Origin of the sequence: Streptomyces sp. AA1529 (genome assembly GCF_000280905.1) — a bacterium.
In the GTDB taxonomy this organism is placed as follows: Bacteria; Actinomycetota; Actinomycetes; order Streptomycetales; family Streptomycetaceae; genus Streptomyces.
Map to the genome: position 1 here is coordinate 1 of NZ_ALAP01000055.1, position 55,989 is coordinate 55,989.

The 55,989-nt window shown below is 72.3% G+C and carries 53 protein-coding genes and 1 pseudogene (1 of these 54 only partly in view); 13 read left to right on the top strand and 41 right to left on the bottom strand.

The window, feature by feature from the left end; genetic code table 11:
* Together A949_RS0116550 and ggt are read right to left on the bottom strand one after the other, a co-directional pair.
* The coding region (locus A949_RS0116550; RefSeq protein WP_019357132.1) for a serine/threonine-protein kinase at positions 1-933 on the bottom strand (933 nt) is incomplete at its 3' end.
* Positions 934-1,309: 376 nt separating this feature from the next.
* Positions 1,310-3,217, bottom strand: a complete 1,908-nt coding sequence (ggt, locus tag A949_RS0116555) for a gamma-glutamyltransferase (protein WP_019357133.1) — start codon at positions 3,215-3,217, stop codon at positions 1,310-1,312.
* A gap of 147 nt (positions 3,218-3,364) precedes the next feature.
* Between ggt and A949_RS0116560 the strand changes: the two genes are divergently transcribed.
* Positions 3,365-4,084, top strand: a complete 720-nt coding sequence (locus tag A949_RS0116560) for a hypothetical protein (RefSeq protein WP_019357134.1) — start codon at positions 3,365-3,367, stop codon at positions 4,082-4,084.
* Positions 4,085-4,096: 12 nt separating this feature from the next.
* On the opposite strand, the gene A949_RS0116565 is transcribed toward A949_RS0116560, so the two are convergent.
* The 5 genes from A949_RS0116565 to A949_RS0116585 form a co-directional block, all read right to left on the bottom strand.
* Positions 4,097-4,990, bottom strand: a complete 894-nt coding sequence (locus tag A949_RS0116565) for an amino acid ABC transporter permease (protein WP_019357135.1) — start codon at positions 4,988-4,990, stop codon at positions 4,097-4,099.
* Positions 4,987-5,631, bottom strand: a complete 645-nt coding sequence (locus tag A949_RS0116570; protein WP_019357136.1) for an amino acid ABC transporter permease — start codon at positions 5,629-5,631, stop codon at positions 4,987-4,989. Before A949_RS0116570 ends, A949_RS0116565 begins: the two co-directional genes overlap by 4 nt.
* Before the next feature lie 18 nt (positions 5,632-5,649).
* Positions 5,650-6,555, bottom strand: coding sequence for a glutamate ABC transporter substrate-binding protein (locus A949_RS0116575; protein ID WP_019357137.1), 906 nt, complete (start codon positions 6,553-6,555; stop codon positions 5,650-5,652).
* A gap of 59 nt (positions 6,556-6,614) precedes the next feature.
* Entirely contained in the window at positions 6,615-7,352 is a 738-nt protein-coding gene (locus A949_RS0116580) for an amino acid ABC transporter ATP-binding protein (protein ID WP_019357138.1), read from the bottom strand.
* A 77-nt stretch (positions 7,353-7,429) separates the two neighbouring features.
* Positions 7,430-7,873, bottom strand: a complete 444-nt coding sequence (locus A949_RS0116585; protein ID WP_026004722.1) for a DUF6278 family protein — start codon at positions 7,871-7,873, stop codon at positions 7,430-7,432.
* A gap of 177 nt (positions 7,874-8,050) precedes the next feature.
* On the opposite strand from A949_RS0116585, the gene A949_RS0116590 reads away from it, so the two are divergent.
* Entirely contained in the window at positions 8,051-9,895 is a 1,845-nt protein-coding gene (locus tag A949_RS0116590) for an SGNH/GDSL hydrolase family protein (protein WP_019357140.1), read from the top strand.
* Positions 9,896-9,934: 39 nt separating this feature from the next.
* Here A949_RS0116590 and A949_RS0116595 read toward each other — a convergent pair whose 3' ends face one another.
* From A949_RS0116595 to A949_RS0116635, 9 genes are all read right to left on the bottom strand, one after another.
* Positions 9,935-10,714: an exodeoxyribonuclease III gene (locus A949_RS0116595; RefSeq protein ID WP_019357141.1), complete on the bottom strand. Its 780-nt coding sequence runs from the start codon at positions 10,712-10,714 to the stop codon at positions 9,935-9,937.
* 47 nt (positions 10,715-10,761) lie between these two features.
* Positions 10,762-11,439, bottom strand: coding sequence for an MBL fold metallo-hydrolase (locus A949_RS0116600; RefSeq protein WP_019357142.1), 678 nt, complete (start codon positions 11,437-11,439; stop codon positions 10,762-10,764).
* The gene (gene pcaDC / locus A949_RS0116605) at positions 11,429-12,727 is read right to left on the bottom strand and encodes a bifunctional 3-oxoadipate enol-lactonase/4-carboxymuconolactone decarboxylase PcaDC (RefSeq protein WP_019357143.1); all 1,299 of its coding nucleotides are present in this window, start codon (positions 12,725-12,727) and stop codon (positions 11,429-11,431) included. The genes A949_RS0116600 and pcaDC overlap by 11 nt, the downstream gene beginning before the upstream one ends.
* Positions 12,728-12,921: 194 nt before the next feature.
* Complete coding sequence (locus tag A949_RS0116610; RefSeq protein ID WP_019357144.1) at positions 12,922-13,491, bottom strand: hypothetical protein; 570 nt, start codon at positions 13,489-13,491, stop codon at positions 12,922-12,924.
* Positions 13,492-13,550: 59 nt separating this feature from the next.
* Entirely contained in the window at positions 13,551-14,645 is a 1,095-nt protein-coding gene (locus A949_RS0116615; protein WP_019357145.1) for an ROK family glucokinase, read from the bottom strand.
* A gap of 215 nt (positions 14,646-14,860) precedes the next feature.
* The gene (locus A949_RS0116620; RefSeq protein WP_019357146.1) at positions 14,861-15,658 is read right to left on the bottom strand and encodes an ATP-binding cassette domain-containing protein; all 798 of its coding nucleotides are present in this window, start codon (positions 15,656-15,658) and stop codon (positions 14,861-14,863) included.
* On the bottom strand, positions 15,655-16,755 hold the full coding sequence (locus A949_RS0116625; protein WP_019357147.1) for an ABC transporter permease: 1,101 nt from the start codon (positions 16,753-16,755) through the stop codon (positions 15,655-15,657). The genes A949_RS0116620 and A949_RS0116625 overlap by 4 nt, the downstream gene beginning before the upstream one ends.
* The gene (locus A949_RS0116630) at positions 16,752-17,747 is read right to left on the bottom strand and encodes a sugar ABC transporter substrate-binding protein (RefSeq protein WP_051019530.1); all 996 of its coding nucleotides are present in this window, start codon (positions 17,745-17,747) and stop codon (positions 16,752-16,754) included. Before A949_RS0116630 ends, A949_RS0116625 begins: the two co-directional genes overlap by 4 nt.
* A gap of 240 nt (positions 17,748-17,987) precedes the next feature.
* Positions 17,988-18,707 (bottom strand): GntR family transcriptional regulator, encoded by a 720-nt coding sequence (locus tag A949_RS0116635; protein WP_037706613.1) that lies wholly within the window; start codon positions 18,705-18,707, stop codon positions 17,988-17,990.
* A gap of 151 nt (positions 18,708-18,858) precedes the next feature.
* Between A949_RS0116635 and A949_RS0116640 the strand changes: the two genes are divergently transcribed.
* The gene (locus A949_RS0116640) at positions 18,859-19,881 is read left to right on the top strand and encodes a Gfo/Idh/MocA family protein (protein ID WP_019357150.1); all 1,023 of its coding nucleotides are present in this window, start codon (positions 18,859-18,861) and stop codon (positions 19,879-19,881) included.
* A gap of 80 nt (positions 19,882-19,961) precedes the next feature.
* On the opposite strand, the gene A949_RS0116645 is transcribed toward A949_RS0116640, so the two are convergent.
* From A949_RS0116645 to A949_RS0116660, 4 genes are all read right to left on the bottom strand, one after another.
* Complete coding sequence (locus A949_RS0116645) at positions 19,962-20,456, bottom strand: GNAT family N-acetyltransferase (protein ID WP_019357151.1); 495 nt, start codon at positions 20,454-20,456, stop codon at positions 19,962-19,964.
* Positions 20,457-20,566: 110 nt separating this feature from the next.
* A complete protein-coding gene (locus A949_RS0116650; protein ID WP_019357152.1) occupies positions 20,567-21,796 on the bottom strand; it encodes a cytochrome P450 family protein in 1,230 nt (409 codons plus the stop codon).
* 155 nt (positions 21,797-21,951) lie between these two features.
* Positions 21,952-22,584, bottom strand: coding sequence for a bifunctional 4-hydroxy-2-oxoglutarate aldolase/2-dehydro-3-deoxy-phosphogluconate aldolase (locus A949_RS0116655; RefSeq protein ID WP_019357153.1), 633 nt, complete (start codon positions 22,582-22,584; stop codon positions 21,952-21,954).
* 81 nt (positions 22,585-22,665) lie between these two features.
* Positions 22,666-23,595: a sugar kinase gene (locus A949_RS0116660; RefSeq protein ID WP_019357154.1), complete on the bottom strand. Its 930-nt coding sequence runs from the start codon at positions 23,593-23,595 to the stop codon at positions 22,666-22,668.
* Positions 23,596-24,181: 586 nt separating this feature from the next.
* Here A949_RS0116660 and A949_RS0116665 point away from each other — a divergent pair.
* Together A949_RS0116665 and A949_RS0116670 are read left to right on the top strand one after the other, a co-directional pair.
* On the top strand, positions 24,182-24,709 hold the full coding sequence (locus A949_RS0116665; protein ID WP_019357155.1) for a sigma-70 family RNA polymerase sigma factor: 528 nt from the start codon (positions 24,182-24,184) through the stop codon (positions 24,707-24,709).
* Positions 24,706-25,413, top strand: a complete 708-nt coding sequence (locus A949_RS0116670) for a hypothetical protein (protein ID WP_019357156.1) — start codon at positions 24,706-24,708, stop codon at positions 25,411-25,413. The genes A949_RS0116665 and A949_RS0116670 overlap by 4 nt, the downstream gene beginning before the upstream one ends.
* A 99-nt stretch (positions 25,414-25,512) precedes the next feature.
* Here A949_RS0116670 and A949_RS0116675 read toward each other — a convergent pair whose 3' ends face one another.
* The 3 genes from A949_RS0116675 to allB form a co-directional block, all read right to left on the bottom strand.
* Entirely contained in the window at positions 25,513-25,938 is a 426-nt protein-coding gene (locus A949_RS0116675; protein ID WP_026004729.1) for a ribonuclease, read from the bottom strand.
* Between the two features lie 114 nt (positions 25,939-26,052).
* Positions 26,053-27,195: an allantoicase gene (alc, locus tag A949_RS0116680; RefSeq protein ID WP_019357158.1), complete on the bottom strand. Its 1,143-nt coding sequence runs from the start codon at positions 27,193-27,195 to the stop codon at positions 26,053-26,055.
* Entirely contained in the window at positions 27,192-28,535 is a 1,344-nt protein-coding gene (gene allB / locus A949_RS0116685; RefSeq protein WP_019357159.1) for an allantoinase AllB, read from the bottom strand. Before allB ends, alc begins: the two co-directional genes overlap by 4 nt.
* 330 nt (positions 28,536-28,865) lie before the next feature.
* Here allB and A949_RS0116690 point away from each other — a divergent pair, with 330 nt between their 5' ends.
* Positions 28,866-29,675 (top strand): IclR family transcriptional regulator, encoded by an 810-nt coding sequence (locus tag A949_RS0116690; protein WP_019357160.1) that lies wholly within the window; start codon positions 28,866-28,868, stop codon positions 29,673-29,675.
* 3 nt (positions 29,676-29,678) lie between these two features.
* On the opposite strand, the gene A949_RS0116695 is transcribed toward A949_RS0116690, so the two are convergent.
* Both A949_RS0116695 and A949_RS0116700 read right to left on the bottom strand, forming a co-directional pair.
* On the bottom strand, positions 29,679-31,511 hold the full coding sequence (locus tag A949_RS0116695; RefSeq protein ID WP_019357161.1) for a serine/threonine-protein kinase: 1,833 nt from the start codon (positions 31,509-31,511) through the stop codon (positions 29,679-29,681).
* Positions 31,512-31,574: 63 nt separating this feature from the next.
* Positions 31,575-31,877 carry a DUF5955 family protein gene (locus A949_RS0116700; RefSeq protein ID WP_019357162.1) on the bottom strand — a complete coding sequence of 101 codons (303 nt, stop codon included), beginning with the start codon at positions 31,875-31,877 and terminating at the stop codon, positions 31,575-31,577.
* Positions 31,878-32,120: 243 nt separating this feature from the next.
* Between A949_RS0116700 and A949_RS0116705 the strand changes: the two genes are divergently transcribed.
* Both A949_RS0116705 and aceB read left to right on the top strand, forming a co-directional pair.
* Positions 32,121-32,780: a nucleotidyltransferase family protein gene (locus tag A949_RS0116705; protein ID WP_051019527.1), complete on the top strand. Its 660-nt coding sequence runs from the start codon at positions 32,121-32,123 to the stop codon at positions 32,778-32,780.
* Positions 32,781-33,175: 395 nt separating this feature from the next.
* Positions 33,176-34,804 carry a malate synthase A gene (aceB, locus tag A949_RS0116710; RefSeq protein ID WP_019357164.1) on the top strand — a complete coding sequence of 543 codons (1,629 nt, stop codon included), beginning with the start codon at positions 33,176-33,178 and terminating at the stop codon, positions 34,802-34,804.
* An 87-nt stretch (positions 34,805-34,891) separates the two neighbouring features.
* Here aceB and A949_RS0116715 read toward each other — a convergent pair whose 3' ends face one another.
* Both A949_RS0116715 and A949_RS0116720 read right to left on the bottom strand, forming a co-directional pair.
* The gene (locus A949_RS0116715) at positions 34,892-35,563 is read right to left on the bottom strand and encodes a GOLPH3/VPS74 family protein (protein WP_037706617.1); all 672 of its coding nucleotides are present in this window, start codon (positions 35,561-35,563) and stop codon (positions 34,892-34,894) included.
* A gap of 74 nt (positions 35,564-35,637) precedes the next feature.
* On the bottom strand, positions 35,638-37,164 hold the full coding sequence (locus tag A949_RS0116720; RefSeq protein WP_019357166.1) for a YfcC family protein: 1,527 nt from the start codon (positions 37,162-37,164) through the stop codon (positions 35,638-35,640).
* A gap of 269 nt (positions 37,165-37,433) precedes the next feature.
* On the opposite strand from A949_RS0116720, the gene A949_RS0116725 reads away from it, so the two are divergent.
* Positions 37,434-38,129, top strand: a complete 696-nt coding sequence (locus A949_RS0116725) for a helix-turn-helix domain-containing protein (RefSeq protein WP_026004731.1) — start codon at positions 37,434-37,436, stop codon at positions 38,127-38,129.
* A gap of 160 nt (positions 38,130-38,289) precedes the next feature.
* Here A949_RS0116725 and A949_RS0116730 read toward each other — a convergent pair whose 3' ends face one another.
* From A949_RS0116730 to A949_RS0116765, 8 genes are all read right to left on the bottom strand, one after another.
* Positions 38,290-39,777: a nucleobase:cation symporter-2 family protein gene (locus tag A949_RS0116730; protein WP_019357168.1), complete on the bottom strand. Its 1,488-nt coding sequence runs from the start codon at positions 39,775-39,777 to the stop codon at positions 38,290-38,292.
* A 221-nt stretch (positions 39,778-39,998) separates the two neighbouring features.
* Positions 39,999-41,405, bottom strand: a complete 1,407-nt coding sequence (locus A949_RS0116735; protein WP_019357169.1) for an 8-oxoguanine deaminase — start codon at positions 41,403-41,405, stop codon at positions 39,999-40,001.
* A 109-nt stretch (positions 41,406-41,514) separates the two neighbouring features.
* Positions 41,515-42,450 (bottom strand): factor-independent urate hydroxylase, encoded by a 936-nt coding sequence (pucL, locus tag A949_RS0116740; protein WP_019357170.1) that lies wholly within the window; start codon positions 42,448-42,450, stop codon positions 41,515-41,517.
* A 4-nt stretch (positions 42,451-42,454) separates the two neighbouring features.
* Complete coding sequence (locus A949_RS0116745) at positions 42,455-42,910, bottom strand: hydroxyisourate hydrolase (RefSeq protein ID WP_019357171.1); 456 nt, start codon at positions 42,908-42,910, stop codon at positions 42,455-42,457.
* The gene (gene uraD, locus A949_RS0116750) at positions 42,907-43,425 is read right to left on the bottom strand and encodes a 2-oxo-4-hydroxy-4-carboxy-5-ureidoimidazoline decarboxylase (protein WP_019357172.1); all 519 of its coding nucleotides are present in this window, start codon (positions 43,423-43,425) and stop codon (positions 42,907-42,909) included. The genes A949_RS0116745 and uraD overlap by 4 nt, the downstream gene beginning before the upstream one ends.
* Positions 43,426-43,621: 196 nt before the next feature.
* A complete protein-coding gene (locus tag A949_RS0116755; protein ID WP_019357173.1) occupies positions 43,622-44,008 on the bottom strand; it encodes a helix-turn-helix domain-containing protein in 387 nt (128 codons plus the stop codon).
* The gene (locus A949_RS0116760; protein ID WP_078534062.1) at positions 44,008-44,262 is read right to left on the bottom strand and encodes a hypothetical protein; all 255 of its coding nucleotides are present in this window, start codon (positions 44,260-44,262) and stop codon (positions 44,008-44,010) included. Before A949_RS0116760 ends, A949_RS0116755 begins: the two co-directional genes overlap by 1 nt.
* A 38-nt stretch (positions 44,263-44,300) precedes the next feature.
* Complete coding sequence (locus A949_RS0116765) at positions 44,301-45,209, bottom strand: helix-turn-helix domain-containing protein (RefSeq protein ID WP_019357175.1); 909 nt, start codon at positions 45,207-45,209, stop codon at positions 44,301-44,303.
* 477 nt (positions 45,210-45,686) lie between these two features.
* Here A949_RS0116765 and A949_RS0116770 point away from each other — a divergent pair, with 477 nt between their 5' ends.
* The 4 genes and pseudogenes from A949_RS0116770 (at position 45,687) to A949_RS0116785 (ending at position 51,040) form a co-directional block, all read left to right on the top strand.
* Complete coding sequence (locus A949_RS0116770) at positions 45,687-46,523, top strand: TIM barrel protein (RefSeq protein ID WP_051019528.1); 837 nt, start codon at positions 45,687-45,689, stop codon at positions 46,521-46,523.
* Between the two features lie 55 nt (positions 46,524-46,578).
* A pseudogene (locus A949_RS0116775) lies at positions 46,579-47,526 on the top strand (2-hydroxy-3-oxopropionate reductase); the annotation flags it as partial.
* 102 nt (positions 47,527-47,628) lie between these two features.
* Positions 47,629-49,407, top strand: a complete 1,779-nt coding sequence (gcl, locus tag A949_RS0116780; protein ID WP_192817150.1) for a glyoxylate carboligase — start codon at positions 47,629-47,631, stop codon at positions 49,405-49,407.
* A 166-nt stretch (positions 49,408-49,573) separates the two neighbouring features.
* Positions 49,574-51,040 carry a catalase gene (locus tag A949_RS0116785; protein WP_019357179.1) on the top strand — a complete coding sequence of 489 codons (1,467 nt, stop codon included), beginning with the start codon at positions 49,574-49,576 and terminating at the stop codon, positions 51,038-51,040.
* A gap of 369 nt (positions 51,041-51,409) precedes the next feature.
* On the opposite strand, the gene A949_RS0116790 is transcribed toward A949_RS0116785, so the two are convergent.
* The 6 genes from A949_RS0116790 to A949_RS0116815 all read right to left on the bottom strand — a co-directional run.
* Positions 51,410-51,787: a DUF2255 family protein gene (locus A949_RS0116790; RefSeq protein WP_019357180.1), complete on the bottom strand. Its 378-nt coding sequence runs from the start codon at positions 51,785-51,787 to the stop codon at positions 51,410-51,412.
* A 236-nt stretch (positions 51,788-52,023) separates the two neighbouring features.
* Positions 52,024-53,046, bottom strand: coding sequence for a zinc-dependent alcohol dehydrogenase family protein (locus A949_RS0116795; RefSeq protein ID WP_019357181.1), 1,023 nt, complete (start codon positions 53,044-53,046; stop codon positions 52,024-52,026).
* 415 nt (positions 53,047-53,461) lie between these two features.
* A complete protein-coding gene (locus A949_RS0116800) occupies positions 53,462-54,319 on the bottom strand; it encodes an aldo/keto reductase (protein WP_019357182.1) in 858 nt (285 codons plus the stop codon).
* On the bottom strand, positions 54,316-54,750 hold the full coding sequence (locus A949_RS0116805) for a cupin domain-containing protein (protein ID WP_019357183.1): 435 nt from the start codon (positions 54,748-54,750) through the stop codon (positions 54,316-54,318). Before A949_RS0116805 ends, A949_RS0116800 begins: the two co-directional genes overlap by 4 nt.
* Before the next feature lie 71 nt (positions 54,751-54,821).
* Positions 54,822-55,142, bottom strand: a complete 321-nt coding sequence (locus tag A949_RS0116810) for a carboxymuconolactone decarboxylase family protein (RefSeq protein ID WP_019357184.1) — start codon at positions 55,140-55,142, stop codon at positions 54,822-54,824.
* A gap of 310 nt (positions 55,143-55,452) precedes the next feature.
* A protein-coding gene (locus tag A949_RS0116815) for a helix-turn-helix domain-containing protein (RefSeq protein ID WP_026004733.1) crosses the window boundary here: on the bottom strand, positions 55,453-55,989 show its 3' portion. The gene runs 330 nt beyond the window's last position; only the last 537 of its 867 coding nucleotides appear in the window; its start codon lies beyond the right edge, outside the window — the gene reads right to left on this strand; it ends in the stop codon at positions 55,453-55,455.

The following is a 55,989-nucleotide window of genomic DNA, read 5'->3' on the forward strand; positions in this document are numbered from 1 at the left end:
GGGCACCTCCGCGTCCAGCAGGCGTGCCGCGTGCCGGCCCAACTGGGCCACCAGACCCGCCGGGAGCCAGGGGTCGGTGGTCTCCGAACCGGACGTGCCGGGGCCGGGTTCCCCCTCGGGGTCCGCCGTCCGGTCCAGGATCTCCGGCAGCCCGGGCCGCTGCGCGGCGGACTTGGCCAGGCAGTCGGCGACCAGGTCCCGCAGTTCTCCGGGAACGCCCGCCAGGTCGGGCTCCTCCTGGGTGATCCGGTACAACTGCACGTGCGCGGCCGCTCCGTCGCCCCCGAAGGGGGTGCGTCCCGTCGCGGCGAAGGCGAGCACCGAGCCGAGCGAGAAGATGTCGCTGCTCCCGGTCACCCGGTCGCCGCGCACCTGCTCGGGCGACATGAACCCGGGCGAGCCGACGACGGCGCCCGTCCGCGTCAGATGCGCGTCCGCCACGGTCTCCAGGGCCCGTGCGATACCGAAGTCGATGACGCGCGGACCGTCGATGGTGACCAGGATGTTCGACGGTTTCACGTCCCGGTGGACCAGCCCGGCCTCGTGGACGGCGCCGAGCGCGCGGGCGAGCCGGTTGGCCAGGATGCGGAGGGTGCGTGCGGGCAGCGGCGTCCCCCGGTCGGCGACGGCCTCGTACAGCGTGATGCCCGGTATGTAGCCGGTGGCGACCCAGGGCGGATCGGCCTCGGTGTCCGCGTCCAGCACCGGCGCCGTCCACTCGCCGCCCACCCGGCGTGCGGCACCGACCTCCTGCTCGAAGCGGTGCCGGAACTCGGCGTGTCCGGCCAGCTCCGGCCGGACCAGCTTGACGGCGACGGTACGGCCGCGCGGGGACTGGGCGAGATAGACGCTGCCCATTCCCCCTTCGCCGAGCCGCCCCAGCAGCCGGTACTGGCCGATGCGTTCAGGATCGTCCGCACGCAGGGACCTCATGCCCTCTCCCCCGGTCCGTTCGGCCGCGACGGGCCGTCACACAGCTTTGCAGAGCGATCGTACGGCCTGTGATCAGGCGGCAACCACGCACCGTGCAGGGCGGTCGGCCCCGGTTCGGCGCTTCCGGTCCGCCGGGCCTCACGGACCCGCGGGCGCGCCGGACGGGCTGGTACGGACGACGCAGGGGGATACGGGGCACCGGGCGGACGCGAACCGGGCGGCAGCGGCGGACCGGTGCGGAACGGGCCGCCGGACGCGCGGCGTTCGGCCGCCGACCGGGCGGGACGGTGGCACGCGGCCGGGCGGCCGGCGCCCGGCGGATGCGGCGGGCGGGGCGGCATCGCGGCCCGCCCGCCGCCGGGTCCGTGCCGGTCCGTCAGCGCCGTGCGGGGTGTACGACCATCGCCGAACCGCCGCCGCGGCGCTCGGGCTCGGCCGCCGCGCGCCAGTGGCCCGACCCGGGCAGTCGCCGCACCCCGGTGACGGCGCCGATCTCCGCCGTCTCCTCGAACGAGTGCCCGAGCGCGGCCAGTCGGCGGCGTACCGGGCTGTCCAGCAGCGCGGGCTCGGCGACGGTCTTCGCCGTGTTCCGCTGGCTGGCGCGCGGCGCGGCGATGGCGTCGACGAGCGGCATCCCGCGGTCGAGGTGGTTGGTGAGGGTCTGCAGCACCGTCGTGATGATCGTCGATCCGCCCGGCGAGCCCAGCGCCAGCACCGGCTTGCCGTGCCGCAGGACGACGGTCGGCGACATCGAGGAGCGCGGACGCTTCCCCGGCCCGGGCAGGTTCGGATCGTGCACCCCGGGGGCGCTGGGCACGAAGGAGAAGTCGGTCAGCTCGTTGTTGAGCAGGAACCCCCGGCCCGGCACGGTGATGCCGCTGCCGCCGGTCTGCTCGATGGTGAGGGTGTAGGCGACGACGTTGCCCCACTTGTCGGCCACGGTCAGATGAGTGGTGTTCTCGCCCTCGTAGGCGGTGGGCGCGGTCTGGTCGGCGTCCCCGCGCTCACAGGACTCCGGCCGCCGCGGGTCGCCCGGCGCCACCGGACTCCGGAGGGCCGCGGCGTCGTCGATCAGGCACTCCCGGGCGTCCGCGAACCGCTGCGAGGTCAGTCCCCTGGTCGGCACGTCCTCCTGGGCCGGGTCGCCCACCCAGCGGCCCCGGTCGGCGAAGGCGATCCGGCCGGCCTCCAGATAGCGGTGCAGATAAGCCTTCCGGCTCAGGGAGCCCAGGTCGCTGCGTTCGAGGATGTTGAGCGCCTCGGCGACGGTGGTGCCGCCGGACGAGGAGGGCGCCATGCCGTACACGTCCAGACCGCGGTAGTCGGTCCGGGTGGGGCGCTGGGCGAGCACCCGGTAGGTGCGCAGGTCCGCTGCCGTCAGATCGCCGGGCCGCACGGTGCGGTCCGTGCCCTCGGCCACCGGCGGCTTGCGCACGGCCTGTACGAGGTCGCGGCCGATTCCGCCGCGGTAGAGCGCGTCGGTGCCCTCGCGGGCGAGTTCCCGGTAGGTGCGGGCGAGGTCGGGGTTCCGCAGCCGCGAGCCGACCTCGGGCAGTTCACCGCCGGGCAGGAACAGCTTCGCCGTCGCCGGGAAGTCGCGGAAGCGGTCCTCGTTCTGCGCGGTCTGGTCGCGGAAGGTCCGGTCGACCGTGAAGCCCCGCCGGGCCAGTTCGGTGGCCGGGCGCAGCGCCTGGGCGAGCGACTTGGTGCCGTAGGCGCGCAACGCCTTTTCCCAGGTGGCGGCGGTGCCCGGGGTGCCGACGCCGAGGCCGCTGGTGACGGCCTGGTCGAACGGGAGGGCTTCGCCGTCCTCGGTGAACAGGTTCCGGTCCGCGCTGCGGGGCGCCGTCTCGCGGCCGTCGAGGGTGTGCACCCGGCGGGTGGCCGCGTCGTAGTACACGAAGTACCCGCCGCCGCCGATGCCCGCCGAGTACGGCTCGGTCACGCCGAGCGCCGCGGCGGTGGCCACCGCCGCGTCCGCCGCGTTGCCGCCGTTCCTGAGCACCCTGATGCCCGCCGCCGAGGCATCGGCGTCCACGCTGGAGACGGCGCCCCCGTAGCCGGTCGCCACTGGGGACTTGCCGTGCGGGTGGCCGGGTCCGGCCGGGTGCCGGTCGGGCTGGGCCGGCGCCGCGCCCAGCAGGCCCGCCACCACGGCCCCGGTGCCGAGCACCGCGGCGAGACGGCGCGCGGTACGGGCGGGGCCGGGTGCGGTGCGCCCGCCCGCGCGGGCGGGCGGGCCGTCGTCGGGGCGCGGCGGGTGGCCGGCGGGAGAGGGCGTCATGCGGGCCTCCTTGGGGCGTGCTCCGGGGAACGCGCGTGATCCGCGCAGCGTAGTGCGGTTGACGCGGATGCGTCAGCACCCCGCGGCGAGCCGCCGGACGGCCACCCGGCCGGACTCCGCCGTTCCGAGGGCCTACGCTGCGCCCCCATGGACGAGAACCTGAGAGAGATCGCACTCGGACTGATCGCCGCCGCCCTCACGGCAGCCGCGGGCTGGCTGGCCCGCAGCTCCCTGTGGCGCCGCAGGCTCCACCGCAAGCAGCGCTTCTTCGGCATGCCGGAGAACTCCTCCTGCCTGCTCGTGGTCAACCGGGACCCGGCTGTCGAGGAGTGGAAGGTGGCGCCCGACGACGTGTTCGCGCTGCTGGAACTGTCCGGCATCATCAAGGACTGCGGCGCCAGGGCGGACATCGTCGGGCACGACACGACCCGCCAGGGGTTCGGCGAACGCACCGAGTTCTGCCTGGGCGGCCCGGCCTCCAACCGGCGGACCGCCGCGCATCTGCAGTCGCTGCTGCCGGGGGTCTCGGTGGTCATGGACGGCGAGGCTCCGGGCGTCTTCGCCATCGGCAGCGACCGCTACCGGGCGGAGAAGGGGACGGTCGAGCACGTGCTGCTGGCCAGGCTGACCGGGAACCAGGACGGGCCCGGGACGCGGCCGGTCTTCCTGATATGCGGGCAGCGGCCCGTCGACAACCAGGCCGCCGCCCGGTACCTGGTGCGCCACCATGCCAGGCTCGCCCGCAAGCACGGCCGCAACGGCACCTTCTGCCTGCTGCTGAAGGTCGTCAACTCGCAGGCCTACGGGCCGGATGTGGTCGAACTGGTCGCGGACGTGACCCGCGCGGCGACGACCGCGGCGGAGTGAGGCCGCACGTGCTCACGGCTCGGCGCCGGGCATGGTGGGGGCGGCTTCGGCGGGAGCCACCGGGACGGCCTCGTTCTTGACGTTGCCGCGCTCGCGCCGTGCGACCCAGTTGGCGAACCAGGACAGCAGCATGCACAGCCCGATGTAGACCGTCGAGATCACGATCACGACGGGGATGAACGGCATGGTGTAGTCCATGTTGATGGCGATCAGCCGCCCGGCGTGCAGGAACTCCTCGTAGGTGATCAGGTATCCGAGCGAGGTGTCCTTGAGCGCGACGACGAGCTGGCTGATGATCGCCGGCAGCATGGCGCGCACCGCCTGCGGCACCAGGACGTACACCATGACCTGGGTCTTGCGCATCCCGAGGGCGTAGGCGGCTTCCCGCTGGCCGCGGTCGACGGAGAGCACACCGGAACGGAAGACCTCCGCGAGCACGGAGCCGTTGTAGAGGGTCAGCCCGGTCACCAGGGCCGGCAGCGGCTGGACCTCCAGGGCGACGAAGACGAAGAAGATCATGACCAGTACCGGCATCGCGCGGAAGAACTCCACCAGCAGGGTGCCGGCCCACCGCACCGGCCGGTGCTCGGAGAGCCGCCCGGCGGCCAGCAGACCGCCCAGGGCCAGCGACAGGACGGCCGCCAGCGCGAAGGCCTTCAGGGTGTTGCCGAGACCGCGCAGCAGCAGTTCCTGGATCCCCGCGTAGCCGAAGGGCCGCCACTTGACGAAGGCGAACTGCCCGGTCACGACGAGCAGCTGGACCACCCAGGCCACCAGCGCCGCGAGGGCGAGAGTCGTCAGGACCCCGTAGAGCAGGTGCCGGGTCCGTGCCCTGGGGCCGGGGATGTCGTAGAGCGCGGAGGGCCGCGGCGGCGCGTGCCGCCGGGAGCGGAAGCGCGGGCTCACCGGGCCACCCCCCAGCGCCGCTCCATGGCGTGGAAGAGCGCGCTGATCGACAGGGTCAGGATCAGATAGCCGACCGCGATCCACGCGAAGCTCCAGATCACGCTGTATCCGTTCTCGCTGAGCGTCTTGTAGGTGCTCAGCAGTTCCACGACGCTGAAGGAGCCCGCGATCGCGGAGTTCTTGGCGAGCGCGATCAGGGTGGAGCCGATCGGCGCGATGACGGTGCGGAACGCCTGCGGCAGCACGACGGCGCCCAGTGTCTGCCCGAAGGTCATCCCCAGACTGCGGGCCGCCTCGCCCTGCCCCACCGGCACCGTGTTGATGCCCGAGCGCACCGCCTCGCAGATGAACGCGGAGGTGTAGCAGCCCAGTGCCAGCACCGCGAACAGCTCGAACGGCAGCGCCACACCGAAGCGGGGCAGGCCCAGCAGCAGGCCGAAGAACAGCAGCGTCAGGGGGGTGTTGCGCAGCACCGTCACCCAGGTGGTGCCGACGGCGCGCAGCGCGCGCACCGGCGCCACCCGGAACCCGGCCGTCAGCACACCGACGGCCAGCGCCAGCAGCGAGGAATAGAGGGTCAGCCGCACCGTCCCCCAGAAACCCTCGCCGTAGAGGGAGAAGTTCTCCGTCAGTACGTCCATGGGCCGTTCGCACTCCTCTCAGCGCGTGAGCGCGGGGTCGACACGGGGCGGCCGCGGTGCGGGGCGGCCGGAGAGCCCGAGCGTGACGTCATAGGCCCGCTTCCAGTCGCCGTTCCGCTCCCGTGCCACGAGGGCCCGATCCAGCGCACGGGCCAGCGCACGGTCCCGGCGGGGCACGCCGATGCCGTACGGCTCCTCGGAGAACGCCCTGCCGACGACCTTCAGATGCGCCGGGTCCTTGGCCGCGTAGCCCAGCAGGATGGTGTCGTCCGTGGTGACCGCGTCGACCTGGTGGTTGAGGAGGTTGTCCACGCAGATGGCATAGCTGTCGTAGGCGACCGCGTCGGCACCGGGGTAGTCGGACTGGACGCGCTGCAGCGGGGTGGAGCCGACCGCCGAGCAGATCTTCCGGCCGGCCATCCCCTCGGGGCCGGTGAGCTGCTTCTCGTCCCGGCGCACCAGCAGCCGCTGCCCGGCGATGTAGTAGGGCCCGGCGAAGCCGACGAGCTTCTTGCGGCCCTCGTTGATGGTGTAGGTGCCGACGTAGTAGTCGATCTGGCCGTTCTGCAGGGCGGTTTCGCGGTTCGCGGAGGCGATGGCCTTGTAGCTGATCTGCCGGTCCGGGTCGAACCCGAGCGAGGCCGCCGTCATCTCGGCGATCTCGATGTCGAAGCCGCTGTACACGCCGGTGGCCGGGTTCTTCTCCCCCATGCCCGGCTGGTCCTCCTTGACGCCGATCGTCAGCTTCCCGCTGCGGTGCGCGCTGCGCCAGGTGGGCGAGGCGGGCAGCGCGAAGCCCCGGTCGACGGCGTAGTGCGGGAGCCTGCCCGGTTGCGGGCCGCGGGCGGGAGGGCTGCCGGGGGCTCCGCATCCGGCGACGGCGAGCAGCAGCCCGGCGGCCAGGCAGCGGGCGAGGCGGTGCACGGCACCCCGGCTCGTACGGGTGCGGCTGGACGGAGCAGGCGTAGGCACGTCCGGGCCCCTCAGTGCTCGAGGATCTTGGCGAGGAAGTCCTTGGCGCGCTCGCTGCGCGGCGCGGTGAAGAACTCGCCCGGGGCGCGGTCCTCGACGATCCGGCCGTCGGCCATGAACACCACACGGTGGGCCGCGGAGCGCGCGAAGCCCATCTCGTGGGTGACCACGACCATGGTCATGCCGTCCCGGGCGAGCTGCCGCATGACCTCCAGGACCTCGCTGATCATCTCCGGGTCGAGCGCGGAGGTGGGTTCGTCGAAGAGCAGCGCCCGCGGATCCATGGCCAGGGCGCGCGCGATGGCCACCCGCTGCTGCTGGCCGCCGGAGAGCTGCGCCGGGTACTTATCCGCGTGCTCGGCCAGGCCGACCCTGCGCAGCAGTTCCCGGGCCTGCGTGTGTGCCGCGTCCTTCTTCCTGCCGCGCACCTTCAGCGGCGCGAGCGCCACGTTGTCCAGCACGGTCCGGTGCGCGAAGAGGTTGAACGACTGGAAGACCATGCCGACTTCGCTGCGCAGCCGGGCCAGTTCCCGGCCCTCCTCCGGGAGGGGGCGGCCGGCCAGGGTGATGGTGCCGGACCCGATGGTCTCCAGCCGGTTGATGGTGCGGCACAGCGTCGACTTGCCGGAGCCCGACGGGCCGATGACGACGACGACCTCGCCGCGGCCGACGGTGAGGTCGATGTCCCGGAGCACGTGCTGCGTGCCGTAGTGCTTGTTGACTCCGCGCAGCTCGATCAGCGGTTCCATAGGGAACGGAAACTATCGGGCCGAATGGGTCATCACCGGGATGACACGCAGCAAGGCGATATACCGGTCGGCGTCGGTCAGTCCTCGCTGACCTCGGCGTACGCCTGGGACAGCTCCGGCGAGCCCGTCTCGGCCCAGTTGGTGCCCTCCTCCAGCACGTCCGCCTCCCGTCCGGAGGGCAGCCGCACCACCGGCTGCCCGTTGGGCCACCGCACCCAGCGCGCTCCCGGCACCGACCGCACCATCACGGTCCCCAGGTAGAGCCCGGCGTCGGTACCGAGCCACGGGGTGACCTCGGGGTCCTCGCGCCAGTGCGGCAGCAGTTGGTCCAGCGCGGCCAGGGACTCCACCGAGTCGTCGAGTTCGACACCCGCCCCGCGAGCCTGCTCGCGCAGGAGTTCGCATTCGGAGAGGAGCTGCGCCGCGTCCTCCGGATCGTCCGACAGCCGGCGGCTCGATGCGACCGCCCCCTCGGCATCCGGGTGGGGCTTGCGCCAGTTGTCCAGAAAGGGGAAGTGCATGCGCATCAGCGTGGCATCCTCGCGCCCGTGGGCACTATAGGCGCGCTGGGTGCGAAGCCCGGCCGGTTTGGGCCGCCGGACACCTTGACGCCGCGTCAGAGCCTCTCTAACTTCACCTCGCCTCGGTGGAATCCGGGGTGCACGCACCGCAGCAGGAGTCCCACGAGAGGGCATCACGTGCGCAGACGTACCTGGACCCGGTCCCTCACCGTCCTGGTGGCCGCCGTGGCCGCGACGGCACCGACCCTGGTGGCGACGGCCACCGCGCAGCAGAGCACCCGGCAGACGGCGCCCGCCGGCCCCGGCGCCGAGCGGCCGCTCCCCCTGGAACGCCTCTACGACAACCGTGCGGTCAGCGACGACACCGCACCGGACGCCGCCGACTTCGACGGCGCCGGACGCTCCCTCTCCGCGCAGGACCTCAAGGCCGCGGGCTGGGCACCCGGCACCCGGCTGAACCTGGACGCGGCCGGACTCCGCTGGCCGGACCGGGCCCCCGGTCGCCCCGACAACGTACGTGCGGACGGGCAGCGGGTGCGGGTCGGCGGCCGGGGCGACGCGCTCACGTTCCTGGTGGCCGCCACCTCGCCGCACGGCGCGGCGGACACCGCCGGCGGCGAGGGCACCGTCCGGTACCGGGACGGGTCCCGCAGCGGCTACACGCTCACCGCGGGCGACTGGCGCGGCGGCCCGCTGGCCACCAAGGCCGTCGCGCTGCCCCACCTCAACACCCGGCGGGACGGGCAGCTCGCGGAGAAGGCGCGGCTCTACGCGGTGACCGTGCCCCTGGAGCGCGGCCGCACGGTCGCTTCGGTCACCCTGCCCCGGGACCCGGGCGCCGACGCCGACCTGCACGTCTTCGACCTCGCCGTGCGGCCCGAGGCCACCGGGTGGACGGGGAGCTGGTCCGCCGGTACCGGCGGCTACACCGGCACCGGCGAGTGGCGGGACCGGACGCTGCGGCTGGTCGTGCACACCTCGGCGGGCGGCCCCCGGGCGCGGATCCGCCTGGAGAACACCTTCGCCGCGCAGCCGGTCCGGATCGGGCACGCCTCGATCGCCGTGCAGAAGAACGGCGCCGCCGCACACCGGCGCCCGACTCCGCTCACCTTCGACGGCGGCCGTCCCGGCACCCGGATCCCGGCCGGGGCCCGCGCCGTCAGCGACCCCGTGGGCTTCGACGTGCCCTCCGACACCAATCTGCTGGTGAGCATCCACCTGCCCGGCCCGGTGTCCGCGGCGCCGGTGCACAGCGAGGCGCAGCAGCGGTCGTATCTGAGCGAGGACGGCAGCGGCGACCGCACCGGCGAGACCGGCGGGTCGGCCTTCACCGGCTCGCTGTCCATGTGGCCGTTCCTGACCGGCGTCGACGTGCGGGGCGGCCCCGGCTCGGTGGTCACCCTCGGGGACTCCATCACGGACGGCGTCCGCTCCACGCGGGGAGCCAACCGGCGCTGGCCGGACGTGCTGGCCGGGCGGCTGCTGGCGCAGAGCAGGGTGCCGCGGCTCGGGGTGCTCAACGAGGGCATCTCCGCCAACCGCATCGTCACCGACCGCTATGCCGGCGACGGCGTCAGCAGCGACACGGCGGGGGTGAGCGCGCAGCACCGGCTGGAGCGCGACGTACTGGCCCAGACCAATGTGCGGACGGTGGTGCTCTTCGAAGGCATCAACGACGTGCGCTGGGGCGCCTCGGCGGAGCAGGTGATCGCCGGGATGAAGGCGATCGCCGCGCGGGCGGCCGAGCGCGGGACGCGGGTCGTGGTGGCGACGATCACGCCGTGCGAGGGATATCACGACTGCACGGCGGAGGTCGAGGCAAAGCGGGCGAAGGTCAACGCCTTCGTCCGGGACAACGGTGGCCGGTTCGACGCCGTCCTGGACTTCGACAAGGTGGTGCGGGACCCCTCCCACCCGGAGCGGATGGCGCCCAAATACGACTCGGGCGACCATCTGCACCCCGGTGACGCGGGACTGCGCGCTCTCGGCGAGTCGGTCGACCTGCGGCTGCTCACGGACTGAACCGCACCGCGGAGCACCCGGCCGGGGAGCGCGGGGGCGTCACACCTCCAGGTCGACCACCACCGGAGCGTGGTCGGAGGCGCCCTTGCCCTTCCTGGCCTCCCGGTCGACGTAGGCGTCCGAGACGGCGGTGGTGAACGCCTCGTTGCCGTAGACGAGGTCGATCCGCATGCCGCGGTTCTTCGGGAAGCAGAGCTGCCGGTAGTCCCAGTAGGTGAACGGCACGTCGTACTTCAGCGGACGCGGGTGGACGTCCGAGACGCCCGCCGCCTCCAGGGCGGCGAGCGCCTCCCGCTCCCGGGCGGTCACATGGGTGGCACCCTCGAACTCGGCGATGTCCCAGACGTCCTCGTCGGTCGGCGCGATGTTGAAGTCGCCCAGCACCGCGAACGGCGTCGCGGCCGAGGCGAACTTCTCCGCCGCGTCCCGCAGGGCCGCCAGCCACTCCAGCTTGTACTCGTAGTGCGGGTGCCCCACCTCGCGCCCGTTGGGTACGTACAGCGACCACACGCGCACCCCGCCGCAGGTGGCCGCGGCGGCGCGGGCCTCGACGGCGCCTTCCCAGGCGGGCGCGCCGGGCAGGCCCAGGGCCGGGTCCTCGATGCCCACACGGGAGAGGACGGCGACGCCGTTCCAGCGGCCCTGGGCGCTGACGACCGACTCGTAGCCGAGCGCGCGCAGCTCCTGCTGCGGGAAGGCGTCGTCGGACACCTTGAGCTCCTGCAGGCAGAGCACGTCGGGCTGGGCGGACTCCAGCCACTGCGTCAGGCGGGGCAGTCTGGCCGTTATCGAGTTGACGTTCCAGGTGGCAATTCGCATGCGGACTCCGTCGGGGTCACGGGGGTCGTCCCCCGGCAGAATGCAGGCTACCGCGCCAGTCGGACACTCTCGCCGGGCCGGAGCTGGTTGTGCGCCGCGCCACCCGTTCCGGGGCCGCCCTCGCCGAGCATCCGGCCGAAGAACGCCAGCCCGAGGTCGCCCAGCAGGCCGTCGTGGACGTCGTAGACCTGCGCGGGGCTGACGGTGCGCACGTAGTCCAGCACCTCGGCGTACTTGTTCCAGGGCGCGTACACCGGCAGCAGCAGCGTCTTGACGGGCCGCTCGGGGACGGTGAGCGCGTCGCCGGGGTGGAAGACCAGCCCGTCGACGACGAAGCCGATGTTGGTGATCCGCGGGATGTCGGGGTGGATGACGGCGTGCAGCTCCCCGTGCACCTCGACCTCGAATCCGGCCGCCTCGAACGTGTCACCGTGGCCCACGGTGTGGACGCGGCCCGGGAAGGCGCCGGAGAGCTGTTCGGCGACGCTGCGCAGCGTCCAGATCTGCGCCTCGGGGTTGGCCTCCATGGCGGCGCGCAGCCGCAGCTCGTCGAAGTGGTCGGGGTGCTCGTGCGTCACGAGCAGCGCGTCCGCGCCCAGCCCGGCCTCCTGCTCGCTGTAGCCGCCCGGGTCGATGACGAGGGTGCGGCCGTCCTTCTCCAGCCGGACGCTGGCGTGGCCCTGCTTGGTGAGCTTCAGCGCGGTGTCGTTGGCATCAGTTCCCATGGGGCTCATTCTCCTCCCGCGGCTGCCGGTGGTCCTCCGGGGTGGTCTCCTCCCGGATCACCCGCTGGGCGACGGTGAACGCCGAGTTGGCCGCGGGCACCCCGCAGTAGACGGCGGTCTGCAGCAGCACCTCCTTGATCTCGGCGGGGGTCAGCCCGTTGCGCAGCGCGGCCCGGACGTGGAAGGCCAGCTCCTCCAGATGGCCGCGGGCCACCAGCGCGGTCAGCGTGATGACCGAGCGGGTGCGCCGGTCGACACCGGTACGGGTCCACACCTCGCCCCAGGCGTACCGGGTGACGAAGTTCTGGAAGTCCTCGGTGAAGTCGTCGGCCTGCTCCAGGGAGCGGTCCACATGGGCGTCGCCGAGCACCTCGCGGCGCACCTTCATCCCCGTGTCGTAGGAGTCGGTGCGCAGCGCCGCCGCCGCACCGGACTCCAGCTCGGCGACCGCGGACGCCTGGGGCGGCACGGGGCTGATGACGGGCGCCGGCGCCGGCGGGCCGGCGGCCGAGTCCTGCCAGGTGGTGGTGAAGTGCCGGATGAGCAGGTCGGTGACGGCCCCGGGCTGCTCGACCGGCGTCAGATGCGAGGCGCCGGGCACGATCGCGAGCCGCGCGTCGGGGATGCCCGCGACCAGCGCCCGGGCCTCGGCCGGCGGGGTGACCTGGTCCTCGGCTCCGGCCATGACCAGCGTGCCCACCCCTATGCGGTCCAGCGAGTCCTTGACGTCGAAGGAGGCCAGCGCCTCGCAGGCGGCGATGTAACAGCCCGGGTCGGTGGTGCGGACCATCTGCACGGCCCACTCGACGATGGCGGGCTGCGCGGCGGCGAAGCCCGGGGTGAACCAGCGCTCGGGGGTGGTGCGGGCGATCGGGTCGAGCCCGTTGGTCCGGATGACGACCCCGCGCTGCCGCCAGCTGTCCGCGGTGGCGAACCGGGGCGAGGAGGAGATCAGCGCGAGCGAGGTGACGCGCTGCGGGGCCCGCAGCGCGAGCTGGACGCCGATCGCGCCGCCGAGGGAGCAGCCCGCGTAGCCGAAGCGCTCGATGCCCAGCTGGTCGAGGGTGGCCAGCAGCCGCTCGGCGTAGGCGTCGGCCGAGTCGGCGGAGTAGGCCGGGGAGCCGCCGTGTCCGGGCAGGTCGAATCTGAGCACCCGCCAGTTCCGGGTCAGCTCGGGGATCTGCCGGTCCCACATGTGCCAGGTGGTGCCGAGGGCGGGGCCGAGGACGAGTACGGGCGCGTTGTCGGGCCCGTCGGTCCGGTGCTGCAGCGTCTGGGCGGGGGTCACCGTGCTTCACCTCGAGCTGACGTGCGGGACGGGTTGGGGGAGGGACGGCCGTTGCTCACGCGTGCACGCTATCGAGCGGCGGGCGGTCCGCACTCCTCGGGGGCGCCCGCTCCAGGACGCAGGGCGCATCCGTGGCGGCAGCGTGCGCGGGGCGTGCGGAGCACGCACGGAGTCCGTGGAGGAACCGTGCGGACTCAGAACTCGGCGGTGGAGACGACGTAGACCCGGGGTCTGCTCCGGTAGGTCGTGTCCACCGTGATCACCAGGTCGGGCTCGCTCCCGGACTGGTCGAGGCGCAGGCTCCGGTAGTGGCTGCTGGGCTCGTCGAACCGCCAGCCGACCACTCTGGCCTTCCGCCCGCTGATGGCGACCTCGCCCTCGGTCAGCTCGGCGCGGCTGCTCCCGATGTCCTCCAGGAACTCGGTGAGCCGCTTGGGGCTGGTGCGGAACTGCACCCACATGGTGCTCTTCTGCCAGGCGTTCGCCTCGTAGAAGGCCACCCGGGTCGAGGAGACCGGTACCGGGACGCTGTAGATCCGCTGGCTGACCTTGGGGGGCCGCGCGTAGGTGAGGCTGGTCGCGGCGGCGGCGCGCTCCTTGTCCTTGCCGCTGGCGCGGCTCTTGAACGCCGACTGCACCAGGTAACCGGCCGGCAGCGCGATGAGCAGCACCACGATCACCAGTACGGCGAGGCGGTGGCGGGGCCGGTGCGGAGGGCGCTCGCGGGGTTCGGAGGGGCGGGGGCTGTCGTCGGTGTGCGGCATGGCGCTGGGCGTCTCGGAGAGTGTGGTGGATGTTCGGCGGGGCGGCGGTCCCGGCCCCGTCACTGACCGACGGCCCGGCGCAGGTTGTCCGCCGCCCGCTCGTAGCGCTCGTAGCGCTCCAGCCGGCGCCGGTTGGCACGCCGGAAGCGGCGGGCCACCAGCCGGGCCAGGTCCGCAGCACCGACCATACCCGCCTCGGGACCCAGCTGCGCCTTCACGATCCGGGCCTCCGGCCGGTATCCGCGGCCCGTGAGCTGCCGTCGGAACGCCTCCCTGGCGGGTTCGATCAGCAGTTCGTCGGCCGCGCTCACCCCGCCGCCGACCACGAAGCAGGACGGGTCCAGGGCGGCCGCCAGATTGGCCAGCCCCACCCCCAGCCAGGAGCCGACCTCGTGGAAGAGCTCCGTGCACATGGCGTCGCCGGAGCGGGCGAGCTCGGTGATCAGCGGTCCGGTGATGTCGCCGACCTGGCCGCCCACCCGGTCGATGATGCCGTAGGCGACCGGCGACTCGGCGGCGGCCAGCTCGCGGGCCTCCCGGACCAGCGCGTTCCCGGAGCTGTACTGCTCCCAGCACCCTCTGTTGCCGCACGGGCACCGGTGCCCGCCGGGCACCACCTGCATATGGCCGAACTCGCCGGCCACCCCGTACTTGCCGCGCTTGACCCGGCCGTCCTCCAGGATGGCGCCGCCGATCCCGGTGCCCAGGGTGATCATCACCAGGTGGTCCTCGCCGCGCCCGGCGCCGAACCGCCACTCGCCCCACGCCGCGGTGTTCGCGTCGTTATCCACCATCACCGGCACCGCCAGCCGCGCCGTCAGCGCGTCCTTGAGCGGCTCGTCGCGCCAGGCGAGGTGCGGCGCGAACAGCACCCGGGAGCGGTCCGCGTCGATCCACCCCGCCGCGCCGATGCCGACGGCGTGCACGTCGTGCCGGTCGGAGAGGTCGAGCACCAGCTCCGCGATGGTGTCCTCGACCACCTTCGGGCTCTTCGACTTCTCCGGTGTCTCGGCCCGCACCTTCTCCAGGATCACCCCGTCGGCGTCCACGACACCGGCCATGACCTTGGTGCCGCCGATGTCGATTCCGACGGTGGGAACGCGGGGCGCCGACAGATGGGAGCGGCGCTCTCGCGTGCTGACGGTCCTCAGCACGCTCGGGCTGGGGCCCGTCCGCCGTCGGTGGACCCGGTCTGCTCGCTGAAAGCTGTCCGCGTTCAAGAGGTGGTCGTCTCTCTGGGAGGGGTCTCACGGGTGCGCCCGCTGCTGCCAGGGGTCAACGGTACGTCGTCCGGCGCACGGGCGCTCGGAGTCCCGTGCACCGCCGGGCCCGCCCCGGCTGCGGCCGGCGGGCCCGGGGCACCGGGGGCTCAGTCGCGCTGCAGTTCGTGGCTGAGCTGGTCCAGCTCCGAACCGCCCGCCATCTGCCGCACCAGCTCCTCCAGCTCCAGCCCGTCCTTCACGTAGGACCCGGCCATGGCGCCGCGCTTGAGCAGCACGAAGCGGTCCCCGACGAGATAGGCGTGGTGCGGGTTGTGGGTGATCAGCACGACGCCAAGGCCGGCGTCCCGGGCCGCGGCGACGTACTTGAGCACGACACCGCTCTGCTTCACCCCGAGCGCGGCGGTGGGCTCGTCGAGCACCAGCACCCTGGCCCCGAAGTGCACGGCGCGGGCGATGGCGACGGACTGCCGCTCGCCGCCGGACAGCGTGCCGATCGGCTGGTCGACGTCGCGCAGGTCGATGCCCATCCGCAGCAGCTCGCTGTGCGTGGTGCGCCGCATGCGCTGCACGTCGAGCCGGCGCAGCGGCCCGCGGCCGGTCGTCGGCTCGGAGCCGAGGAAGAAGTTCCGCCACACCGGCATCAGCGGGACGACGGCCAGGTCCTGGTAGACGGTGGCGATGCCGCGGTCCAGCGCCTGGCGCGGCGAGGAGAGCCGGGTCTCCTCGCCCTGGATGCGGAAGGTGCCGCCGTCGTGCTGGTGCAGCCCTGAGATGATCTTGATCAGGGTGGACTTGCCCGCCCCGTTGTCTCCGAGCACACAGGTGATCTCCCCGGGCCGCACCGTCAGGGAGATGCCCTCCAGGGCCCGGATGTTGCCGTAGAACTTGCTGACGTCGGACAGCTCGACGAGCGCCCCGTCGTCGGCCGGCTGTACCTCGCTCATCGGGTCGCCTCCGCGCGCTTCCGGATCCACGCGTTCAGCAGCGTGGCGAGCAGCAGCATCGCGCCGAGGAAGAACTTGAACCAGTCCGGGTCCCACTGCGCGTAGATGATGCCCTTGTTGGCCATGCCGAAGATCAGTGCGCCCACGGCGGCGCCGACCGCGGAGCCGTAGCCGCCGGTCAGCAGGCAGCCGCCGATGACGGCCGCGGCGATGTAGATCAGCTCGTTGCCGACGCCCTCGCCCGACTGGACGGTGTCGTAGTTGAACAGCAGATGCTGCCCGGAGATCCAGGCGGCGAACGCCACGCCCAGATACAGGCCGATCTTGGTGCGGGCCACCGGCACGCCCACGGCGCGGGCCGCCTCCACACCGCCGCCCACCGCGAAGATCCAGTTGCCGACGCTGGTGCGCAGCAGGATCCAGGTGGCCGCCGCCACCAGCAGCAGCCACCACACGATGGTGATCTGCAGATCGACGCCCCCGAGGGTGAGCGTGGAGGCGAAGACGGCCTTGGCCGAGTCGAAGCCCTCCATGTCGCTGATGCTCTTGGTGGTGACCGTGCCGCTGATCAGTTTGGTGAGGCCGAGGTTGAGCCCTGTCAGCATCAGGAAGGTACCCAGCGTGATGATGAAGCTGGGCAGCCTGGTACGGGTGAGCATGATCCCGTTGAAGAGCCCGATCGCCAGTGTGACCAGCAGCGACACCCCGACACCGACCCAGGTGTTGGCCGTCATCTGGTAGCTGAACATCGAGGAGGCCAGCGCGGAGGAGGTCACCATCACGCCGGTCGACAGGTCGAACTCCCCGCCGATCATCAGCAGCGCCACCGGCACCGCCATGATCCCCAGGGTGGAGGAGAAGTAGAGGATCGTGGAGAGGCTGGAGGGGCGCAGGAAGCTGTCCGCGACCAGCGCGAAGAAGACGAACAGCGCGAGGGCGCCGACCACGGCGCCCAGCTCCGGACGGCGCAGCAGCCGCACCGCCAGCGGGCGGTGCACCAGCCGTTCGTCGGCCGCCGCCGGGGCCGGCGGACGGGGGTCCTCCGGCTGCCGGGCGTCCGGGGCGCCCGGGCCGCCGGACCGGGCCGGGGCCGTCATCGGGTGCCCCGCTTGGTCAGCTCGGCCAGCTTGCCCGCGTCCTTCTTGGTGAGGATCTGCGGCCCGGTGAGCACCGGCTTGCCGCCGCCGAGCATGTCGGCGTTGTAGCGGTAGAGCCAGAGCAGGTCGACGGCCTCGTAACCCTGCATGTAGGGCTGCTGGTCGACGGCGAAGCCGATCGTGCCGTCCTGCAGTCCGGCGGCGACCTTGTCGTTGAGGTCGAAGGTGTCGATCTCGGCCTCGCTGCCCGCGTTCTTCTTCGCCTTCGCCGCGGTGGCCGCGAACGGCGCACCGAGCGTGACGACCGCGTCGACCTTCTTGTCGGACTGGAGCTTGGCCTCGACCGACGACTGCACGCCCGGCATGTTGGTGCCGTCCACGTACAGGTTCTTGACCTTGCCGTCGAACGTCTTCTTGATGCCGTCGCAGCGCTGCTCGTGACCGACGTTGCCCTGCTCGTGGATGAGGCAGACGGCCTTCTTCCGGCCCCGCTCGTTCAGCTCGCGGCCGACGGCCTCACCCGCGAGGACCTCGTCCTGGCCGATGTGGGTCAGCGCGCCGAAGTCCTGCGAGACCTCCTGGCCGGAATTGATGGTGATGACCGGAATGCCGGCCTTCACGGCCTTCTTGACCACGCGCTTCATCGCGTCCGGCTTGGCGAGCGTGACGATCAGGCCGTCGACCTTCTTGTCGATCGCCGTCTGGACGAGCTGCGCCTGACGGCCGGCTTCCTTGTCGTGCGAGTAGAGGAACTCGATGTTGTCCTTGGCGGCGGCCTGCTCGGCGCCGCTCTGCACGATGTCCCAGTAGGTGTCGCCGTCGCCGGAGTGCGTCACCATGGCGACCTTCCAGCGCGGGGTGGACACGTTGGCCTTGCCCGAGGCCGCCTGCTCGCGCGCCTCCTCCGCCCGCTTGCCTCCGGTGCTGCTGCACCCGGCGAGCGCGGTCAGCGCGACGGCCGTCGCCGCCAGCGCGGCTCCTGTCGTACGTATGGACCTGCGGAACCTTCGCCGGGACCTCTGCACGCTGGCCACCTGTCCTGCTCTCTGGGTAGGTATACGGTCGGGAACCGCCCTGGATCTTCGCACACATATCCGCCACGGTGGCCGGAAACCCCCCGCCCGGTCCGCCGGCTCCACTGCCACCCCCTCCGACCGGGATGTGTAGCGGCGAGCAGGACGGCCGTCAACGTGGTCGGCACGGGGCTCTCGCACAGGGCACCTCTCAAGGGCTCAGGGACGCACCAGGAGCTGGAAGTCGAAGGAGTAGCGGGACGCGCGGTAGAGATGCGAGCCGTACTCGACGGCGCGACCGGTGTCGTCGTAGGTGGTGCGCTCCATCGTCAGCAGCGGAGCGCCCTCGGCCTCCCCCAGCAGCTCCGCCTCGGCGGCGTCCGCGATCCGCGCGCCCACGGACTGCCGGGCCGAGTGCAGCGTCACTCCGGCCCCGCGCATCAGCCGGTAGAGGCCCGTCGTCTCCAGCTCGCCCTCCCGCGGGGTGAGCAGATCCACCGGCAGATGGTTGCGCATGTGCGCCATCGGCTCCCCGTGCGCCAGCCGCAGCCGCTCCACCAGCCGCACCTCGGCGCCCTCGGGCACTCCCAGCGCCGCCGCGATCTCCCCCGTCGCCTCCTCGACGTCGTGCCGCAGCACCCGGGTGGCCGGGCGCTGGCCCGCCGCCTCCAGGTCGTCGTAGAGGCTGCTCAGCTCCATGGGACGCTTGACCTGGCTGTGCACGACCTGGGTGCCGATGCCCCGGCGCCGGACCAGCAACCCCTTGTCGACCAGCGACTGGATGGCCTGCCGGACGGTGGGGCGGGAGAGCCCCAGGCGGCCGGCCAGCTCGATCTCGTTGCCCAGCAGGCTCCCGGGCGCCAGTTTGCCGCGCTCGACGGCGCTCTCCAGTTGCTGGGCGAGCTGGAAGTAGAGCGGGACGGGACTGGCGCGGTCCACACTGAGCTGCAGGTCCACCGGATCATTCTTGGCCACGGACGGGAGCGTAGTGCCCTTCGGCGATCGCGTGAACCGTACATTCGATTGTCAGGACGAAAAGACGAAAAGGCAAAGCGTTGACACCGCTCGGCGCGCGGGCGAGCGTGGGCCCATGCGCATCGGACTCATCGGCACCGGCCGGATCGGCACCCTGCACGCCCGCACCCTCGACGCGCATCCCGAGGTGAGCGGACTGGTGGTCGCGGACGCGGACGCCGCACGCGCCCACGAGACGGCTGCCGCCCTCGGCGCCACCGCGGTGCCCGACGTGCCCGACCTCTTCGACGCGGACCTCGACGCGGTCGTGATCGCCTCGGCCACCGCCTCGCACGCCGAACTGATCCGCGCCGCGGCCCGGCGCGGACTGCCGGCCTTCTGCGAGAAGCCCATCGCCCTGGACCCGGCCGGCACCCGGGCCGCGCTCGCGGATGTGGCGGCGGCCGGAACCCTGCTGCAGATCGGCTTCATGCGGCGCTTCGACGCCGGGTACACGGCCGCCCGGGAGGCGGTGCGCACGGGCCGCCTCGGCCGGCTGCACACGGTACGGGCCATGACCTCGGACCCGGCGCCGCCGCCCGCCGCCTATCTGCCGCACTCGGGAGGGCTCTACCGGGACTGCCTCGTCCACGACTTCGACGCCGTGCGGTGGGTGACCGGGCGGGAGATCGTCTCCGTCCACGCCACCGGCTCCGCCGCGGGTCCCGCCATGTTCGCGGAGGCGGGCGACGTGGACACCGCGGCCGCGCTCCTCACCCTGGACGACGGCACCCTGTGCACCGCGACCGCGACCCGGATGAACGGCGCCGGCTACGACGTGCGGATGGAGCTCGCGGGCGAGCGGGACCAGTTCGCGGTCGGGCTGGACGCACGCACGCCCCTCACCTCACTGGAACCGGCCGCTCCCCCGCCGCCGGAGCGCCCCTGGCCCGGTTTCCTCGAGCGGTTCGGACCGGCGTACGAGGCCGAGATCGACGCCTTCGTGCGCGCCCTCCGCGGCGAGATCCCCAACCCCTGCGACGGCCGGGAGGCCCTCGCCGCGCTGCTGGCCGCGGAGGCCTGCGAGCTGTCCCGCGCCACCGGCGTCCCGGTGGCGCCGGCCGCGCTCGACGGCGCCGAGCACTCCCGGGCCGGCTGAGCCGGGGCCGCCCGCCGGGCCGGCACCCGCGGCGACGGACCCGCCGGCCACACCGGGAGGTCGGTGCGCCCGGTGGGCGGTCACAGCTTCTTGATCATGAACAGGCAGGCGTCGGCCACCCGGTGGATCACTCCGGCCCCGTCCTGGTAGCTCCAGCAGTCCAGATACGGCACGGAGTCGCGATAGCCGAGGTGGCCGTAGAGCGCGCTCGCCCGTGGATTGTTCTTCTCGACGCCGAGCCCGACCGCGCGGCAGCCCCGCTCCGCGGCGAGGCGCTCCACCTCCTGGAGGAGCGCTGTGCTGATGTTCTGGGAGCGGAGGGCGCCGTGCCACGCCCCGAGCCCGTGCACCTCGGGGCAGCCGGGATGCGCTGCCCGCACCTCCGGCGCCTCGCACCCCGCCCAGCGGATCTCGCAGCTGCCGACCGGCCGCCGGTCCTTCCAGGCCAGCAGGAACGTGGCGCTGCCCTGCCGTTGCCGCGCGTAGCGGGCCTCGTGTGGGGTGGCCGCCCCGCGCAGCGGCATGTGCGCCTCGAGGAGTTCGAGGTCTTCTTCCCGGCACTGACTGATCCGCATGCCGGTACCCTACGAGCCTGGTACGGACCTGTGTCCATGCTTCACAACACGTCCCCCGGCCGGGACCACAGCCCGCACCCGGTCGGGTTCCCGGGCCGGGAACCCGCTGGTCAGCCGAACCGTACCGGCACGCTCTTCACCCCGCGCAGCACGGTGCCCTGCCGCCACTCCAGTGCGGCGGGACTGGCGTCCAACTCCAGCCGCTCGGTGCGCTCGAGCAGCATCCGGAAGGCGATCCGGGCCTCCAGGCGGGCCAGCGGGGCGCCCAGGCAGAAGTGGATGCCGTGTCCGAAGGCGAGGTGGCCGCCGCTCTCCCGGTGGATGTCGAAGCGGTCGCCCTCGGGGAAGCGCGCCGGGTCCCGGTCGGCGTCGGCAAGGACCGGCAGCACCAGCCGGCCGTCCCCGGGGATCAGGGTGCCGTCGATCTCCAGGGGTTCGCGGGTGAAGCGGTAGGTGGACGTCTCGACCGGACCGTCGTAGCGGAGCATCTCCTCGACGGCTCCGTCGAGCAGCGCCGGATCGGCGCGCAACTCGGCGAGCTGGTCGGGATGGCACAGCAGCGCGAGCGCGCCGTTGGCGATCAGCCCCACCGTCGTCTCGTACCCGGCCACCAGCAGCAGCCAGGCCATGCCATGCAGTTCGCCGGTGGACAGCCGGTCGCCGTCCTCGTCGCTGGTCCGGATCAGGAGGCTGAGCAGGTCCTCGCCCGGCCGTGCGCGCTGACGCTCCAGCAGTTCGGCCAGATAGCCGCCGAGCGCCTCCGCCGAGCCGCGCTTCTCCTCCTCCGGGGCCGCGCTCAGCACGTGGTCGCTCCAGGCGCTGAAGCGCTCGCGCTCCAGGTCCGGCACGCCGAGCAGTTCGCAGATCACCGCGATCGGGAGCGGGAAGGCGAGGGAGTCGACCAGGTCGGCGCGCCCGTCGGGGTGCGCCAGCATCCGGTCCAGCAGCCCGGCGGTCAGCTCCCGGATCCGGGGTTCCAGCGCGGCGATCCTGCGTGGCGTGAACTGCCTGCTGACCAGTTTGCGCAGCCGGGTGTGGTCGGGCGGATCGCTGATCAGCATGTGGGTGCCGGGGGAGATCGAGAGAGTTCCGGCCTCCGGGGAGGCGTTGGCCCAGTCCTTGGAGAGCCGCGGGTCGTTCAGGGCGGCACGCGCCGCGTCGTGGCCGACGACCAGCCAGCCGAGCGCGCCTTCCGGGGTGCGCACATGGTGCACGGTGCCGCGGCGGCGCAGCGCGGCATAGACGGGGTAGGGGTCGCGGACGAAGTCGTCCCCCAGCACGGCGAGGTCGACGATGCCGTCCGTGTCCGGGCTCAGATCCAGCACGCTGCGGTCAGCCATGGGGCGAGCCTAGGAGCGGGTTCGCGGCGGGTCACCGGGGCGTTTTCGGCCAGCGGAGGGGCGTTCCGTGCCGCGGCGGGACGGGCGGCGGCCGCCGTTCCCCGGCGGACGGGCGGTCCGTTCCGGTCGGCGGACGGGCCGCCCCGGTGCGCGGCTCAGTCGGGTGCGGCGTCCTGGAGGCGCTTGAGGAGTCCGGCGACCCGCTTGGTGGTCGTCTCCCGGTCGTGGCCATCGGTCAGCGCGGAGCCCATGCCGCAGGCGGCGGCGCCCGCGGCGATCCATTCGGGCGCCTCGTCGAGGGTGATGCCGCCGGTGGGCAGGAAGGGAGCCTGCGGCAGCGCCGCGCGCACGTCCCGCAGCCAGTCGGGCCCGTACTGCGAGGCGGGGAAGAGTTTGAGTCCGTCGGCGCCCAGCTCCAGCGCCCGGACGGCTTCGGTGGGAGTGGCGACGCCGGGGAAGACGGGAACCCCGTAGCGGTGCCCGGTGCGGATGACCTCCTCGTCGAGGGCGGGCGCGACGAGGAAGCGGGCACCGGCGTCGACGGCGAGGCGGGCCGAGGCGCTGTCCAGGACGGTGCCCGCACCGATCACCGAGTCCTCGCCGGTCTCACGGCGCAGCGTGCTGATGGCGTCCAGCGCGTACGGGGTGGTCAGCGAGACCTCCAGGCTGGTGAGCCCGGCGGCGAGCAGGGTGTCGGCCGTGGCGGCCGCCCTCTCGTAGCTGTCCGCGCGGACGATGGCGAGGACGCGCTGTTCCAGCGCCGCTCTGGTGATCTCCCAGCGGTACACGGCAGTTCGCCGCCTCTCTCGGTCTGTGGGATGTCGGCCGGCACCGGGCCGGGCCCCGCGGAGGCGGGGCCGGAAGCGGGGTCAGCGGTGCACCGGGTCGGTGCCGTGGGTGAAGGCCGCGAGCGCGCGGTCGCGGGCGGCGGCGGTGGGCAGGCCGTCGATGTCGCCGGGCGCCTGGACGACGAGCGCCGCCACGCACGCGGCCTCGGCCAGGGCCTGCTGGTGGTCCAGCCCGCGCAGCCGGGCCGAGAGCCAGCCGGCCGCGAACGCGTCACCCGCGCCGACCGGGTCGGTGACCGGCACCTCGAAGGGCTCCTGCCGCCACTGGCCCTCGGCGGTGTGCGCGACCGCGCTGTGGTCGCGGTGCTTGACCACGACGGTGCCGGCCCGGCCGAGCGTCAGCAGGGCTTTGGCACCCTCGTCCGGCCCGGCGCCCAGCAGGAGTTCGATCTCCTCCTCCCCGGCGAGGACGAGATCGGCCTCGCGCAGCAGCGGCCCCACGCGCCGGATCCACTCGTGGTCGGTGCCCAGCTTGCGCCGCACGTTGGGGTCGAAGCAGACGGTGGCACCGGCCTGCCGCGCGCCCTCGATCAGGGCGTGGGTGGCCTTCTCGGCGTCCTCGGAGAGCATCGGGGTGATGCCGGTGACGTGCACGAGCCGCACACCGGCCAGTGCCTCGGGGGTGATCTGCGCGGGGCTGAGCAGCGAGGCGGCCGAACCGGTCCGGTAGTACTGCACGTCGACGGCGCGGCGGGGGTGGCTGTCGCGCAGCAGCAGTCCGGTCGGCGATTCCGGGTCCATCTCGGCACAGGAGACATCGACGCCGTCGGCGCGCAGTTCCCGCAGTACGGCCTCGCCCGCCGGGTCGTCCCCGACCCGGCCGATCCAGCGGGCCCAGTGGCCCAGCCTGGCGAGTCCGGCCGCGACGTTGGACTCGGCCCCGGCCACGGAACGCCGGAAGTGCGTCGCGCGTTCCAGGGGGAGGCCGGGTTCGGCGAGCATCAGCAGCATGGCCTCACCGCAGGTAACCGCTTCCGGGCCGTTTCTCACCGTTGACTCCCCATATCTACCGCCCGCGCATCACTCTCTGTGGGGAACGTTACCCGTTTACGCCGGGTAAGCCACCCCCGGGTGGCACGACACCTGAGGTACGGCGTCGGCTCACCTGGCGAGTCGAAGGTAGTCGATGGGGCCCACGGTGCGCCGACTTCCGTCGCACTCCCCCGACCCGGGTGGGGTGCAACCGCCGCCGAGGCGGCAGCCGCCGCCCGCGCCGCACGGGCCCGGCACTGCGAGACCCCGGCGGAGGACCGGGCGCCGGGAGCCGATTCGCATATGCCTGGTATGGCATACGTCACGCGGCGGAGAGGGAGAGGCGTAGACCTCCGGGGAGAGGCGGCATCGAAGTTCCAGCTCATCAACGGTTGCCGAGAGGTATGCCATTACGGTGCGCCGACGTGTGGCACCGCTGTGTGATTTTGATGCCCAACGGTATGCGTGTGTGCGGTGTTTCGGGGGTTGAGTGGTCGTCATGCACACGCGATACGACGTGACCTGCTCACAGGTTGTCGCTTCCGCCCCTCGACGAAGAGGACCCATGAGCGAAGATGCCCACCCGCACATCGTCTTCGGCACGATCACGGAGACGGCGCCACTGCCACTGCCGCTGGAGTTCGAGGCCCTCTGGGTGGCCAACCAGGCGGACTTCCGCCAGTACGCCCGCGTGGTGTCCGGGAGCTGGCAGGCCGCCGAAGCCACCGTGCACCGCGCGTTCCTGGAGATCCTGAACCTCTGGGACGAACTGCTGCAGTCGAGCAACATGCAGGGCGAGGTCTGGGCGATCTTCCGCAAGACCGTGGTCTCCCAGGAGCTGAACTCCTTCCGGGAGGGTCTCTCCCGCCTGGAGCCGGAGGAGGAGATCGGCCTCTTCCGGGCCCTGCGGAAGCTGCCGCCACGCCAGTTCGACGCCGTCGTCCTCAAACAGGTGATGCAGCTGGAGACCAGCAAGATCGCCTGGTATCTGGGGGTGACCACCCGCACCGTCGACTACCACTGCCGCAAGGCCAAGGAGCGCCTGGAGCAGGCCGTTCCCTCACACGTGAAGCACCGGAGGGATCCCAAGTGACCGGCAGCCGCGTCGAGAGCATGCTGGCCTCCATGGGCCGGGCGCTGCGCGCCGAAGAGCGCCCCTTCGACGAGCCCGCCGCGCTGCGCCGGCTCGCCGAGGACGCCGGACTGCTCCCGCTGCGCGACCTCCCCGCAGTGGCCGGGCAGCAGTTGACGGTGGTGGTGCACTGGGCGCTGGAGCGCCCCGGCGCCGCCGCGCATCTGGAGCGTCTCGCCGAGGCGATCGGCGAGAAGAAGGAGTACGGCGGTGAGCAGGACGACTGGATGCTCCTGGTCCGCGTCAGCGACCTCACCGAGATCGACGTGGACGGCGCACACCTGTTCGCCTGCATGCTCTACCTGGCCCGGCATCACGAGAGTGCCCAGTTCTGGTGGCAGTTCGCCGCCGGTGCCGGAATGCGCGTCGCCGCATTGTGCCTCCACCTCCACCACCTGGGGCGGGGCGAGACGCCCGAGGCCGAGCACTGGCTGGGGATGCTGAAGGCCATGGACACCCCCGAGAGGGTGGACGAGGAGTTCCTCTGCGGCCTGCGCAGGTTCGCCGCCTGGGAGTGGCGCAACGGGAACCTGGCGTCCGGGTACGTGGCCGCTCTGCTCGACGAGGTCCACCGGCTGGCCGCCATCGACAACGCGGACGAGATGCTGGTGTGCCGTCCCGACCACGAGCTGGCCCTGCGGCTGAACGGCTGCGGCTCGGTCTGATCAGGTACGGCGCGCGGGTCCGCGCTACGCCCGGACGGGAGCGGCCGCCGCCCCGGTGCGGGACGGCGGCCGCCTGAGGACTCGGTGTGGGGGTGTCCGTCAGCAGGTGTGGTCGACCAGGTCGAAGGAGGCGTAGTGGTCGGCGGTGTAGTAGTCCTCCGCCGCCTGCTCCCCGGTGACGATGCGTCGGGCGCCGCGGTCCTCCGAGCCGGGGGTCTCCACGGTGTACTCGTGGTAGTAGCCCTGCTCGTGGTCGGGCAGGATGCCCTCGCGGTTCTCGAAGACCATGCCGTCCTGCGGATAGGGGTAGGGGCCGCCCTGCTCGATGAGATCGAGGGTCTCGTGGGCCTCGGACGGGAGCTCGGAGGCGCAGATGTCGCCGACGGCGGCGATCCGCGCCGTCGCGGCCGCCGGGTGCGCGGCGGGCGCCGCCGAGGCGGTCGTCAGGGCGGGGCCGCCGACGAGCATCGCGGCGGCGAGGGCTCCGGCGGCGCCGATACGGGTCCAGCGTGGGGGGAATGTCATGCCACCCCATGGTGACGCGCGTAGAGGGCCTGTCAATGCCAACTCGCGCGGTTTTGCCGCACGTTCACCGGTCCGACGCCGGAGGGGCGCGTGCACGCCCCTCCGGCGGCAGGATCAGCTCGACTCGGCGTGACGGGCCGCCAGTCGGCGGGCGCCCTCGTCCGTCAGGGAGCCGTGCAGCCGGAGGCGGGCGACCGCACCGTCCGGGTGGATGTCCATCCGGACATGGGTGACGGCGGGCGCGTCGCTCAGCAGGAAGCGGTGGATGGTGTCGGGCTGGAGGCGGGTGCGCGGCAGCAGTTCGGCCCACTCCCCCGTCTCGCCGTCCCTGCCCACCAGGCTCACCCAGCCCGCCGCGTTGCCCCGGTAGCAGGCGGTGTCGACCTCCACGGCGCGGATCCGGCCCTGTCCGGCGAGCGCGTAGAAGACCCAGTCGTGCCCCTTGTCACGTCGGCGGCGGGTCTCCCAGCCCTCGTCCATCTTCTGCGAACGGCCCGGCAGGATGCTGTTGACCGGCGGGGAGAAGAAGCGGTCCGAGGCGTCCTCGGCGAGGCCGCCGTTCTCCAGCGCCACCAGGTCGAAGGTGCCCAGCGCCGCCAGCCATCCGGGGTCGGCGAGTACCTGGCCGTGCACCCGCAGCCGGGCGATGCCGCCGTCGGGGTACTGGCGCAGCCGCAGGTGGGTGAAGCGGCGCTCCTCGGTGACGGTGAAGCCGTTCGCGGCGTGGCCGCCGACGCGGGTGCGGGGGACGAGGGTCGTCCACTTCACGTCGTCGGCGAGCAGTTCCCCGGGGGAGGGCGCCCCCGGCACGGAGGTGGCCTCGACGGAGACCTCGGGCGGGTAGTTGCCGCGGAAGTGCGCGGTGTCCACGACCAGGCCGCGGATCACGCCGGGCGCGCCGAGCTTGATCAGCGCCCAGTCGTGTTCGTCCGCGGCCGGGTGGGGCTCGGACGCCGAGGCGCCGCGCCGGCGGCGGGTCTCCCAGCCGTCCATGACCTTGCCCTTGTGCTGGAAGGCGTGCGGATCGAACTCGGGGCGCTCGGAGTTGAGCAGGTTCTCGCGCTCGGCGAAGAACTCGTCGTTGGCCGCGATGACAGTGGCGCCCAGCCTGCGGTCGGCCAGATCGGGAAGGTGGGCGAAGGGGAACCCGGCCTCCGGCGCACGGTAGTCGGCGTAGGTGTCGCCGCCCGAGTAGGGCGCGGCATCGCCCGTGTATCCGGTATGGCTGGGTGTGCCTGCGGTCTGCGCCGCTGTCATGCGGTCTTCCTTTCGATGAGCCGTCCGGTCTTTCCGGTGGGAACTCCGTGGTCGGCGACCCGTTCGCCGCGCAGCCAGGCGGAACGCACCACGCCGTGCAGGGTCCGGCCCGCGTAGGCGGTGACCTGGTTGCGGTGGTGGAGCCGGGCGGGGTCCACGGTGAAGGTCTCCTCGGGCGCCAGGACGGCGAAGTCGGCGTCCCGGCCCGGGGCGATGCCGCCCTTGCCCTCCAGCCCGGCCAGCCGCGCCGGTTCCCGGGACATCCAGCGGACGACGTCGGTCAGGGCGAATCCGCGGCGGCGGGCCTCGGTCCAGACCGCGGGCAGACCGAGCTGGAGGGAGGAGATGCCGCCCCAGGCGGTGCCGAAGTCCGGGGTCTTCAGGTCGGTGGTGCAGGGCGAGTGGTCGGAGACCACGCAGTCGAGGGTGCCGTCGGCCAGCGCCTGCCACAGCGCGTCCTGGTTGGCCCGCTCCCGGATGGGCGGGCAGCACTTGAACTCCGTCGCGCCGTCCGGGACCTCCTCGGCGGTGAGGGTGAGGAAGTGCGGGCAGGTCTCCGCGGTCAGCCGCAGCCCCGCGGCTCGGGCTTCGGCGAGCATCGGCAGCGCGTCGCCCGAGGAGAGGTGCAGCACATGGACGCGGGTACCGTGCTCGGCGGCCAGCTCGATCAGCAGCGCGATGGCGTCGTTCTCCGCCGAGCGGGGGCGGGAGGCGAGGAAGTCGGCGTAGGCGGGACCGCTCCGCTGCGGCGCCGCGGCGAGTCGGCCGGGGTCCTCGGCGTGCACGATCAGCAGCCCGTCGAAGGAGGCGATCTCGGCCATGGCGGCGGCGAGCTGTGCGCGGTCGAGTTCGGGGAACTCGTCCACCCCGGACGGCGAGAGGAAGCACTTGAAGCCGAAGACTCCCGCCTCGTGCAGGGGGCGCAGCTCGGCGACGTTGCCGGGCACGGCGCCGCCCCAGAAGCCCACGTCGATGTGTGCCTTGGGCCCGGCCACCTCGCGCTTGATCCGCAGGTTGCCGGCGGTGGTGGTGGGCGGGAGGGAGTTGAGCGGCATGTCGAGGAGCGTGGTGATGCCGCCGGCCGCGGCGGCGCGGGTGGCCGTCCAGAAGCCCTCCCATTCGGCGCGGCCGGGATCGTTGACGTGGACGTGGGTGTCGACCAGGCCGGGCAGCAGCGCGTCGCCGCCGATGTCCTCCAGTGCCGCGCCCGGCGGCACGGGGGCTCCGTACGCCGACACCTCCGCGATCCGGCCGCCGCCGTCGACGGCGACGTCGGCGGGACGCTCTCCCTCGGGGGTGATCACGCGCCGGGAGCGCAGGACGAGCCGCACGTCGGACACACCGACCTCCTTCGTACTCCGCGGGTCCTGGAATTCGGACCCTCACCATCTTTCAACGTTCTGTTGAAGGACCGGCTGTACGAATCTTCGTGCGAGGAAGGAGGTCCGTCAAGGGCCGACCCCTTGGAGAACTCCACAAAATGGAACTAGACTTTCGCTATACAGAAGAAGAGCGCCGCCAAGGCCGGGCGCGACAGCGAACGCGTCGCAGCAGGAAACCGGTGTCCGCGCCGGGGCGTGTACGAGAGAGGTGACCGCGCGGGAGACCGCCGCCCGGCCCTCCGCCCCCGATACCATGCGCCTGACCGCAGGCCAGGAAAGGAACGCGACGTGCCGCCGTCCGCAGAGCACACAACCACCCCCCAGGCTGCCACGCCGCCCGCCGCAACCGGCGGGGTGCAGTCCCTCGAGCGGGCCTTCGACCTGCTGGAGCGGATGGCCGACGCCGGGGGCGAGGTCGGTCTCAGCGAGCTCTCGACCACCAGCGGCCTGCCGCTCCCCACCATCCACCGGCTGATGCGCACCCTCGTCTCCTGCGGCTATGTGCGCCAGCAGCCCAACCGGCGCTACGCCCTGGGCCCCCGGCTGATCCGGCTCGGCGAGAGCGCGGCCCGGCTGCTGGGCACCTGGGCCCGCCCCTACCTGGCCCGGCTGGTGGAGGAGACCGGCGAGACGGCGAACATGGCGCTGCTCGACGGCGACGAGGTCGTCTACGTCGCACAGGTGCCCTCCCGGCACTCCATGCGGATGTTCACCGAGGTCGGCCGCCGGGTGCTGCCGCACTCCACCGGTGTGGGCAAGGTCCTCCTCGCGCACACCCCGGACGACCAGGTCCGGGCGCTGCTGGCCCGGACGGGCATGCCCGCCGCCACCGAGAAGACCATCACCACCCCGGAGGGCTTCCTGGAAGCCCTGGCCCACGTGCGCGAGGCCGGGTACGCCACCGACGACAACGAGCAGGAGATCGGTGTGCGCTGCATCGCCGTCTCCGTGCCCGACTCCCCGACCGCCGCCGCCGTCTCCATCTCGGGCCCCGCGGGCCGGGTCACCGACGCGGCCACGGACAAGTTCGTCCCCCTGCTGCACGAGGTGGCGGGCGACCTGTCCACAGCCCTCGCCAGCTCGGGCAACGGCCAGTGACCGCTACCCGTCCTCCGACTCGATCGCGTCGCGCCAGACCGTCACGTCCAGCTTGACGTAGTCGCTCGGATCGCCCTGCGGCGCGTGGCCCCGGTAGGTGACCAGGGCGATGTGCCCGGAAGTCGTCTGCAGGCACAGCCGGGAACCGGGCACGAGCCGCTTCAGCGCGACGTCGTCGGTGAAACGCGTCTCGGCCCGGCAGGTCTCGAGCGAGCCCTTCTGGGACTTGTCCAGCAGGGCGAGCTTGCCGTTGGGGTCGTCGATACCGAGGTTCGCGCCGTCGATGGTGGTGTTGAGGTACGTCAGCTCCGAGGGAATCCCGCCGTCGTCCAGGTCCCGGGGCTTGAGGGGGTCGTCACCCATCGCCAGGAAGTAGCCGTCGGGCAGGTTCAGCCCCTTGTACGTCTGGGGCTTCGGGGCCCGCTTCGCCGCTCCGCCCTTCGCCTCGGACCCGCCGGAGCCCTCCCGGTCGGACTTGTCGGACCCCACGGAGAAGACGGCACCCCAGAAGAGCACCATGCCGCCCACGACCACGGCCGCGATCGTCTTGCCCCGGTCCCAACGGCGCCGGGGCGGCAGCGGCCGCGGGTGAGCCGGACCGTACGGGACCGGACCGTACGGACCCGGCCCGTAGGGGCCCGCGCCGGGCGGGGCCGGGTGGCGCGGACCCACCGGGTGGGAGGCCATCGTGGGAGCCGCCGCCAGCGGCGGGGGCGGCTGCGGCCCGGCCTGCGGGGGCGGCGACGGCGCGGGCGGCACCGGGGCGGCCGGCGGCGCCGTTCCGGCGGGGCCGGGACCGGCTCCGGGGGCCGCCGTCCGCGTCGGCGCCCCGGTCTGCGTCACAGGCGCCGTCGGTGGGGCCCCGGTCTGCGTCACGGGCGCCGTCGGTGGGGCGCCGGGTGCGGGTGGCGGCGTCTGCGCGGGCGCGGGTGCGGCGGCGCGGTGGGTGATGTCGGCGGCCACCGGCGAGGGCAGCCAGTCCTCCGGCCGCCGCAACTCACCGCCGTCGGACGCCTCCTGGCACAGCCGCAGCACCTCGTCGAGCCCGGGGCGGTCGTCCGGACGCTTGGCCAGACAGCGGGTGACCAGCTCCCGCAGCTCGTCCTGGATACCCTCCAGCGCCGGTTCGGCGTGCACGACGCGGTACAGGACCCCGTGCGAGGTGCCCTCGCCGAAGGCCGGGGTGCCCAGCGCGGCGTAGGCGGCTATCTGACCCAGCGCGAAGATGTCGGTGGCCGACGTGACCCGCTCCCCCGCCGCCTGCTCCGGCGCCATGAAGGAGGGCGTGCCGATCGTGACCCCGCTGCTGGTGAGCGAGGTGGCGTCGGCGGCGCGGGCGATGCCGAAGTCGATGACCCGCGGGCCGTCGTCCGCGAGCAGCACGTTGGAGGGCTTGAGGTCCCGGTGGACGATGCCCGCCTTGTGGATGACCTGGAGTGCCTCGGCGACTCCGGCGACCAGGAAGAGCACGGTGGACGCCGGCAGCCTCCCGTGCCCGCCCACCGCGTCCGCGAGCGAGGGGCCCGGGACGTAGGCGGTGGCCAGCCAGGGCTGCGGGCCCTCGGTGTCGCTGTCGATCACCGGCGCGGTGTGCAGCCCCTGCACCCGCTCGGCGGCCCGGACCTCCTGCTGGAACCGGCGGCGGAACTCCGGGTCCTCGCTGAAGTCGGGGCGGATGACCTTGATGGCGACGGGACGCCCGCCCGGGGTGTAGGAGAGGTAGACCTTGCCCATGCCTCCGGAACCGAGCCGGGCCGCCAGCCGGTACCCGGCGACCGTCGCCGGATCGTCCGGCGCGAGCGGAGTGAAGACCTGAGCCGCCGCCCCGTCAACCATGAACCACTGCCCCCGATAGAGTCGTTGCGCGTCGCTGACGCCCAGACACTATCGGTGTGACGCTCAGTTCGCGGAGCGCGGGCCCGCCCCGAAGAGTTCGACGGCCTCCCGGACGCCGACCAGCGGGCGCGCCAAGGCGCTCACCGAGCCGACGGCGGCCGCCAGCAGCAGCAGCGGATACCGCAGCTCCTGGGCGGCGGGCGCTCCGGAGCGGACCGCGGCCGTCAGCGCGTCCAGCCCGCGCTCGGCCTCGCGGCGGTCGGGCAGGTCGGCGGGGTGGGCGTCCAGCGCCCGCCGCATCCGCTGCACAGCCCGGCCCAGCGCCTCGACCCGCGGGTCGGCGCCGGTGTCGTGCCCGGCGGTCACGGACCGCCGCTCACCAACAGCCTCGCTTCGCACGTTTTCCCCCCACATGGGATGTCCCGCGCCTTCAGGCACGGGATTTCCGCCTTCCTCCAAGGAAGTGACCGCTCCTGTCGGAGGTTCCGACAGTAAACGCCACTCTACGCGTGTGCCGCCACACGGAACGCAAGATTTCGGGTCGCCTTTCCGATGATCATCCCCAAGGATGACGGCCGCATCCCTCTTACGTGCGATATCCATGAACGTATGGCGCACAGCGGACAGACATCCCACGCCCCCGGACGTGATACGGCACCCCGGGTGGCCGGGCTGCTGCTGGCCGCCGGCGCGGGGCGGCGGCTGGGCGGCCGCCCGAAGGCGCTGCTGCGGCACTCCGGCGGACTGCTGGTGGAACACGCGGCCCGGGTCCTCCGGGCGGGCGGCTGCGGACCGGTGTACGTGGTGCTGGGCGCGGCCGGTGAGCGGGTACGGGAGGCGGCGGCGCTGCCCGGCTGCGTACTGGTGGACAACCCGGACTGGGCCGCGGGCATGGGGAGTTCCTTGCGCGCGGGGCTGGCGGCCGTCTCCGCGGAGGGCGCCGCGGGTGACGGGATGGAGCACGGCGCCGGGGCGGTCCTGGTGTCCCTGGTGGACCAGCCGGGCATCGGCGCGGACGCGGTGGCCCGGGTCCGGGCCGCGTACCGCTCCCCGGCCACCCTCGCCGCCGCCGCGTACGAAGGCCGCCGCGGCCACCCCGTGCTGCTGGGCTCCGCGCACTGGACCGGCGTCGCGGGCAGCGCACGGGCGGACTCGGGAGCGCGCGGGTATCTGCGGGAGCGGCAGGAGGCGCTGACGCTCGTGGAATGCGCGGACCTCGCCGACCCGTCCGACATCGACACCCCGGACGACCTGCACCGTCTGCGGTAGCAGCGGCCCCGGACCCGGCAGTGGCCGTGGTACGGGGACACCTGGCCCCGCGCGCCGGGGCACGAACCCCCGGCGCGGGGCGTGACGTGCGCCGGCACGAGGGCGCGGCAGGCGGGTCGGCACGGGCGGCAGCCCGAGGTAGGACGTGGCACCCGAGGACAGCGGAAGGATCTGTTCCGGGGGCGGATCGGGGTGAGAGATATCTCGACGTCAACAAACTCTTGAAGTTCCACTATGAGGAAACTAATCTCCACTGATCAGAAGCGTCTTCCTGTCCCGAAGGCGCCCATGCCCGCGTTCCGTGCGCCAGGCACGGAACGCGGCACCCCGTGCCGCCCCGCACCGGACCTCGCCCGGCGGCCTCTGCACACCGCTCGCTGAAGGAGTGACCCACCATGTCCGCACCAGCGCCCTCCCCGCTGGAAATCGTCGGCGTCGAGCCAGGGCAGCGGCCCGAGAGGCAGGACGAGGTTCTGACCGGTGCCGCGCTCGACTTCGTCGCCGCGCTGCACCGCAGGTTCACCCCGCGCCGGGACGAACTGCTCGTCCGCCGCGCCGAGAAGCGCGCCGAGATCGCCCGCACCAGCACGCTGGACTTCCTCCCGGAGACCGCGTCGGTGCGGACCGGCGACTGGCGGGTGGCCGACTGCCCGCCCGCGCTGCTGGACCGCCGGGTGGAGATCACCGGTCCCACCGACCGCAAGATGACGATCAACGCCCTCAACTCCGGCGCGAAGGTGTGGCTCGCCGACTTCGAGGACGCCTCGGCGCCCACCTGGGAGAACGTGATCGGCGGCCAGCTCAATCTGAGCGACGCCTTCGAGCGGCGGATCGACTTCACCGACGAGCGCTCCGGCAAGAGCTACGCGCTGCGCCCCGCCGAGGAACTGGCCACCGTCGTGGTGCGGCCGCGTGGCTGGCACATGGAAGAGCGGCATCTGGAGTGCGACGGGCAGCCGGTGCCCGGCGCGCTGGTCGACTTCGGGCTCTACTTCTTCCACAACGCGCAGCGGCTCCTCGACCTGGGCAAGGGGCCGTACTTCTACCTGCCCAAGACCGAGTCGCACCTCGAGGCGCGGCTGTGGAACGAGGTGTTCGGCTTCGCGCAGGAGTACTGCGGCATCCCGCACGGCACCGTCCGCGCCACCGTCCTGATCGAGACGATCACCGCGGCCTACGAGATGGAGGAGATCCTCTACGAGCTGCGCGAGCACGCCGCCGGGCTGAACGCGGGCCGCTGGGACTACCTCTTCTCCATCGTCAAGAACTTCCGGGACGCGGGCTCGCGGTTCGTGCTGCCCGACCGCAACGCGGTGACGATGACGGCGCCGTTCATGCGGGCCTACACCGAACTCCTGGTGCGCACCTGCCACAAGCGCGGGGCCCACGCGATCGGCGGCATGGCGGCCTTCATCCCCTCCCGCAAGGACGCGGAGGTCAACGAGGTCGCCTTCGAGAAGGTCCGGGCCGACAAGGACCGGGAGGCGCGGGACGGCTTCGACGGTTCCTGGGTCGCGCATCCGGACCTGGTGCCGGTCGCCAAGGCGTCCTTCGACGCCGTCCTCGGCGACCGCCCCCACCAGAAGAACCGGCTGCGCGAGGACGTCGAGGTGAAGGCCGCCGACCTGATCGCCGTCGACTCGCTGGAGGCGCGCCCCACCTCCGAGGGCCTGCGCAGCGCAGTCCAGGTGGGCATCCGCTACATCGAGGCGTGGCTGCGCGGCCTGGGCGCGGTGGCCATCTTCAATCTGATGGAGGACGCGGCCACCGCGGAGATCTCCCGGTCCCAGATCTGGCAGTGGATCAACGCGGGCGTCGTCCTGGACGACGGCCGGCAGGTCACCGCGGAGCTGGCGCGGCGGGTCGCGGCCGACGAACTCGCCGCGATCCGCGCGGAGATCGGCGAGGAGCCGTTCGCGGCGGGCCGCTGGCAGGAGGCACACGACCTGCTGCTGCGGGTGGCCCTCGACGAGCAGTACGAGGACTTCCTGACCACTCCGGCCTACGCGGCCCTGCGCGGCTGAGGCGACCGGACACGGTGCGGGGTCCCGGGCTCCCGCCCGGGACCCCGCACCGGAACCCGCCCGGCAGGGCGCCGGGGCCGGCGATCGTCACATCGTGGCGACCGTGGTGGCTGCCGTGGTCGCGGTCATGACGGCGACCAGGACCGCCTGCATCTCCTGGATGGCCTGGCGGATGTCCTCGGCCACCCACTGCCCCTCGGCGATGGCCTCCATCCGGGGAGCCACCTGCTTCCGGGCGACTCCCGGGAAGGCCACCGTGTGCAGGCCGGCGGCGTGCAGCAGGGCGATCAGCCCGGTCGTGCGCTCGTCCGGCTCCGCGCCGTAGCGCACGACGTCCTCCAGCCGGTGCCGCAGCTCGCGTTCGGCCGTGCCGTCCACCTCGGGGTAGCGGCGGGTGGTGAAGATGCCGAGCGTGCGGTGCTTGTGCTCGGTGACGACGCCGCGCGCGCAGAGGTTCTCGACGGCCGCCTCGAGCGCCTTGGGCTGGTCCTTGCCGAGCCAGTCGCCGACCTTGGCCTTGCTGTCGCGCTCGGACCATTCGGCGATCTTCACCAGCCGGCCGTCCAGCAGCGCGTCGCCCGTCGGTGTCGGGTCGGTCACGGTGAGCCGCTCGTCGACGACGGCGACCCGGCCCGCCAGTGTCAGGTCCAGCAGGACGCCGCCGGCGACGGCCCAGCCTGCGGCGGATCGGTTCTTCGCAGCGCCGGAGTGGTCGTCCAGCGCGAGCAGTGCCACTTCCTCACCCAGTGTGACCGCCATGAGTCCCCCTTCGCGCATCCCCGTACTCATCCGGTTTCCGCTGCCCACCCTCGGGCGGCGCAAACCTCGGCCCGCTAGGTCAGCACCGCGCCCAGCGCGAGGAAGCCGGTGATCAGCAGGGCCAGCAGACCCAGCAGCGGGAGCGCGAAGCGCAGGTACCGGTCGTAGCCGACTCTGGCGAGGGAGATCCCGCCCATGATGACGGCCGAGGTGGGGACCCACAGGTTCATCCAGCCGCTGGCCGCCTGCCAGGCGGTGACGACGACCGCGCGGGAGACGCCGGCGAAGTCGGCGAGCGGCGCCAGGACCGGCATGGCCAGGGTGGCGTGGCCGGACGTGGAGGGGATCAGGAAGGCGAGGGGCAGATTGACGACGTAGATCATGACGGTGAAGAGCGCCGAGGGGACCCCGGTGACCGCTCCCTCGACGGAGTGCAGCAGGGTATCGGTGATCTTGGCGTTGTTCATGATCGCCGTCACCCCGCGGGCCAGCACGATCACCAGGGCCGGCGGGACGAACTCGCCCACGCCGCGGACGAAGGTGCTGGTGAACCGCTGCTCCCCCATCCGCGTCAGCACCCCCACCAGGATCGCGGCGCAGAGGAACAGCGCGGCCAACCGCGGAAAGGACCAGCCCAGTTCCCAGCTGTAGGGAGCGGCCCGGGCGTCCCCGGTGAGCGCGCCGGACCAGGGGATCACCGAGAAGATCATGAAGGCGAAGACCAGCGCGACCGTCACCAGGACGAGGATGTGCAGCCCGGTGAGCGGCGGCGGTTCGGCCGCGTCGTCGCGCACCGCGGCCTGCTCCCGGTCGCCGGGCCGGTAGCCGGAGAGGGAGCGCTCGGGGCGGTCCCGTACCCGGCGCGCGTACCGGACGACGTAGCCGGCCGTGACCGCGGTCAGCACCACCCACATCAGCGCGCGCAGCGCGATGCCGTCGCCGAGTGAGATGTCCGCGGCCGAGGAGGCCACTCCCGTGGCGAACGGGTTGACGGTCGAGCACAGCACCCCGATCCCGGCTCCCAGCACGATGGTGCCGATCGCCACCATCCGGTCGTAGCCCAGCGCGAGCATCAGCGGGACGACGAGTCCGTAGAACCCCAGCGTCTCCTCGGCGAACCCCTCCACGGTGCCCAGCAGCGAGAAGACCAGCAGCACGCCGACGATCAGCAGTACGCCGCGGTCGCGCAGCCGGTGGGCGAGGCGGCCGATCCCGCGGTCCATGGCACCGGTCGCGAAGACGACGGCGATGAAGGCGCCGATGGTCAGGACGAAGAAGAACACCCCGGCGGCGCCGAAGAGTTCCCCGGTGAGGTCGGGACCGATCTTGCCGGTCCTGGTGTCCCGCACGCCATAGAGGCCGTTGACCGGAGAGAGGAAGAGGTCCGTGAACCGGTCCGCGAGGCCGAGTCCGGACGGCTCGCGGTGGTAGGTCCCCTGTACCGGCGCACCGTCGGCGTCGCGGTCGTAGCTGCCGGAGGGGACGAAGAACGCCACCACCCAGACCAGCAGGGTCACGAGTGCGAGCACCGTGAGCGCGCTCGGGAAGGTGAAACCGCGCTGCGGCTCGGCCTCCTCCTGCGGCTCGGCCTCCGTCCGCATGCCGTGCGCCCCTTCCTGGGTCACCTGTCGAGCAAACCGCAGCATAACGGCCACAAGACGGAGAAGAGGGGCAGCACGGGCGGGGCAGCGCCGCCGGTGTGCCGGGAGCCCGCCCGGGCTCGGCACGCTCCCCGGGGACGGCGGCACCGCGCGGGCGCCGACGGCCTGCGCTCGGGGTATCCGCCCACGTCGGTGGAGCTTTCTACGAGCCGGGGCTTCGGGTGAACGCACTGTGGGCAGCCGCGGATCCGGCTCCGTACGGTGAGCCCATGCACTACGGCACGTCACGGGGGCAGGCAGGAAGTTCGTTCGACGGCGCGGCCGCGCGGCGGCTGCGCGAGGGGTTGGGGCTCTCCGCGGAGGATGTCGCGTACGGGATGCGTGCCGCCTACGGCACCGAGGCCGACGCCCGCACGGTCGCGGCGTGGGAGGCCGGAGCGGCGGCACCCGACGAGGGCCGGCTGGCCGCGCTCGCGGGCGCGCTGTGGTGCTCGGCAGCCGATCTGATGGGCGACCCCGGCACGCTGCGCGAGTACCGGCTGGCGCGAGGTGTCTCGCTGACCGATGTCGCGCGGGAGATCGGCATGTCGCCGGAGGAGTACTCCGCCGTCGAGGAATCCGGCGGCTGGCCGGGGAACGCCCGGCAGGCCGACGCGCTGGGCGCGGTGCTGCGGCTGCCGGTACCCGCGCTGATCGAGTTCACCGGGCGCGACCGGGAGCTCGCCCGGCTGCTGCGGAAGGCCGCGGCGACCCGGTGGCAGGCGTACACGGGTCCGGTCTGCGCGGTGGTTCCGCTGCCGCGCGAGTACGTCGCGGACGGGCTGCGGGCGCTGCACGCGGCGTACCACTCCACGACGGCCGCCTCCCTGGGCTGGGGGCAGCCGGCCTCGGCCTCGTCCCGCGACGCGGGCCGGGCCTTCATGGACGGGATCCTCGCGCACTTCTGGCAGGCCGTGGAGGGCTGAGGTCCGTGGTGCGGGGCCCGGCGGCCCGGTCGCGGCAGTGCGGCAGTGCGGCAGTGCGCCACCGTCCGTTGGCGCACTGCCGCACTGCCGCACTGCTGTGCCTCGGTGTCGCGGCGGTCCGCAGGTGTCCCCGTGTCCCGGTGCGTCCGCGCGCGGCGGGCTACGCGGGGGCGCCCTCCCGCGGGTGCGGGATGCCCTCGCCGGGCTCCATGGGGTGAGCCACCACCTCGTCGTCGCGGCGGGAGCGGCCGAGATGGTTGAAGACCAGGTTGAGGACGACGGCGGTGACACAGCCGGTCGAGATCCCGGAGTCGAGGATGATCTTCGCGCCCTCGGGGAACGCGTGGTAGAAGTCCGGCGCCGCGATCGGGATCAGGCCGACGGCCAGCGCCGTACCCACGATCAGCACGTTGTTGTCCTTGCCGAGGTCCGCCTTGAGCAGGGTCTGGATGCCGCTGGCGGCGACGGAGCCGAACAGTACGACGCCCGCGCCGCCCAGCACCGGCTGCGGCACGGCCGCGACCAGACCGGCGGCGAGCGGGCAGAGCCCCATGACGATGAGGATGCCGCCTCCGGTGGCGACCACGAAGCGGCTGCGGATGCGGGTCATCGCCACGAGGCCGATGTTCTGCGCGAAGGCGCTGCACAGGAAGCCGTTGAAGAAGGGGCTGACGAAGGAGCCGAGCGTGTCGGCGCGCAGCCCGGCGGCGATGGTCTGCTCCCCGGAGGGGCGGTCCACGACCTCGCCGAGGGCCAGCATGTCGGCGGTGGACTCGGTCATCGAGACCAGCATGACCACGCACATGGAGATGATCGCGGCGAGTGCGAACTGCGGGGCGCCGAAGTGGAACGGGGTGGGGAAGCCGACGAGGTCGGCCTGCTCGACCGCGGTGAAGTCCGTGATGCCGACCGGTATCGCTATCAGGGTGCCGACGACGAGGCCGATCAGCACGGCTATCTGCTTGAGGAAGCCGGAGGTGAACCGGCGCAGCAGCAGCACGATCAGCAGGGTGGCGCCCGCCATGCCGATGTTGTCGAAGCCGCCGTAGTCGGGGGCGTTCGCGTTGCCGCCCTGTGCCCAGTTGAAGGCGACGGGCATCAGCGAGACGCCGATGAGCGTGATGACGCTGCCGGTGACCACCGGCGGGAAGAAGCGGACGAGTTTGCTGAAGAACGGGGCGATGACGAAGCCGAGCGCGGCGGCGACCATCGTCGCGCCGAAGATGACCGGCAGCGCGTCGGCGGGGCCTTCGGACTTGTTGATGGCCAGCATGGGCGCCACGGTGGCGAAGGTGACGCCGTTGACGAACGGCAGCCGGGCGCCGACCTTCCAGAAGCCGAGGGTCTGCAGCAGGGTCGCGATGCCGGCCATGAAGAGGCTGGCCCCGGTGAGGAACGTCAGTTCGGACGGCGAGAGGCCCACGGCCGCGCCGATGACGAGCGGCGGCGCCACCACTCCCGCGTACATGGCGGCCACATGCTGCAGGCCGGTGGTGAACAGCTTGAGCGGTGGCATGCCCTGGTCGACCGGATGCTTCTCCTGCGCCGCGGGCTGCTGCCGGCCGGGGTCGCGCGAGCCGCGGCCCGGTTCTTCCCCACTGCCGTCCGCCGTCTTGCCTTGCCTGGTGAACCTGGGCGTCTTGGCCACGGGGTCCTCCTGTCGCTGTCTGCGCCGTATGGCACTCGTTTTCCGGAGGTGTTGCGCTGTGCAAGGTGGTGCTGTCGGTGCGATGTGCTACTGGTGCGCCCACTACTGTCCGGAACATGACAGGAGTCCGGATGGGGGGTCGAACCGGCCGGGAGCCGTCCCTCCCGGCCGGTGTCTGTGGGGTGGTACCGGAGCGGTGCTCCGGGCTTGCGGCGGGAGCCTCAGCCCGCGTCGGCCGCGATCCGGGCGAGGCGGCGCGCCTCGTCCCGTGCGGTGCCGGCGATCTCCTCCTCGTCGGCCCGGACGAGGTGCCCGTCCTCGACCACCGGCCGGCCGTTGACCAGGGAGAGGGTGACCGGGGCCGCCGCGCCCAGGACGAGGGCGGCGACCGGATCGGCGATGGAGGAGTGCCCGATGCCGTCGAGCTTCCACAGCACCAGATCGGCCAGCTTCCCGGCCTCCAGCGAACCGGTCTCCTGAGCCCGGCCGAGCACCCGGGCGCCGCCGTGGGTGCCCAGCCGCAGGGCCGCGCGCACGGTCAGCGCATCCTGCCTGCGCGGGCCGAGCCGGTTGATCAGCAGCGCGTTGCGCAGCTCGGTGTGCAGCTCGCCCGACTCGTTGGAGGCCGTACCGTCCACGCCGAGTCCGACCGGGACGCCCGCGTCCAGCATGTCCGGGACCCGGGCGATCCCTGCGCCCAGCCGCGCGTTGGACGAGGGGCAGTGCGCCGCGCCCGTCCGGGTGCGGGCGAAGGCGGCGATGTCCGCGTCGGTCATATGGACGCAGTGGGCCATCCACACGTCCTCGCCCAGCCAGCCGACCGACTCGAAGTAGTCGGTCGGGCCCATGCCGAACAGCTCGTGGCAGAACTTCTCCTCCTCCGCCGTCTCCGAGCCGTGGGTGTGCAGCCGCACGCCCTTGCGGCGGGCCAGCTCCGCACCCTGCCGCATCAGTTCGGTGGAGACGGAGAAGGGAGAGCAGGGGGCGACGGCGACGTGCCGCATCGAGCCGAAGGAGGCGTCGTGGTGTGCGTCGACGGCCTTCTCGGTCTCCGCGAGCGCGCCCTCCAGGGTCTCCACGGCGAAGTCCGGGGGCAGGCCGCCGTCCGACTCGCCGCGGTCCATCGAACCCCGCGCCGCGGTGAAGCGGACGCCGAGCTCACCGGCCGCGCGGAGCTCGGCGCCCAGCAGGTCGCCCGCACCGCGCGGGAAGACGTAATGGTGGTCCATCGCGGTGGTGACGCCGCCGCGGGCCATCATGCCGAGGGATCCGCGGGCCGCCGCGTGCACCATCTCCTCGTCGATGCGCGCCCAGACGGGATAGAGGGTCACGAGCCAGTCGAAGAGGTTGCAGTCCTGGGCCAGACCGCGGGTGAGCCACTGGTAGAAGTGGTGGTGGGTGTTGATCAGGCCCGGCGTGAGGAGATGGCCCGTGCCGTCGATGCGGCGGGTGACGTCCGCCAGGCCCTCGGGCGCGTCGCCCGGACCGAGGGACTCGATCCGGTTGCCGTTGACGACGAGGTGGCCGCTCGCGTATTCGGTGTCCTCGGCGTCGACGGTCGCGATCGCGCACTTCTCGATGACGACGCGCCCGGTGGGTGGTGGCTGCTGTGGTCCGGTGTCGACCATGGGGGTTCCTCGCTTGGGATCGGTCCCTGTCCCGCCCCCGCCCGGCTCCTCGGGGGCTCGGCCCCCCGAGGAGCGGGTTCCGGGAAGGGGCGGGGCAGGGTGAGGAAGATCAGAGGTTGGTCATGTCCACCGGGATGCGGGGAGTGACCCCGTCCCGCAGGACCGTGGCCTCGATCAGGCCGTACGGCCGGTCCGCCGCGTGGTAGACGGCGCCGTCGGCCGCCTCGTTCTTGATGTCGAACGGCGACAGGTCGACCTTGAAGTGGTGCTTGTTCGGCATCGAGAAGCGGATCTCGTCGACCTCGGGCCGGCTGTTGATGACGCGCGAACCCATCTGGTAAAGCGTCTGCTGGAGCGAGAGCGAGTAGGTCTCCGCGAAGGCCTGCAGCATGTGCCGCTTGGTCTGCGCGTAGGACTTGTCCCAGTTGGGCGTCCGCTCCTCCGCCGCGCCGGTCCAGTTGTGCCGCCACACGGCGGCCACCTCGGTGGCGAGGATGCGGTCGTAGTCCTCCTTGAGCGTGGTGTACCGGTCCTTGATGTAGCCCCAGAACTCCGAGTTGGTGGAGTTGAGGACGGTCAGCTCCTTCAGGCCCGACAGCACCTCGACGCGCTCGCCGTCGAAGGTGATCTGGGCCGTGCGTATCTCCTGGCCCTTGCGCACGAAGGAGTGCTTGACCTCGTCGGCGCCGATGAACTTCGAGTTGGCGTCGGAGGTCTCGATGCGCTCCCAGTCGTACTGCTCGATGCGGATGCGCGCCGTGCTGATCGGCTCGCAGCTCTCCACGAAGTGCCGGGCCAGCAGGACGCCGTACGCCTCGGCCGACTCGATCCCGTGCTCCTTGGCCTTGGCGAAGACGGTGTTCTTGGTGGTGTCGGTCGGCAGCACATGGGCGTTGGAACCGGAGTAGTGGACGTCGTCCAGATCGCCGCTGAGGGCGACCGAGACATTGAGGTCCTTGATGTGGTGGGTGTCGCCGTCCCGCGTGATCTTGACGACGCGGTTCTCTGCCTTGCCGTACTGGTTCTGGCCGAGAATCGTGGGCATGGTGTCAGCTCCCTCGGTACACGGAGTAGCCGAACGGGTTGAGCAGCAGCGGCACGTGGTAGTGCTCCCCCGGGTGCACCGCGAAGACGATGGTCACCTCGGGGAAGAAGCTGCCTGGCGCGCTGTCCCTTACGCGGGGGGCGTCCTGCTGTTCCGCGGCTTCGCGCTGGCTGCGCGGATTCGAACTGTGCTCTGCCACCTCCGGTCGCTCCGAGTCGGACCCGCCGCAGAAGTACGGCTCCGTCTCGAACCACAACCGGACGTGGGTGGTGCCTTCCGGCAGTGCCGGAAAGTCCTTGCAGCGCCCGTCGGCGTCGGTCCTCGACGCCCCGTGCGCGACCCATCCGGCCTGCTCGTCGCCCTGGCGTACGGACAGCCGTACCCCGACCCCGGCGGCCGGGCGGCCGCGGCTGGTGTCCAGGATGTGGGTGGACACCGACGTGCTCGTCGCGTCGCTCATGCCGTGGGGGCTCCTTCCTCCGCGAGACGGGAGAGCCGGAGGCGGTTGATCTTCGCCAGCTCCCGCCGCACGATCTCCCGCTCCTGTTGCGGAGTGTTGTCGATCCGGTGACGAACGGCGTCCCTCATCTCCTCGGCACTCCTGCCGGTGGCGCAGATGAGAAAGACGTGCCCGAATTTTTCCTGGTAGGCCAGGTTGAGTTCGAGCATCTCGGCCTTCAGCTCCCCGGAGGCCCCGGCCATCCCCCGCTGTTCACGGGAGGAGGTGGGATCCCCGGGCTTCGGCCGGCCGATGGGCGGGTGCCCGGCCATGGCCTCGGCCAGCCCGTCGCCCGTGAGGGCCTCGGTGGCCTCGTCACTCGCGACGCAGAGGGCTTCGACGGTGTCGTACGGACGCCGGGCGAGCAGCGCGCTCCCCCAGCTCCGGGCGGCGCACATCTCGTGGAGCGCGGCGCGCGCCTCGGCGTCCGCTGCGGAGTTGAACCAGGTGAGACCTGGCGTGGAGCGCGAAGTCACGGGACCTCCGTGGCCGTGGTGCTGTTCGGGCTGGGAACAGCTAAGTCCTCAGGCCACACCACGTCAACACTTTGTTGAATGCTTTTCGGCATCCCGGAAAACAGAACCCGGCATACGGAAGCCTCACCGGCGGCGCCGCGGGAGCCCCGGACGCCCGCAGGAGAGCCTCAGCAGCCACCTCCCGAGCACCCGCGTCTCAGTTCGTGGAACGCCCGTTCTCCCGGTTGAGGTAGTTGTAGACGGTGAAGCGCGAGACGCCCAGCGCACCGGCGACGGTCTCGACACCGTGCCGGACCGAGAACGCCCCCCGGGTCTCCAGGATCCGCACCACCGACTGCTTGGTCCTCCGGTCCAGCTCCGCGAGCGGCACCCCGTGCCGCCGCTCCAGCTCCGCCAGGATGTGGTCGAGGGAGTCCGACAGGTGCGGCAGCCGTACGGCCACCACATCCTCGCCCTCCCAGGCGAGCACCACATCGTCGCCCTGGGCCTCCTGCGGGGCGACCATGGCCCCGCCCATGGCGTCCACCAGCGGCTTGACCGCGACGACGAACGGATGCCCCGAGGCGCGCGCGTCCTCCCCCATCAGTCCTCGCCCTCCCCGAGCACGTTCACCTGCAGGGAGACCCGGGTCGCGCCGGCCTCCAGCGAGCGGCGCAGCAGTGCGGTGACCGCGCCCAGCACCGCGTCGGCCGAGCCCTCGGCGGTGTTGCCGAACGGACCGACGTCCACGGCATCCAGTGCCGCCGACTGGACGACCTCCCGCGCCACGACCGCGTGCTCCGGCGCCTCGTCGAGGTCGAAGGGCTCGGTGGTGAACTCCACTCGCAATCGCTCCATGGCCCCACCGTATCGGGAAGACCCCGGCCCGCCGCAGGTCAGCGCAGCTCGGCGAGCATGTCCTCGATGAAGGCCGCCGTCTCGGCGGGCTGCCGGGCCTCCGCGCACAGCCGGTCCATGATCAGCGTGTACTGGTCGATCTCCGAGGGCTTGTCCAGATAGACGGCGTTGGTCAGATGCTCCAGATAGACCTTGTCGGGCAGATCGTGGTCCACGAAGCGCAGCAGGGTCACCGGGGTGCCGGCCGCGGCTGCCGTCACCTCGAACGGTGCGACCTGCAGCGTGATGTGCGGCAGTTCGATCATCTTCAGCAGGTGCTCGAGCTGCTCGCGCATCACCTCGGTGCCGCCGAAGGGGCGGCGCAGCACCGCCTCGTCCACGACCGCCCACAGCCGCGGCGGCTCGGGCCGGTGCAGCAGCCGCCCCTGCCGGGCCATGCGCAGCGCGACGATCCGGGCCACCTTGCGCGGCTCGGTGTTCGGATAGCCGAGCTTGCTGACGGCGTACGCGTAGTCCTCGGTCTGCAGCAGTCCGGGCAGGAACTGCACCTCGTAGGTGCGGATCACGGACGCCGCGTCCTCCAGCCCGAGGTGCAGCTCGAACCAGTCCTCCAGCACGTCCGAGTACTGGCACCACCAACCGGGCGAGTTGGCCTGCCGGGCGAGGTCGAAGAACTCCTCGCGCTCGTCCGGGTCGTGGATGCCGTAGAGGGTCAGCAGGTCGCGCAGATCGCGTTCCTTGGCCCCGACCTGGCCGCGCTCCAGCCTGGTGATCTTCGCGTGCGAGCCGCGGATGGCCCGTCCGGCGGCTTCCCGGCTGATGTCCCGGTCCTGCCGGAGCCTGCGCAGCTTGACGCCCAGGATGATGCGCAGCGCGGTGGGACCGTTCGACTGCTCCTGCGCAGCCCCTCTCGACGCGTCACCGGACGGCTGCATCATGGCGGTCATTCCGACTCCCAAGGGTGTTTGGGCGGTCACAACAGTGTGGCACCGGTGTACCGGTCAGGTACAGGTACCTGGAGAATACGCCGCCGGCGCACGGGGGTTGCGTCCGGAACCCTCCGCGTTGCGCCGTCGCCGCCCCGGCAACAGGTCTCCCCGGCACGGTAGTTGAAGAGTCCGGAGGCCAGGCGTCCGACCGCCGGCTCCGCCCGGCCCCGGAGGCCGCCCGACTCGGCCCCGGCCCGCGGCGGCGGCACCTCCCCACTCTCTCCCCGCCTCCCGTACCCGCGCGGCCCGGACGACCGGGGCCCGCATCCGGCGGCCGAGCACGGCCCCGGCCCCGGCGCGGCACCCGGCCCCTGACCACGGTCCGCCCGGCGGGGTGGCGGCGGATCCGCTCTTGACAGGACCGGCACCGACCCCGCAATCTTCCAATGAGCAGAAAACAAGTTTCACGATACGAAATCTTTTCTACGGTCCCCGATGGAAGGGAGGGCGGTCGCAGTGGTCTCCTCGGACCGGTTCACCGTCAACGCCTCGATCCTCTTCACCGAGCTGCCCCTGCTGGAGCGCCCGGCGGCGGCCGCCGCCGCCGGCTTCGACAAGATCGAACTGTGGTGGCCCTGGGTCGACGCGCCCGTGCCCGAGCCCGCCGAGCTCGACGCGCTGCGCGGCGCGCTGGAGGACGCCCAGGTCCAGCTCACCGGGCTGAACTTCTACGCGGGACAGCTCCCCGGACCCGACCGCGGCGCCCTGTCGGTGCCCGGCGAGGAGTCGGAGAAGTTCCGCGCCAACATCGACGTGACCGCCGACTTCGCCCGGTCCGTGGGGTGCAAGGCGCTCAACGCCCTCTACGGCAACCGCGTCGAGGGAGCCTCCGAGGCCGAGCAGGACGCGCTCGCGCTGGAGAACCTCGGGCTGGCCGCGCGGGCCGCGGACCGGGTGGGGGCGGTGCTGCTCGTCGAGGCGTTGAACGCCCCCGAGTCGCCCGAGTGCCCGCTGGTGAGCGCACCCCGCGCGCTCGAAGTCGTCGACGCGGTCAACACCGCCACCGGCCTGGACAACGCGCGGTTCCTGATGGACCTGTACCACCTGTCCATGAACGGCGAGGACCTGCCGGCCGTCATCGAGAACTCGCTCGACCGGACCGCGCACGTCCAGATCGCCGACAACCCGGGGCGCGGGGCGCCGGGGACCGGGTCCCTGGACTTCGGCGACCTCTTCGAGCGGCTGGACAAGGCCGGCTACGACGGCCTGATCGGGCTCGAGTACAAGCCCGGCGACAACGGAAGCGCCGCTTCCTTCGGCTGGCTGAAGTAGCCGGGCGTCCCCGCCCGGGCAGGGCGGGGCCCGGCACCACGCGGGGTCTCAGGGGCGGCCCCGGCATTCGGAACTGCGAAAGGCACAAGAGATGGCTCACACCGCCGGCAACACCAAGATCGCCTTCATCGGGCTCGGCATCATGGGCGCGCCCATGGCACGCAACCTGCTGACGGCGGGGTACGACGTCACGGCGTACACGCTGGAGACGGAGAAGGTCGAGGCCTTCGTCAAGGACGGCGGCAAGGGCGCGGCCTCCATCGCGGAAGCGGTCGGCGGCGCCGACGTCGTCATCACGATGGTCCCCGCTTCCCCGCAGGTCGAGCAGGTCGTCCTGCACGAGGGCGGCGTGCTGGAGAACCTCCGCGAGGGCGGCACCCTCATCGACATGTCGTCGATCACTCCGCAGACCTCCGTCGAGGTGGCCGAGGCCGCGCGGGCCAAGGGCGTCAGGACGCTCGACGCCCCGGTGTCCGGCGGCGAGGCGGGCGCCGTCGAGGGCGTGCTGTCCATCATGGTCGGCGGCGACCGGGAGACCTTCGACGCGGCCAAGCCGGTGCTGGAGGCGCTCGGCAGGACGATCGTGCTGTGCGGCCCGGCCGGGTCCGGCCAGACCGTGAAGGCGGCCAACCAGCTCATCGTGGCGGTCAACATCCAGGCCGTCGCCGAGGCGGTGGTCTTCCTGCGCAAGTCCGGCGTCGACCTGGAGGCCGGTCTGGAGGTGCTCAACGGCGGGCTGGCCGGCTCCACGGTGCTGACCCGCAAGAAGGACAGCATCCTGGCCGGCGACTACAAGCCCGGCTTCAAGATCGACCTGCACCACAAGGACATGGGCATCGTGACCGACGCGGCCCGCGCGGTCGGTGCGGCCGTGCCCGCCGGTGCACTGGTCGCCCAGCTCGTCGCGGCGCTGCGGGCGCAGGGCGACGGCGGGCTCGACCACTCGGCGCTGGTCCGCGGCGTCAAGCGGCTCTCGGGCGAGAACCCCGACGGCGCCAACTGAGGACCGCACTCCCCCAGAGACTCCGGGCGGCGGCGTCGACACTGTCCTGTCGCGCCCAGGCGCCGCCGCCCGGACACCACCTGACCGAACCAGGAGAGTCCGATGGCTCGTATGACCGCTGCCCGCGCGGCAGTTGAGATCCTCAAGCGCGAGGGTGTGGACACCGCTTTCGGGGTGCCGGGTGCGGCGATCAACCCCTTCTACGCGGCCCTGCGGGCCGCGGGCGGCGTCGAGCACACGCTCGCGCGGCACGTCGAGGGCGCCTCGCACATGGCCGAGGGCTACACCCGCACGGCGCCCGGCAACATCGGGGTGTGCATCGGCACGTCGGGCCCGGCCGGCACCGACATGATCACCGGCCTCTACTCGGCGATCGGCGACTCGATCCCGATTCTGTGCATCACCGGGCAGGCACCGGTCGCGGTGATCGAGAAGGAGGACTTCCAGGCAGTCGACATCGCCTCGATCGCCAAGCCGGTCACCAAGAAGGCCACCACCGTCAAGGAGGCGGCACAGGTCCCCGGTGTCTTCCAGGAGGCGTTCCACCTGATGCGCTCGGGCCGCCCCGGCCCGGTGCTGATCGACCTGCCGATCGACGTCCAGCAGACGGAGATCGAGTTCGATCCGGACACCTACGAGCCGCTGGTCCCGCACAGGCCCGCCGCGACCCGCAGGCAGGTCGAGAAGGCGATGGACATGCTGGCGGCGGCCGAGCGGCCGCTGATCGTGGCGGGCGGCGGTGTCATCAACGCGGACGCCTCCGAACTGCTGGTCGAGTTCGCCGAGCTGACCGGCATCCCCGTCGTGCCCACGCTGATGGGCTGGGGCGTGATCGGCGACGACCACCCGCTGCACGCGGGCATGGTCGGTCTGCAGACCTCGCACCGCTACGGCAACGCCACGTTCCTGGAGTCGGACTTCGTCCTCGGCGTCGGCAACCGCTGGGCCAACCGGCACACCGGCGCGCTGTCGACCTACACCGAGGGCCGCACGTTCGTCCACGTGGACATCGAACCGACCCAGATCGGCAGGATCTTCGCACCGGACTACGGCATCGCCTCGGACGCGCACGCGGCCCTGGCCCTCTTCGTCGAGGTCGCCAGGGAGCGCGCCGCGGCCGGCGGGCTCCGCGACCTGTCGGCGTGGGCCGCCGGGGCGCGGGAGCGCAAGGGCGCGCTGCAGCGCCGTACGCACTTCGACGACGTGCCGCTGAAGCCGCAGCGCGTGTACGAGGAGATGAACCGGGCCTTCGGGCCGGAGACCCGCTATGTGTCGACCATCGGTCTCTCGCAGATCGCCGGCGCGCAGTTCCTGCACGTCTACCGGCCGCGGCACTGGATCAACTGCGGCCAGGCGGGCCCGCTGGGCTGGACCGTGCCGGCCGCGCTGGGTGTGGCCAAGGCGGACCCGGAGGCGAGCGTCGTGGCGCTGTCGGGCGACTACGACTTCCAGTTCATGATCGAGGAGCTGGCGGTCGGCGCGCAGCACCGCATTCCCTATGTGCACGTGCTGGTCAACAACTCCTACCTCGGGCTGATCCGGCAGGCCCAGCGCAACTTCGACATGGACTTCCAGGTCAACCTGGAGTTCGAGAATCTGAACGCGCCCGAGCTGGGCGCCTACGGCGTGGACCACGTCAAGGTCGCCGAGGGCCTGGGCTGCAAGGCGCTGCGGGTGACCGAGCCGGAGCAGCTGCTGCCCGCGTTCGAGGAGGCGAAGAAGCTCGCCGCCGAGCACCGGGTGCCGGTCGTGGTGGAGGCGATCCTGGAGCGGGTCACGAACATCTCCATGAGCGGCAGCGACATCGCCTCGGTCAACGAGTTCGAGGAGCTGGCCACGGAGGCGGCGCACGCGCCGACTGCCACCGTTCCGCTGGGCTGAGGACGGCACCGCCCGCCCCTCGGCCGCCCCTCTTCCGGCCCCCGGGAACGGTCTCCCGGGGGCCGGGGAACCGAGTTTCAACAAAGTGTTGACGCCCTGATGAGGCGTCCTTACGCTCCAACATGCGGAAACCGTTTTCCGTGAATCAGCCCCAGGAAGGTCGTCCATGTCGAAGTCGTCGAAGCCCACGCTGACCACCGAGGCGGGCGCGCCCGTCGCCGACAACCAGAACTCCACCTCCGCCGGCATCGGTGGGCCGCTCCTCCTCCAGGACCAGCACCTGCTGGAGAAGCTGGCGCGGTTCAACCGCGAGCGCATCCCCGAGCGCGTGGTGCACGCCCGCGGCTCCGGCGCCTACGGCTACTTCGAGGTGACCGACGACGTCACCGCGCACACCAGCGCCCACTTCCTCGGCGAGGTCGGCCGCCGCACGGAGACATTCATCCGCTTCTCCACCGTCGCCGACAACCTCGGCGGCCCGGACGCGGCCCGGGACCCGCGCGGCTTCGCCCTCAAGTTCTACACCGAGGAGGGCAACTACGACCTCGTCGGCAACAACACCCCGGTCTTCTTCATCAAGGACCCGCTGAAGTTCCCCGACTTCATCCACTCGCAGAAGCGGGACCCCTTCACCGGCAAGCAGGAGCCGGACAACGTCTGGGACTTCTGGGCCCACGCCCCCGAGGCCACCCACCAGGTCACCTGGCTGATGGGGGACCGCGGCATCCCGGCCTCCTACCGGCACATGAACGGCTACGGCTCGCACACCTACCAGTGGACCAACGCCGAGGGCGAGGTCTTCTTCGTCAAGTACCACTTCAAGACCAACCAGGGCATCCGCTGCCTGTCCGGCGATCAGGGCGCCGAGCTGTCCGGCACCGACCCCAACAGCCACCAGACGGACCTGCTGCAGTCCATCGAGCGCGGCGTCTTCCCGTCCTGGACGCTGTACGTGCAGATCATGCCCGCCGACGAGGCCGCCGACTACCGGTTCAACCCCTTCGACCTCACCAAGGTGTGGCCGCACGGCGACTACCCGCTGCAGCGCGTGGGCCGGCTGGTGCTGGACCGCAACCCGGACAACGTCTTCGCCGAGGTCGAGCAGTCCGCCTTCTCGCCCAACAACTTCGTGCCCGGCATCGGCCCCTCGCCGGACAAGATGCTCCAGGGCCGGCTGTTCGCGTACGCCGACGCGCACCGCTACCGGCTCGGCGTCAACCACACCCAGCTGCCGGTCAACGCGCCCAAGGCCACCGAGGCGAACAACTACGGCAGGGACGGCCTGATGGCCGCCAACGCCTACGGGCGGCACACCAAGAACTACGAGCCCAACTCCTACGGCGGCCCGGTCGAGAGCGGTTCCCCGCTGTCCGCGCCGCGCCCGGTCACCGGGTACTGGGGCACCCACGAGGCGCCGCAGCACTCCAAGGACGACGACTTCTTCCAGGCCGGGGAGCTGTACCGGCTGATGTCGGAGGAGGAGAAGGGGCGGCTGGTCGCCAACATCGCCGGCGGCCTCGCGCAGGTCTCCCGCGAGGACGTCATCGAGAAGAACCTGGCCCACTTCAGCGCCGCGGACCCGGAGTACGGGCGCCGCGTGGAAGCCGCCGTACGGGAGCTGCAGGAGGGCTGAGCACCGTCCGCCGCAGGGCGCGTCCCGACAGCGGACACGCCCGCGCGGGGCGCCCCACGCGGGCGCGCCGCATCTCTCGCGCGGTGAACGGCGTACCGGGGTGATTGGGAGGTCGGCCCGGCACGCGCCCCCGTGCGGAACGGTCCTTGTGATGAGGGGTGGCCGTTCCGCGCGGGGGCACATCGGTGTGCGGCGTTCTCCGGCATCGGCCCCGGCGTCCGTTTGCCCACCTCGGCGGCCGGTCCGCCGGTGGCCGTCCGGAGCCCGCGGGAGCGCGGGCATGTCACCCGGAAGGGGCATGAGGGGACTCCGGCCGTCGGCGAGCGGGCGGAAGTGGTCCGGGGCCGGCCGGCTCCGGCCGGACCGGGCTCAGCTCTGCGGGTTCAGCCGCAGGGTGGTGACGCGGGCCTGTTCGCCGACCATGGGTTCGACGTAGCCGGTGTAGCGGCCGTACTTGGTGCGGTAGGCGGCGTCCACGCGGTCGTTGACGGCGGGGTCGTCGACGGGGGTGAAGGTGACGTCGGCCTCAGCCGCACCGGCGCTGATGTGTCCGGTGCCCGTGGTACGGGCGGTGTTCCACCAGGTGCCGGCGGTGCCGCGCCACGAGCGGACGTACACCGCCTCGCCGTCGGCGACGACCCAGATGGTGGTCGGCTTGCGCAGGGACCCGTCGCCGCGGCGGGGTGCGACGTGCAGTTCGTCGGCTTCGGCGATCTGCTGAAGTGTCGTGGGGTTCCAGGTGCTCATGGGCTGGTCTCCTTCACGGTGCGAAGCGGCAGAGGCGCGTACGGCACAGATCCTTCCGTCCGGCCGGTCGAGGGGGCCGCATCCGCTGCCGTGTCGGCCCGGTCGTGTGCCTCGTTCGCCATGCGGTTCATCGGCGAGGAGCCCTCTTCGGCGATCGACAGCGGCACGACGTGAGCGGGCCGTGCGGTGCCGGCCACCCGGAGAGAGAGGGGACGGCCGGCACCGCACGGGACGGGTCAGGGGCGCAGCAGGGCCTTGACGGCGCGGCGCTCGTCCATGGCCCGGTAGCCCTCGGCCACCTCCGACAGGGGCAGCTCCAGGTCGAAGACCCTGCCCGGGTCGATCCGGTCGGACAGGACCAGATCGATGAGGTCGGGCAGGTACTCGCGCACCGGTGCCGGGCCGCCGCGCACGCCGACGTGGGAGAAGAACAGCTGCCCGCCGTCGAGGGAGACGCCGTGCGGGACGCCGACGAAGCCGACGTTGCCGCCGGGCCGGGTGGAGTTGAGGGCCTGCTGCATCGACTGCTCGTCGCCCACGCATTCCAGCACGCGGTCGGCGCCGATGCCGCCGGTCAGCTCCTTGATCCGGGCCACGCCCTCCTCGCCGCGCTCGGCCACGACGTCGGTCGCGCCGAACTCGCGGGCGAGCTTCTGCCGGGAGGCGTGCCGCGACATGGCGACGATCCGCTCCGCGCCCAGTTCCTTCGCAGCGATGACCGCGCACAGGCCGACCGCCCCGTCCCCCACCACCGCGACGGTGTCACCAGGCCGCACCTCGGCGGCCTGGGCCGCGTACCAGCCGGTGCCCATCACGTCCGAGCAGGCCAGCAGACTGGGTATGTATTTCTCGTCGGGCGCCTCGGGGGTGGCGACGAGAGTGCCGTCCGCCAGCGGGATACGGATCCTCTCGGCCTGGCAGCCCTCGGCGCCGACGAACTCGCGGTGCAGGCAGTTGGTCTGGTAACCGTTCCAGCAGTTCGGGCAGGTGTTGTCGGAGGCGAAGAACGAGCCGACGACGAACTGGCCGGGCCGGATGTTCTTCACCTCCGCGCCGGTTTCCTCGACGATCCCCACGTACTCGTGCCCGAACGGGGTGGGCCGCTCGACCGCGTTGATGCCGCGGTAGTCCCACAGATCGGAGCCGCACACGCAGGTCGCCACCGTGCGGATGACCGCATCGGTCGCTTCGATGATCTTCGGGTCGTCGCGCTCCTCGAAGCGGACGTCGCCGGGGGCGTGGAGAATCGCTCCGCGCATGATGGTGCTGCCTTTCTCAGTCGAAAGAAGGTCGTGAACAAGGACGTGCCGGTCCTCTTCAGGGGGAACGGGGCCGGCACGGGAAGCGGGGGGGACGGACCGGGGCAGTGGCGGCGGCGGTCGGGACCGCCTTGGCTGCTGTCGGTGACCGGTCCCGGACAGGTCGAGCCGTCGCCCGGTCCCGTCCCGGACGCGCACGGCGCCCTGCGCCGTGCGGGTCGACCCCGCGGGCCGCGGGCCGCGGGCCGCGGGACATCGCACACCGCGCGGCGCACGATCCGGGCCGACGCGCCGGTGAACGCCCCCTCGGGGCCGACACCTCCGGGGCCGGGACGCCCGGACTCGGGGCGCCCGGCTCGGGCGGCACGGCCCGACCCGGGCCGCCGCAAGGCGACGCCAGGTGGCTTCTACCGCGTCACTTGCCGCTGTAGACGGGGAAGACGCTGTGCTCGCCGTAGTCCACGTCGCGCAGGTCTCGCAGGACGTCCATGTCGGCGCCGGAGATCCTGAAGTCGACCTCGGCGTTGGACCGCATGTGCGCGGGGTTCGCCGTCTTGGGCAGCGACACGGCGCCCAGCTGGAGGGTGTAGCGGATGCACAGCTGGGGGACGGACACGCCGTACTTCTCGGCCATCGCCCGGACTTCGGCGTGCTGCAGGATCGCGCCGTGGGCGATGGGCGAGTACGCCTCGACGAGGATCTGCTTGCTCTCGCAGTAGTCCAGGAGGTCGGAGGGGGTGTTGCCGGCGTGCACGAGCAGCTGGTTCACGTGCGGGACGACGGTCGCGCCCTGCTGGATGTTCTCGAGATCCTGCTGCTGGAAGTTGGAGACGCCGATGGCGCGGATCCTGCCCGCCTGGTGGGCCTCCTCCAGGGCACGCCATGCCGCGCGGTTGCCCTGGGCGTAGTCGCCGCCGCGGAAGTCGTCCCACGGCTGCGGGCTGTGGATCAGCATCAAGTCGATGCGGTCCAGGCCCAGCCGCTCCAGAGAGCCGTCGATCGCGGCGACCGCCTGGTCGTGGTCCTTGATCTCCGCGGCGAGTTTGGTCGAGACGAACAGCTCGTCGCGGGGCACTCCCGAGGTGCGCATCCCCTCGCCGACGCCGCGTTCGTTGCCGTATGCCTGGGCGGTGTCGATGTTGCGGTAGCCGATCTCCACGGCTGCCCGGACGGCCTCGGCCACCTGGTCGTCGTCGATGAACCAGGTGCCCAGCCCCAGCTTGGGAATCTCGACGCCGTGGGACAGCGTGCAGGTCTCGTCCAGGATGGTCATGCGTTCGCTCCGTTCTTCGGCAGCGCGCCGTACACCTCGTCGGTGACGGGCTCGAGCCATTCGTTGCTGACGTCTTCGCCCGGCGTGATGAAGGCGAGGTGGGAGAACCACGAGCCGGCCTTCGCGCCGTGCCAGTGCTTCGTGCCCGCCGGGACGCGGACCACCGTTCCCGGCTCCATGCTGACGGGATCCTCGCCCTCGGCCTGGTACCAGCCGCTGCCCGCGGTGCACAGCAGGATCTGGTCCCCGCCGCCGCCCGTGCCGTGGTGGATGTGCCAGTTGTTGCGGCACCCCGGCTCGAAGGAGACGTTGCTGACCGGGACGCTCCCCGAGGCGAGCGGAGCCAGGTAGCTCTGGCCGATGAAGTACTGCGCGAAGGCGTCGTTCTTCTCCCCGAGCGGGAAGATCTGTTCGAATTCGTTGTCGGCCATCTCGTTCTCTCCGTTGAGTCGGCACGCCCCGCCGACCGTGCGGGGCATCGTTGCGCTGCTCGCGCCGGCGATCAGGCGGCCCGCTCGTCGGCGAGCTTCTTCAGCTGGGTGATCGCGGTCATGGCGTTGGGCCATCCGGCGTAGAAGGCCAGATGGGTGATCGCCTCGGACAGCTCCTCCACCGTGAGCCCGTTGTCCAGGGCCACTCCCAGGTGGTGGGGAAGCTGCTCACTGCGGTAGAGGGCGGCCAGCACACTCACGGTGACCAGGCTGCGGTCCCGCGGCGACAGCCCGGGCCGCTCCCACACGTCCTGGAACAGGACCCGGTCGGTGATCTCGACCAGCTTCGGCGCGATGCCGGCCAGTTCCCGGGGCGCGGACTGCTTCGCCATAAGAGGGCTCCCTCCGATCGTCCGAACACGGTGCGGCACGTCTCACCGTCGGCCCTCCCGGGCCGGGCGGCATCCGCCGCCGGGTTCCCACCCTGCGCGGACCGCAGCCGCATCCCCTGCCACCCTCGAGGAAACCGCAGCTCACAGCCGTGCGGAAGGCACTGTCGTTACAGGTACTGACAGAACCCCCCAGCCCTGCACCACCGCGCCCGGCCTGGACGGCCTGGACACCGCCCACCGCCACCGCCCGGCCCGCCCACGCCGCACCACCGGCCCGGTCCGGATCCGGAACCCGGCGGGAACAGCGGCGTCAGCGCGTTCCTGCGGGCGCCGCGAGGGCGGGACGGGTGTCGGCCCAATCGGCCAGCAGCCGCACCCGGCGCGCCGACTCACTGCCGGGATCGGGCGTGAGCACCGACAGCATCAGATCGGGCCGCCCCGGCAGCGTCAGCGTCTCGAACGGCAGACTCAGCCGCCCCACCGCCGGATGTGCGTACTCCTTCACCCCGCTCCAGTGCAGCCGCACCTCGTGATCGCGCCAGCACCGGGCGAACGGCTCGCTGGCCGCGGACAGCTCCTCCACCAGCGCGTTCATCGCCCGATCATGCGGCATCATCCCGGCCCCCGTCCGCAACAGCGCGACCGTGTTGCGGATCGACTCGTCCCAGTCGTGGAAGAACGAGCGCGCCGCCGGATCGAGGAACTGGAATCGCGCGATGTTCACCGGCCCCACCGACGGCTCGTCGTACATCGGCGCGTACAGGGCGTGCCCGAGATAGTTGGCCGCGACCAGGTCCAGCCGCCGGTTCCACACGAACGCCGGCACCGATCCCATGGCGTCCAGCAC

What these genes read in the sequence shown, in the direction of transcription:
- A949_RS0116695 (WP_019357161.1), bottom strand. Translation starts at nt 31,511, where the DNA reads ATGGTTGACGGGGCGGCGGCTCAGGTCTTCACTCCGCTCGCGCCGGAC.
- A949_RS0116585 (WP_026004722.1), bottom strand. Translation starts at nt 7,873, where the DNA reads ATGCACTTCCCCTTTCTGGACAACTGGCGCAAGCCCCACCCGGATGCC.
- A949_RS0116600 (WP_019357142.1), bottom strand. Translation starts at nt 11,439, where the DNA reads ATGGGAACTGATGCCAACGACACCGCGCTGAAGCTCACCAAGCAGGGC.
- A949_RS0116735 (WP_019357169.1), bottom strand. Translation starts at nt 41,405, where the DNA reads ATGGTCGACACCGGACCACAGCAGCCACCACCCACCGGGCGCGTCGTC.
- A949_RS0116765 (WP_019357175.1), bottom strand. Translation starts at nt 45,209, where the DNA reads ATGACCGCCATGATGCAGCCGTCCGGTGACGCGTCGAGAGGGGCTGCG.
- A949_RS0116645 (WP_019357151.1), bottom strand. Translation starts at nt 20,456, where the DNA reads ATGCGGATCAGTCAGTGCCGGGAAGAAGACCTCGAACTCCTCGAGGCG.
- A949_RS0116800 (WP_019357182.1), bottom strand. Translation starts at nt 54,319, where the DNA reads ATGACCATCCTGGACGAGACCTGCACGCTGTCCCACGGCGTCGAGATT.
- A949_RS0116570 (WP_019357136.1), bottom strand. Translation starts at nt 5,631, where the DNA reads ATGGACGTACTGACGGAGAACTTCTCCCTCTACGGCGAGGGTTTCTGG.
- A949_RS0116720 (WP_019357166.1), bottom strand. Translation starts at nt 37,164, where the DNA reads ATGCGGACGGAGGCCGAGCCGCAGGAGGAGGCCGAGCCGCAGCGCGGT.
- A949_RS0116675 (WP_026004729.1), bottom strand. Translation starts at nt 25,938, where the DNA reads ATGACATTCCCCCCACGCTGGACCCGTATCGGCGCCGCCGGAGCCCTC.
- A949_RS0116595 (WP_019357141.1), bottom strand. Translation starts at nt 10,714, where the DNA reads ATGCGAATTGCCACCTGGAACGTCAACTCGATAACGGCCAGACTGCCC.
- A949_RS0116755 (WP_019357173.1), bottom strand. Translation starts at nt 44,008, where the DNA reads ATGGGGGAGGACGCGCGCGCCTCGGGGCATCCGTTCGTCGTCGCGGTC.
- A949_RS0116580 (WP_019357138.1), bottom strand. Translation starts at nt 7,352, where the DNA reads ATGGAACCGCTGATCGAGCTGCGCGGAGTCAACAAGCACTACGGCACG.
- aceB (WP_019357164.1), top strand. Translation starts at nt 33,176, where the DNA reads ATGTCCGCACCAGCGCCCTCCCCGCTGGAAATCGTCGGCGTCGAGCCA.
- ggt (WP_019357133.1), bottom strand. Translation starts at nt 3,217, where the DNA reads ATGACGCCCTCTCCCGCCGGCCACCCGCCGCGCCCCGACGACGGCCCG.
- A949_RS0116560 (WP_019357134.1), top strand. Translation starts at nt 3,365, where the DNA reads ATGGACGAGAACCTGAGAGAGATCGCACTCGGACTGATCGCCGCCGCC.
- A949_RS0116625 (WP_019357147.1), bottom strand. Translation starts at nt 16,755, where the DNA reads ATGACGGCCCCGGCCCGGTCCGGCGGCCCGGGCGCCCCGGACGCCCGG.
- A949_RS0116705 (WP_051019527.1), top strand. Translation starts at nt 32,121, where the DNA reads ATGGCGCACAGCGGACAGACATCCCACGCCCCCGGACGTGATACGGCA.
- gcl (WP_192817150.1), top strand. Translation starts at nt 47,629, where the DNA reads ATGGCTCGTATGACCGCTGCCCGCGCGGCAGTTGAGATCCTCAAGCGC.
- A949_RS0116610 (WP_019357144.1), bottom strand. Translation starts at nt 13,491, where the DNA reads ATGCCGCACACCGACGACAGCCCCCGCCCCTCCGAACCCCGCGAGCGC.
- A949_RS0116785 (WP_019357179.1), top strand. Translation starts at nt 49,574, where the DNA reads ATGTCGAAGTCGTCGAAGCCCACGCTGACCACCGAGGCGGGCGCGCCC.
- A949_RS0116725 (WP_026004731.1), top strand. Translation starts at nt 37,434, where the DNA reads ATGCACTACGGCACGTCACGGGGGCAGGCAGGAAGTTCGTTCGACGGC.
- A949_RS0116665 (WP_019357155.1), top strand. Translation starts at nt 24,182, where the DNA reads ATGAGCGAAGATGCCCACCCGCACATCGTCTTCGGCACGATCACGGAG.
- A949_RS0116745 (WP_019357171.1), bottom strand. Translation starts at nt 42,910, where the DNA reads ATGAGCGACGCGACGAGCACGTCGGTGTCCACCCACATCCTGGACACC.
- pucL (WP_019357170.1), bottom strand. Translation starts at nt 42,450, where the DNA reads ATGCCCACGATTCTCGGCCAGAACCAGTACGGCAAGGCAGAGAACCGC.
- A949_RS0116660 (WP_019357154.1), bottom strand. Translation starts at nt 23,595, where the DNA reads ATGCTGCTGATGCTCGCCGAACCCGGCCTCCCCCTGGAACGCGCGACG.
- alc (WP_019357158.1), bottom strand. Translation starts at nt 27,195, where the DNA reads ATGACAGCGGCGCAGACCGCAGGCACACCCAGCCATACCGGATACACG.
- A949_RS0116640 (WP_019357150.1), top strand. Translation starts at nt 18,859, where the DNA reads ATGCGCATCGGACTCATCGGCACCGGCCGGATCGGCACCCTGCACGCC.
- A949_RS0116795 (WP_019357181.1), bottom strand. Translation starts at nt 53,046, where the DNA reads ATGCGCGGAGCGATTCTCCACGCCCCCGGCGACGTCCGCTTCGAGGAG.
- A949_RS0116760 (WP_078534062.1), bottom strand. Translation starts at nt 44,262, where the DNA reads ATGGAGCGATTGCGAGTGGAGTTCACCACCGAGCCCTTCGACCTCGAC.
- A949_RS0116805 (WP_019357183.1), bottom strand. Translation starts at nt 54,750, where the DNA reads ATGGCCGACAACGAATTCGAACAGATCTTCCCGCTCGGGGAGAAGAAC.
- A949_RS0116715 (WP_037706617.1), bottom strand. Translation starts at nt 35,563, where the DNA reads ATGGCGGTCACACTGGGTGAGGAAGTGGCACTGCTCGCGCTGGACGAC.
- A949_RS0116620 (WP_019357146.1), bottom strand. Translation starts at nt 15,658, where the DNA reads ATGAGCGAGGTACAGCCGGCCGACGACGGGGCGCTCGTCGAGCTGTCC.
- A949_RS0116650 (WP_019357152.1), bottom strand. Translation starts at nt 21,796, where the DNA reads ATGGCTGACCGCAGCGTGCTGGATCTGAGCCCGGACACGGACGGCATC.
- A949_RS0116770 (WP_051019528.1), top strand. Translation starts at nt 45,687, where the DNA reads ATGGAAGGGAGGGCGGTCGCAGTGGTCTCCTCGGACCGGTTCACCGTC.
- A949_RS0116810 (WP_019357184.1), bottom strand. Translation starts at nt 55,142, where the DNA reads ATGGCGAAGCAGTCCGCGCCCCGGGAACTGGCCGGCATCGCGCCGAAG.
- A949_RS0116790 (WP_019357180.1), bottom strand. Translation starts at nt 51,787, where the DNA reads ATGAGCACCTGGAACCCCACGACACTTCAGCAGATCGCCGAAGCCGAC.